General features: G+C 53.6%; 48 protein-coding genes and 1 pseudogene (1 of these 49 running past the window's edge). 25 read left to right on the top strand and 24 right to left on the bottom strand.

All coding sequences use genetic code 11. From position 1 onward, the window contains the following. From LF95_RS18880 to LF95_RS18855, 6 genes are all read left to right on the top strand, one after another. A protein-coding gene (locus LF95_RS18880) for an isocitrate/isopropylmalate dehydrogenase family protein (RefSeq protein ID WP_073956754.1) crosses the window boundary here: on the top strand, nucleotides 1–246 show its end. Its footprint begins 819 nt before the window's first position; 246 of the gene's 1,065 nt are visible here — the last part of the coding sequence; its start codon lies off the left edge, out of view; it ends in the stop codon at nucleotides 244–246. A gap of 869 nt (nucleotides 247–1,115) precedes the next feature. After that, nucleotides 1,116–2,711 (top strand): ABC transporter substrate-binding protein, encoded by a 1,596-nt coding sequence (locus tag LF95_RS18875; protein WP_073956753.1) that lies wholly within the window; start codon nucleotides 1,116–1,118, stop codon nucleotides 2,709–2,711. Between the two features lie 267 nt (nucleotides 2,712–2,978). Next, on the top strand, nucleotides 2,979–3,986 hold the full coding sequence (locus LF95_RS18870; RefSeq protein ID WP_143182106.1) for an ABC transporter permease: 1,008 nt from the start codon (nucleotides 2,979–2,981) through the stop codon (nucleotides 3,984–3,986). Further along, nucleotides 3,983–4,810 carry an ABC transporter permease gene (locus LF95_RS18865; protein WP_073956752.1) on the top strand — a complete coding sequence of 276 codons (828 nt, stop codon included), beginning with the start codon at nucleotides 3,983–3,985 and terminating at the stop codon, nucleotides 4,808–4,810. Before LF95_RS18870 ends, LF95_RS18865 begins: the two co-directional genes overlap by 4 nt. Beyond that, nucleotides 4,803–6,434 (top strand): ABC transporter ATP-binding protein, encoded by a 1,632-nt coding sequence (locus LF95_RS18860; RefSeq protein WP_073956751.1) that lies wholly within the window; start codon nucleotides 4,803–4,805, stop codon nucleotides 6,432–6,434. The genes LF95_RS18865 and LF95_RS18860 overlap by 8 nt, the downstream gene beginning before the upstream one ends. Nucleotides 6,435–6,571: 137 nt before the next feature. Continuing rightward, the gene (locus LF95_RS18855) at nucleotides 6,572–8,593 is read left to right on the top strand and encodes a CocE/NonD family hydrolase (protein WP_073956750.1); all 2,022 of its coding nucleotides are present in this window, start codon (nucleotides 6,572–6,574) and stop codon (nucleotides 8,591–8,593) included. Nucleotides 8,594–8,632: 39 nt separating this feature from the next. Here LF95_RS18855 and LF95_RS18850 read toward each other — a convergent pair whose 3' ends face one another. From LF95_RS18850 to hmgA, 19 genes are all read right to left on the bottom strand, one after another. Continuing rightward, nucleotides 8,633–9,556, bottom strand: a complete 924-nt coding sequence (locus LF95_RS18850; RefSeq protein WP_073956749.1) for an alpha/beta hydrolase — start codon at nucleotides 9,554–9,556, stop codon at nucleotides 8,633–8,635. Between the two features lie 86 nt (nucleotides 9,557–9,642). After that, nucleotides 9,643–10,575 (bottom strand): L-lactate dehydrogenase, encoded by a 933-nt coding sequence (locus LF95_RS18845; protein WP_073956748.1) that lies wholly within the window; start codon nucleotides 10,573–10,575, stop codon nucleotides 9,643–9,645. Between the two features lie 316 nt (nucleotides 10,576–10,891). Beyond that, nucleotides 10,892–12,382, bottom strand: coding sequence for a helix-hairpin-helix domain-containing protein (locus tag LF95_RS18840; RefSeq protein ID WP_073956747.1), 1,491 nt, complete (start codon nucleotides 12,380–12,382; stop codon nucleotides 10,892–10,894). Beyond that, entirely contained in the window at nucleotides 12,379–14,265 is a 1,887-nt protein-coding gene (locus LF95_RS18835; protein ID WP_073956746.1) for a PP2C family serine/threonine-protein phosphatase, read from the bottom strand. The genes LF95_RS18840 and LF95_RS18835 overlap by 4 nt, the downstream gene beginning before the upstream one ends. Further along, the gene (locus LF95_RS18830; protein WP_073956745.1) at nucleotides 14,262–15,323 is read right to left on the bottom strand and encodes a TerY-C metal binding domain-containing protein; all 1,062 of its coding nucleotides are present in this window, start codon (nucleotides 15,321–15,323) and stop codon (nucleotides 14,262–14,264) included. Before LF95_RS18830 ends, LF95_RS18835 begins: the two co-directional genes overlap by 4 nt. Further along, a complete protein-coding gene (locus tag LF95_RS18825) occupies nucleotides 15,323–15,958 on the bottom strand; it encodes a vWA domain-containing protein (RefSeq protein WP_073956744.1) in 636 nt (211 codons plus the stop codon). Before LF95_RS18825 ends, LF95_RS18830 begins: the two co-directional genes overlap by 1 nt. Before the next feature lie 45 nt (nucleotides 15,959–16,003). Beyond that, nucleotides 16,004–16,645, bottom strand: coding sequence for a vWA domain-containing protein (locus LF95_RS18820; RefSeq protein ID WP_073956743.1), 642 nt, complete (start codon nucleotides 16,643–16,645; stop codon nucleotides 16,004–16,006). Between the two features lie 39 nt (nucleotides 16,646–16,684). Further along, entirely contained in the window at nucleotides 16,685–17,851 is a 1,167-nt protein-coding gene (locus tag LF95_RS18815; RefSeq protein WP_073956742.1) for a TerD family protein, read from the bottom strand. Between the two features lie 104 nt (nucleotides 17,852–17,955). Then, entirely contained in the window at nucleotides 17,956–18,534 is a 579-nt protein-coding gene (locus LF95_RS18810) for a TerD family protein (RefSeq protein WP_073956741.1), read from the bottom strand. A gap of 76 nt (nucleotides 18,535–18,610) precedes the next feature. After that, nucleotides 18,611–19,189, bottom strand: coding sequence for a TerD family protein (locus tag LF95_RS18805; RefSeq protein WP_073956740.1), 579 nt, complete (start codon nucleotides 19,187–19,189; stop codon nucleotides 18,611–18,613). 72 nt (nucleotides 19,190–19,261) lie between these two features. Next, complete coding sequence (locus tag LF95_RS18800) at nucleotides 19,262–20,212, bottom strand: calcium/sodium antiporter (protein WP_073956739.1); 951 nt, start codon at nucleotides 20,210–20,212, stop codon at nucleotides 19,262–19,264. Between the two features lie 62 nt (nucleotides 20,213–20,274). After that, complete coding sequence (locus LF95_RS18795) at nucleotides 20,275–20,724, bottom strand: tellurite resistance TerB family protein (RefSeq protein WP_073956738.1); 450 nt, start codon at nucleotides 20,722–20,724, stop codon at nucleotides 20,275–20,277. A gap of 11 nt (nucleotides 20,725–20,735) precedes the next feature. Beyond that, nucleotides 20,736–21,326, bottom strand: a complete 591-nt coding sequence (locus LF95_RS18790) for a TerD family protein (RefSeq protein WP_073956737.1) — start codon at nucleotides 21,324–21,326, stop codon at nucleotides 20,736–20,738. 406 nt (nucleotides 21,327–21,732) lie between these two features. Beyond that, the gene (locus tag LF95_RS18785; RefSeq protein WP_073956736.1) at nucleotides 21,733–22,833 is read right to left on the bottom strand and encodes a cysteine protease StiP domain-containing protein; all 1,101 of its coding nucleotides are present in this window, start codon (nucleotides 22,831–22,833) and stop codon (nucleotides 21,733–21,735) included. Further along, entirely contained in the window at nucleotides 22,833–23,570 is a 738-nt protein-coding gene (locus tag LF95_RS18780; protein WP_073956735.1) for an HAD family hydrolase, read from the bottom strand. Before LF95_RS18780 ends, LF95_RS18785 begins: the two co-directional genes overlap by 1 nt. Further along, a complete protein-coding gene (locus LF95_RS18775; RefSeq protein ID WP_073956734.1) occupies nucleotides 23,570–24,775 on the bottom strand; it encodes a phosphoribosyltransferase domain-containing protein in 1,206 nt (401 codons plus the stop codon). Before LF95_RS18775 ends, LF95_RS18780 begins: the two co-directional genes overlap by 1 nt. Before the next feature lie 27 nt (nucleotides 24,776–24,802). After that, nucleotides 24,803–25,429, bottom strand: a complete 627-nt coding sequence (locus LF95_RS18770) for a DUF1523 family protein (RefSeq protein WP_073956733.1) — start codon at nucleotides 25,427–25,429, stop codon at nucleotides 24,803–24,805. 504 nt (nucleotides 25,430–25,933) lie between these two features. Continuing rightward, nucleotides 25,934–26,944 (bottom strand): fumarylacetoacetate hydrolase family protein, encoded by a 1,011-nt coding sequence (locus LF95_RS18765; RefSeq protein WP_073956732.1) that lies wholly within the window; start codon nucleotides 26,942–26,944, stop codon nucleotides 25,934–25,936. Nucleotides 26,945–27,013: 69 nt separating this feature from the next. After that, entirely contained in the window at nucleotides 27,014–28,387 is a 1,374-nt protein-coding gene (gene hmgA / locus LF95_RS18760) for a homogentisate 1,2-dioxygenase (RefSeq protein WP_073956731.1), read from the bottom strand. Nucleotides 28,388–28,466: 79 nt separating this feature from the next. Between hmgA and LF95_RS18755 the strand changes: the two genes are divergently transcribed. Continuing rightward, complete coding sequence (locus LF95_RS18755) at nucleotides 28,467–28,895, top strand: MarR family winged helix-turn-helix transcriptional regulator (protein ID WP_073956730.1); 429 nt, start codon at nucleotides 28,467–28,469, stop codon at nucleotides 28,893–28,895. A 17-nt stretch (nucleotides 28,896–28,912) separates the two neighbouring features. On the opposite strand, the gene LF95_RS18750 is transcribed toward LF95_RS18755, so the two are convergent. Continuing rightward, entirely contained in the window at nucleotides 28,913–29,731 is an 819-nt protein-coding gene (locus LF95_RS18750) for an IclR family transcriptional regulator (protein ID WP_252509834.1), read from the bottom strand. A gap of 211 nt (nucleotides 29,732–29,942) precedes the next feature. Between LF95_RS18750 and maiA the strand changes: the two genes are divergently transcribed. From maiA to LF95_RS18720, 6 genes are all read left to right on the top strand, one after another. Beyond that, nucleotides 29,943–30,581: a maleylacetoacetate isomerase gene (gene maiA, locus LF95_RS18745; RefSeq protein ID WP_073956728.1), complete on the top strand. Its 639-nt coding sequence runs from the start codon at nucleotides 29,943–29,945 to the stop codon at nucleotides 30,579–30,581. Nucleotides 30,582–30,672: 91 nt separating this feature from the next. Beyond that, entirely contained in the window at nucleotides 30,673–31,731 is a 1,059-nt protein-coding gene (locus LF95_RS18740; protein ID WP_073956727.1) for a TRAP transporter substrate-binding protein, read from the top strand. Beyond that, nucleotides 31,728–32,264 (top strand): TRAP transporter small permease, encoded by a 537-nt coding sequence (locus LF95_RS18735; protein WP_073956726.1) that lies wholly within the window; start codon nucleotides 31,728–31,730, stop codon nucleotides 32,262–32,264. Before LF95_RS18740 ends, LF95_RS18735 begins: the two co-directional genes overlap by 4 nt. Then, the gene (locus LF95_RS18730) at nucleotides 32,264–33,577 is read left to right on the top strand and encodes a TRAP transporter large permease (RefSeq protein ID WP_073956725.1); all 1,314 of its coding nucleotides are present in this window, start codon (nucleotides 32,264–32,266) and stop codon (nucleotides 33,575–33,577) included. The genes LF95_RS18735 and LF95_RS18730 overlap by 1 nt, the downstream gene beginning before the upstream one ends. A gap of 187 nt (nucleotides 33,578–33,764) precedes the next feature. Continuing rightward, on the top strand, nucleotides 33,765–34,931 hold the full coding sequence (locus LF95_RS18725; protein WP_143182104.1) for a hypothetical protein: 1,167 nt from the start codon (nucleotides 33,765–33,767) through the stop codon (nucleotides 34,929–34,931). Nucleotides 34,932–35,263: 332 nt separating this feature from the next. After that, entirely contained in the window at nucleotides 35,264–36,556 is a 1,293-nt protein-coding gene (locus LF95_RS18720) for a WG repeat-containing protein (protein ID WP_143182103.1), read from the top strand. Between the two features lie 63 nt (nucleotides 36,557–36,619). On the opposite strand, the gene hppD is transcribed toward LF95_RS18720, so the two are convergent. Next, a complete protein-coding gene (gene hppD / locus LF95_RS18715) occupies nucleotides 36,620–37,732 on the bottom strand; it encodes a 4-hydroxyphenylpyruvate dioxygenase (protein WP_073956722.1) in 1,113 nt (370 codons plus the stop codon). 142 nt (nucleotides 37,733–37,874) lie between these two features. On the opposite strand from hppD, the gene LF95_RS18710 reads away from it, so the two are divergent. Continuing rightward, nucleotides 37,875–38,318: an Lrp/AsnC family transcriptional regulator gene (locus LF95_RS18710; protein ID WP_073956942.1), complete on the top strand. Its 444-nt coding sequence runs from the start codon at nucleotides 37,875–37,877 to the stop codon at nucleotides 38,316–38,318. A gap of 51 nt (nucleotides 38,319–38,369) precedes the next feature. Beyond that, the gene (locus LF95_RS18705; protein WP_073956721.1) at nucleotides 38,370–40,052 is read left to right on the top strand and encodes an ATP-dependent nuclease; all 1,683 of its coding nucleotides are present in this window, start codon (nucleotides 38,370–38,372) and stop codon (nucleotides 40,050–40,052) included. A gap of 46 nt (nucleotides 40,053–40,098) precedes the next feature. Here the strand turns inward: LF95_RS18705 and LF95_RS18700 are convergent, their stop codons facing one another. Next, nucleotides 40,099–41,229: a Gfo/Idh/MocA family protein gene (locus LF95_RS18700; protein WP_073956720.1), complete on the bottom strand. Its 1,131-nt coding sequence runs from the start codon at nucleotides 41,227–41,229 to the stop codon at nucleotides 40,099–40,101. A 102-nt stretch (nucleotides 41,230–41,331) separates the two neighbouring features. On the opposite strand from LF95_RS18700, the gene LF95_RS18695 reads away from it, so the two are divergent. From LF95_RS18695 to iolG, 10 genes are all read left to right on the top strand, one after another. Then, nucleotides 41,332–42,156 carry a MurR/RpiR family transcriptional regulator gene (locus LF95_RS18695; RefSeq protein WP_073956719.1) on the top strand — a complete coding sequence of 275 codons (825 nt, stop codon included), beginning with the start codon at nucleotides 41,332–41,334 and terminating at the stop codon, nucleotides 42,154–42,156. Nucleotides 42,157–42,376: 220 nt separating this feature from the next. Beyond that, nucleotides 42,377–43,333: a sugar ABC transporter substrate-binding protein gene (locus LF95_RS18690; RefSeq protein ID WP_252509833.1), complete on the top strand. Its 957-nt coding sequence runs from the start codon at nucleotides 42,377–42,379 to the stop codon at nucleotides 43,331–43,333. Between the two features lie 87 nt (nucleotides 43,334–43,420). Further along, complete coding sequence (locus LF95_RS18685; RefSeq protein WP_073956718.1) at nucleotides 43,421–44,518, top strand: ABC transporter permease; 1,098 nt, start codon at nucleotides 43,421–43,423, stop codon at nucleotides 44,516–44,518. Then, entirely contained in the window at nucleotides 44,518–45,297 is a 780-nt protein-coding gene (locus LF95_RS18680) for an ATP-binding cassette domain-containing protein (protein ID WP_073956717.1), read from the top strand. Before LF95_RS18685 ends, LF95_RS18680 begins: the two co-directional genes overlap by 1 nt. Then, nucleotides 45,294–47,207 carry a bifunctional 5-dehydro-2-deoxygluconokinase/5-dehydro-2-deoxyphosphogluconate aldolase gene (gene iolC, locus LF95_RS18675; protein WP_143182102.1) on the top strand — a complete coding sequence of 638 codons (1,914 nt, stop codon included), beginning with the start codon at nucleotides 45,294–45,296 and terminating at the stop codon, nucleotides 47,205–47,207. The genes LF95_RS18680 and iolC overlap by 4 nt, the downstream gene beginning before the upstream one ends. Continuing rightward, on the top strand, nucleotides 47,204–49,033 hold the full coding sequence (iolD, locus tag LF95_RS18670) for a 3D-(3,5/4)-trihydroxycyclohexane-1,2-dione acylhydrolase (decyclizing) (protein WP_073956715.1): 1,830 nt from the start codon (nucleotides 47,204–47,206) through the stop codon (nucleotides 49,031–49,033). The genes iolC and iolD overlap by 4 nt, the downstream gene beginning before the upstream one ends. Before the next feature lie 6 nt (nucleotides 49,034–49,039). Then, the gene (gene iolE, locus LF95_RS18665; RefSeq protein ID WP_073956714.1) at nucleotides 49,040–49,945 is read left to right on the top strand and encodes a myo-inosose-2 dehydratase; all 906 of its coding nucleotides are present in this window, start codon (nucleotides 49,040–49,042) and stop codon (nucleotides 49,943–49,945) included. After that, nucleotides 49,945–50,748 (top strand): 5-deoxy-glucuronate isomerase, encoded by an 804-nt coding sequence (gene iolB / locus LF95_RS18660; RefSeq protein WP_073956713.1) that lies wholly within the window; start codon nucleotides 49,945–49,947, stop codon nucleotides 50,746–50,748. The genes iolE and iolB overlap by 1 nt, the downstream gene beginning before the upstream one ends. Nucleotides 50,749–50,784: 36 nt before the next feature. Further along, entirely contained in the window at nucleotides 50,785–52,287 is a 1,503-nt protein-coding gene (locus LF95_RS18655) for a CoA-acylating methylmalonate-semialdehyde dehydrogenase (RefSeq protein ID WP_073956712.1), read from the top strand. 11 nt (nucleotides 52,288–52,298) lie between these two features. Continuing rightward, entirely contained in the window at nucleotides 52,299–53,291 is a 993-nt protein-coding gene (gene iolG, locus LF95_RS18650) for an inositol 2-dehydrogenase (RefSeq protein WP_073956711.1), read from the top strand. Nucleotides 53,292–53,381: 90 nt separating this feature from the next. Here the strand turns inward: iolG and LF95_RS18645 are convergent, their stop codons facing one another. Both LF95_RS18645 and LF95_RS23005 read right to left on the bottom strand, forming a co-directional pair. After that, complete coding sequence (locus LF95_RS18645) at nucleotides 53,382–55,271, bottom strand: ShlB/FhaC/HecB family hemolysin secretion/activation protein (protein WP_073956710.1); 1,890 nt, start codon at nucleotides 55,269–55,271, stop codon at nucleotides 53,382–53,384. After that, nucleotides 55,271–57,671, bottom strand: a pseudogene (locus LF95_RS23005) (hypothetical protein); the annotation flags it as partial. The pseudogene LF95_RS23005 and the gene LF95_RS18645, both read right to left, overlap by 1 nt.

Below are 57,671 nucleotides of genomic sequence, written 5' to 3'. Positions count from 1 at the left end.
TCCGCCCCCGATATTGCCGGGAAAAATCAGGCCAATCCGGTTTCGCTGTTATTCTCGGCCGCGCAACTGCTGGATTGGAAAGGGACACAAACAAGACGCAGCGATTTGCAAAATGCGGCACACAAACTCGATGAGGTCATTGTCAGCACCATCCAAAACCCCGAAACACGCACCCGGGACCTTGGCGGCACCATGTCCTGCAGTGATTTCGGCCAAGCTATAATCAAGAATATCCAGGCCATTTAAACACAATAATCTGGCACAGAAAAAACGCACGCCCCACCCGGCAGTGACTATCTTTCCTTCCAGATAACGGCTCCCTTCGTGCCCCCGGCCAGTCTCATCGGTCGGGGGATTTTTTATCCGCAAGCTTCCACGCACAAGGCGACGAAATACAACTATTAGCTGTATTAAAGCCCTTTGCGAGCCCAGCATCTCCACACAACTCAAAGTTACACTCGCCGCAAAACAGCGCGATTTTCATACCGGGATAGGCATTTTGGTCCTCTAGGATAGGATAAAACCAGTGGACAAATTTGTGTAACGCATATTCCGCTACGGCACAGGCCAGAAAGTATGAAACACCCGTTTCCACAGGAATCGTTTTCCGACCTAAAAAATTTTCATTCCCGTACAGGGTGATTTACTTTGAGGTCAAAATATATTTTGACACTATGCAGGCAAATTTTGAACCGATAATAATTTATTTATTTCAATTACTTATATCAAAAACATCATATATTTTACACCCCTTGGGTTGTCAGGATATGCCCGACCGTGCAACCATACCTCCACGTCACCAAACGAGGTGTAAGCTTTATACGAATGTGGCATGGGAACAATTTCCAAAGAACAACGTTCAACGCCTTGTCCTTAAGACGGGGTGTGTCACTTTTCTGGACAGAAGTGCCACAGCCTGAAGGACATTAAACAGGTCATTTAGGGGGACTGATACAAACACAACCTTTACGGTTTTCGCAACCGGCGTCACAGACTGTTTTCGTACCAGACAGGACGCAAAATATTCCTACCCAAAAGGTTGGCTCAACAACCAAAAACAAGGGCCACACCAAACTGGTGCAATTTGTATTTAAACACAAAAAGGAAAATCGGGGATGACTGACCCACTTAAGCATCTGACAGGCCGTATCATATCACATGGCCTGAACCGCCGCGAATTTATGGCAAGCTCGATGGCCGCAGGCATGACACTTGCTGCCGCCAGCAGCCTTTATTCAAAAGCCGCCAAAGCCGCCGACGGCGAGCCCAAACGCGGAGGTCATCTCAAACTCGGCCTTGAAGGCGGTTCTGCAACCGACATTCTCGACCCCGCCAAGTCGCAGTCGCAATTTACATTTGCCCTGAACCGCAACTGGGGTGACACCCTTGTTGAAAGCCATCCGCACGACGGTACCGCCGTTCCGTCACTGGCTGAATCCTGGGAATCTTCGGCTGATGCCTCCACCTGGACCTTTAAAATCCGCAAGGGTGTACAGTTTCACAATGGCAAGGAGTTGACCATCGATGATGTGGTCAAAACCCTGCATCGCCACACCGACGAGAAGTCTGAATCCGGTGCGCTTGGCATTCTGAAATCGATCACCGAAATCAAGGCGGATGGCGAGGATCTGGTGATCTCGCTGACCGAAGGCAATGCCGACCTGCCCCTGCTTTTGACCGACTATCACCTGGTCATCCAACCTGATGGTGGCACCGAAAACCCCAACGCAGGTATTGGTACCGGCCCCTACAAGCTGAAAAGCTATGATGCCGGTGTGCGCGCGACATTCGAGAAAAACGAAAACGACTGGCGTTCCGACCGTGGCTATGTCGACAGCGTTGAAATGATCGTCATGAACGACGCAACCGCTCGTGTTGCGGCCCTGTCATCGGGTCAGGTTCATTACATCAACCGTGTTGATCCCAAAACCGTCAATCTGCTCAAACGGGCGCCGATGGTTGAAATTCTGCAAACATCGGGTCGCGGGCATTATGTGTTTATCATGCACTGTGACACCCCACCCTTTGACAATAACGACCTGCGCCTTGCCCTGAAATACGCAATGGACCGCGAAACGATGGTTCAGAAAATCCTGAGCGGCTATGGCAAGGTTGGTAACGATTTCCCGATCAACGAAACCTATGCACTGTTCCCAGAAGGCATTGAACAGCGCACCTACGACCCCGACAAGGCCAAATTCCATTACAAAAAATCTGGCCATGATGGTTCGGTGCTGCTGCGCACCTCCGACGTTGCCTTCCCCGGGGCGGTTGATGCCGCTGTGCTGTATCAGCAGACTGCGAAAAAAGCCGGCATTGATATTGAAATCAAGCGCGAACCGGGTGATGGCTACTGGTCCAATGTCTGGAACGTTAAACCATTCAGCACCTCTTACTGGGGTGGTCGCCCAACCCAGGATCAAATGTATTCGACGGCCTATCTCTCCAGCGCCGACTGGAACGATACCCGCTTTAAACGCAAAGATTTCGACAAATTGCTGTTAACAGCCCGTGCCGAACTGGACCAGGCAAAACGCAAGGAAATGTATCGCGACATGGCCCTGATGGTGCGCAACGAAGGCGGCCTGATCCTGCCGATGTTCAATGACTTTGTGAATGCCTCGAACAAAAAACTCAAAGGCTATGTCCACGATATTGGCAACGACATGTCAAACGGCTATGTCGCCAGCCGTGTCTGGATCGAGGGTTAAGCCCATTTGCGGCGCAATTTCGATTGCGCCGCATCTCCATTCCAGAACGGCCGCTTTTTTGCATATTCTGGCCGTTCCTTTGAATTGATTTCGTCTAATCGGAAATAACATCGTTACTTGCACCGGCAGTCTGGCCGGTTGCTTCGGTTGTATCCTGCAACAGAATATTGTGCGCCATAAAGTACGGCCTCGGCCGCCCGGCGATCAAAATTCTGCTGCGCGATATGTCTTTTCCGATTCAGGTATTCATCAAGGAGAAACCATCCCATGAATACTGTCATGGAAGACGGCGAACCGCGTCGTCGCCCGTTAAAACAACGGTATCCGCTAACGGTTCTGATCCTGCAACGCCTTGGGCTGAGTGCAGGCCTGTTACTTGCCGTTTCGATCCTGATTTTTGGTGGTGTCGAGGCTCTGCCAGGCGATTTTGCCCAAACCTATCTTGGCCAGTCAGCCACCCCGCAGGCGGTTGCCAATATCCGGGCGCAGCTTGGCCTCGAACGCCCCATCACCACCCGCTATTTTGAATGGCTGGGCAATGCCGTGCAGGGCGATTTTGGCAAAAGCTGGGCCAGCGGCAATTCCGTTTCCGAACAAATCGGCAAACGTTTGGGCAATTCGCTATTTCTTGCCTTTTGTGCCGCCATCATTTCCGTGCCGCTGGCAGTCGGTCTTGGTATGCTAGCCGTGCATTTTCGCAACCGCATCCCGGACCGAATCATCAATATCATCTCGCTCGCGGCCATTTCCTTACCGGAATTTTTCATCGGCTACCTGCTGATCCTGTTTTTCTCCGTCAAGTTTGGCGTCGCCAGTTTCCCGGCCACGGTTTACGACGGCATGTCCTTTGGCGAGCGGCTTTCGGCCATTGCGCTGCCCACCGCCACCCTGGTGCTGGTTGTGCTGGCCCACATGATGCGCATGACCCGTGCGGCCATCATCAGTGTCATGTCATCGGCCTATATGGAAACGGCCGAGCTTAAGGGCCTTGGTGCCTTTAAAACCATTATCAAGCACGCTGCCCCCAACGCCATAGCGCCGATTGTCAATGTTGTCGCGCTGAACCTGGCCTATCTGGTGGTGGGTGTTGTCGTGGTCGAGGTGGTTTTTGTCTATCCTGGTATGGGGCAATATATGGTCGATGCCGTGACCGTGCGCGACATGCCCGTGGTGCAGGCCTGCGGCCTTATCTTTGCCGCCGTTTACATCCTGCTAAACATGGTTGCCGATCTGATCGCCATTGTTGCCAACCCGAAACTGAGGCACCCGCGATGAGATTACGTGAAATTCCCATTACCGCCTGGATCGGCATTATCGGCCTGGTTCTGGCATTTGGCTGTGCCATTTTTGCCCCGCTGCTGGCCCCTTACGGCGAACGCGAAATTGTCGGCGATGTCTGGCTTGCCGCCGATGCCCATTTCCTTCTCGGGACCGATAATCTCGGCCGTGACCTGCTTTCGCGCCTGATTTATGGTGCCCGGACCACGCTGTTTGTCGCCCTGACGGCCTCGGTTCTGTCCTTCTCGATCGGTATTTTCCTTAGCTTCACTGCTGCTGTGTCGCGCGGTATCATTGATCAGGGCCTGTCGCGCTTTAACGATCTGATGATGTCGATCCCGACCCTGATATTCGCGCTTGTGGTATTGGCGGTGCTGCCGCAAAACCTCTGGATCCTGATTGTCGTCATGGCGGTTCTGGATTCCACCCGTGTTTACCGGCTGGGCCGTGCGGTGGCACTCGATGTCGCCGTGATGGAATTTGTCGAAGCCGCCAAACTGCGCGGTGAAGGCAAAATGTGGATCATTTTCCGCGAAATCCTGCCCAATACCCTCACCCCGCTTCTGGCCGAATTTGGTCTGCGCTTCGCCTTTTCCATCCTGTTTCTCTCTACTCTGTCCTTTCTGGGCCTCGGCATTCAACCGCCAGCGGCAGACTGGGGCGGCATGGTCAAGGATAACAAGGATGGCATCATCTTTGGCATTTCCGCGGCCCTTATTCCCGGTGGCGCAATTGCCGCCCTGGCAATTTGCGTGAATATGATTGTGGACTGGTTGCTGAAACGAACATCCAGCCTGAAGGGAGGCCGCGGAGATGGCTAATATGTTATCGGTACGCAATTTACAAATTGGCGCCACGGTCTACCCACCCGGTGAAGCCCCCAATGACATCGAAATTGTCCACGGCGTTTCCTTTGACCTTGAACGGGGCAGGGTCCTGGGCCTGATCGGGGAATCTGGTGCGGGAAAATCCACCATCGGGCTGTCGGCCCTGGCCTATGGCCGGGGTGGGGTGCGCATTACCGGTGGCGAAGTTTTGCTCGATGGCGAGGATATCCTCAAGGCAGGCAAACAGGGCATTCGCCAAATTCGCGGTGCCCGGGTGTGTTATGTGGCCCAGTCTGCTGCGGCCGCGTTTAACCCGGCGCACAAGCTGGGCGATCAGGTGATCGAGGCAACCCTTGAACATGGCCTGATGACCCGCGAAGAAGCCCGTGCCCGTGCGCTTTATCTGTTTAATATTCTGGGCCTGCCCGACCCGGACAATTTTGGCGACCGTTACCCCCATCAGGTATCGGGCGGACAGTTGCAACGTGCCATGACAGCCATGGCACTGTGTTCCAACCCCGAACTGATCGTTTTTGACGAACCCACCACCGCGCTGGATGTTACCACCCAGATCGATGTTCTGGCAGCGATCAAAAGCGCGATTGAGGAAACAAACACCGCTGCCCTCTACATCACCCACGATCTGGCTGTTGTTGCCCAGATTTCCGATGACATCATGGTCCTGCGCAACGGCGAGACGGTTGAATATGGCCCGGTCCAGCAAATTATCGAATCCCCGCAGGAAGACTATACCAAGGCGCTGATTTCCGTTCGCCAAACCAAACAGCGCGAAGCCAGGGACCAGTCCCAGGCGCTGCTGTCGGTTAATAATGTCTCGGCATCCTATGGCAATGGTTTCAAGGTGCTGCACGATGTATCACTGCATGTGCCGCGCGGGCAAACGCTGGCCGTGGTTGGGGAATCCGGATCTGGCAAATCAACGCTGGCCCGGGTCATCACCGGGCTTTTGCCCCCCACCGACGGGTCGATTACCTTTGCCGATGAAGAACTGCCTGCGCAGCACAAAAAACGCAACCGCGACCAGATGCGCCGCATTCAGTTGATTTACCAAATGGCCGATACCGCCATGAATCCACGCCAGACAGTGGGGCAAATCATTGGTCGCCCGTTAGCGTTTTATTTCGGCCTGAGTGGTCGCAAGAAAAAGGAACGGGTGCAGGAACTGCTAGATGAAATCGAAATGGGTTCGGGTTTTTACGACCGCTACCCCGCCGAACTTTCCGGCGGGCAAAAACAGCGTGTCGCCATCGCCCGCGCCCTTGCCGCCGAACCGGAACTGATCCTGTGTGACGAACCAACCTCGGCCTTGGACCCGCTGGTGGCGGAAGGCATCCTGGATCTGCTAATGCGTTTGCAGGCGGAAACCAGTGTTTCCTATCTGTTCATCACGCATGACATTGCCATTGTCCGCGCCATTGCCGATTCCGTCGCGGTCATGCTGCAAGGCAAGCTGGTGGATTTCGGCCCGCGTTCCAGTGTGCTCTCGCCCCCGTTTGATGACTACACCGATCTTTTGCTTAAATCGGTGCCGGAAATGGAACTGGGCTGGCTGGAAAAGGTCCTGGCAACCCGCCGCATGGAAAGTGCCGGCAACTGATCCTGCCAAATTCACCACACCGCCCGGATAATTTTCGGGCGGTGTTTTCCATATTTGCGCCCATGATCGCCCCAAACCGGTCATTGGCTTTAACATGCCCGATAATACAAATACGCCCCACCAACATTGGATAAAGAATGCCCGATAGCACCCATTCCGTTATTGAAAATACATGGATCACCCTGAAGGACGGCACCCGCCTGGCCGCACGCATCTGGATGCCCGACCTGGCGGACACCACGCCTGTTCCTGCCGTGCTGGAATTTCTACCCTACCGCAAACGCGACGGTACCAGCCCGCGCGATGAATCCACCTATCCGGTTTTTGCCGCCGCCGGCATTGCCGGGGTACGGGTGGATATTCGCGGCTCAGGTGAATCCGATGGCGTTATTGACGGCGAATATACCCCGCTTGAACTTGCCAATGCCTGCGAAATCATCGCCTGGATTGCGGATCAGGCCTGGTGCAACGGCAATGTGGGCATGATGGGCATTTCATGGGGGGGCTTTAACTGCCTTCAGGTTGCCGCCCTGCAGCCCCCGGCGCTAAAGGCTGTCATTTCCATTGCCTCGACAGTGGATCGCTATAATGACGACATTCACTATAAAAATGGCTGTCAGCTTGCGGTTCAGCTTTCCTGGGCGGCAACCATGCTGGCCTATCAATCCCGTTCCCCCGACCCGGAACTGGTGGGCGACCGCTGGCGTGACATGTGGCTGGAACGCCTGGAAAACGAACCGTTCTTCCTTGAGGAATGGCTTGAGCATCAAAGGCGCGATGATTTTTGGAAACATGCCTCGATCTGCGAGGATTTTGATGCTGTAAAAATCCCGTCAATGGTCATGGCGGGCTGGGCCGATGGCTATCGTAACACACCGGTTCGGGCGATTGAAGGCATGCCGGACCGCGCCAAGGCCCTGATTGGCCCGTGGGTGCATAAATATCCGCATTTTGCCTGGCCCAAACCACGGGCTGATTTCCACGGCGAGGCCATTCGCTGGTGGAACCGCTGGCTGCGCGATGACAAAAACGGGGCCGAAGACCTTGCGCAAATGCGGGCCTATATCCTTGATGCCGTCAAACCGGCCCCGCGCCGCGACCATGATAATGGCTTCTGGATTGCCAAGGAAACCTGGCAAACCCCCGCAATGCTGCATTATCATATCCGCGATGACCGCCTGGTAGATGCCAAAAATGCGGAGGCGATCATCAGCACTGCCGACGGCGAAAACAGTGTTTTCCTGAAATCACCGCTTGATACCGGCACGGCAGCGGGCGAATATTTCACCCTGAAACCCGATGCGGAAATGGCGATTGACCAGCGCGGTGACGATGCCGGATCGCTATGTTTTGACAGCCATGCGCTAAAACAGGACCTCGATCTTCTGGGCCGTCCGGAAATCACACTGAATGTTGCCTGCGATGCTGACTGGGCCAATCTGTGTGTGCGGCTTGTCGATATTCATCCCGATGGCACCGCCGCCCGCATTGCCTTTGGTGTGTTAAACCTGGCGCATCGTAACCCTGAAGCCCATTACAACGCCCCGCAACCGATGCCAAAGGGCGAAAAGGTTAGCATCAAGGTGGTGCTGGATGCCTGCGGCTATCGCATCCGCGCGGGGCACAAACTTCGTGTTGCCATTTCCACCGCCTATTGGCCGATGATTTTGCCAGACCCGTTTAATGCCGGTGTCACCATCGATACGGCATCCATCGATTTGGCCCTGCCCCTGCTGGGCGATCATCAGGTGATTGATCTGCCTGAACCGGAAAACCCGGACCCGCTGCCACATTATATTGAACATCAACCGGCCAACACGCGCCGCGAAGTGCGCCGTAACATGACGACCAACAAAACCGATTATTGCATTCTCGAAGATACCGGCCTGTTTGAACATCCCGACACGGGGCTTTCAACGCGCCAGATCCGCGACGAAACCTGGACCATCTCGCCCGATGATCCGACATCCCTGCGCGGACATGCCATGTGGACCTGCGATATGGAACGCACGGGCTGGTTTACCCGGACGGTATGTGCAGCAACACTTACCTGCAGCAAAACCGACTGGCATATCGAAGCCAGCGTTATTGCTGTCGAAAATGATCAGGAAGTGTATCGGAAAACCTGGAACCGCACCATTCCACGCGATTTCATGTAATTGTGACATATGTACAAACCGGGCCGTGACACCCTATCGTCACGGTCCGGTTTCACAAAATCCGGCAACCGCCCGGCACAAATGATCAAAACCAGTACGCGCCCCATCGCTCATATGGCGTGCGCGCAACCAGCCATGTACCATTTGCGGTTCCTCGCGATAAATCACATTCACCCCGGCCTGCACCAGTTTTGCTGCATAATGGCGGCCATCATCGCGCAACGGGTCAAAAAAGGCCGAAGATATATAAGCCGGTGGCAGGTTTGAAACGTCATCCGCCTTTAATGGATGTGCCACAGCATCATTTTCCGGCGCTTGCAAAATATCGCGATAATAGTGCACATCCTGCGTCGTAAGACCCGGTGCCTGCGCCATTTCAACATAAGACCCGCGTGTCATATCCCCGCCGAGTGCGGGATAGAGCAAAACCTGACCGGCAATCCTGCCGCCAACATCATCACGCTGTGCACGTATCATCAAGCCTGCGGTCATATTGGCACCGGCGCTATCACCCATCACCACCGTCCGGTGCCCACGCCTTAGTAAGTAGCTCAGCACGGCATAACCATCATCCGATGCGGCAGGCCAGATATGTTCGGGGGCCAAACGATAATCGACCGAGATCAGCTCTGCCCCGCAAAATTCGGCAATTTCGGCGCAAATGGCATGGTGGCTGTCGCGCGAGCCAACAACAAAACCGCCACCGTGAAAATAAAGCAGGCAACAGGCGGTTTTTTGCACGGATGGATGAAAATACCGCACCGGCACCCCGGCAATTTCGCCATCCTCAAACCTTAACCCCGCTGGGTCTGGCGGGTTAAAGCTGGCGCAAAAGGCATCGTACCATGCGCGTTGTTGTTCAATGCTGGCACTTACTGCATCTGGCGGATAAAAGGACTCAGCCTGTTTTTGAAAGGCTATAATGCCTTCATCGGTCGGCATCGGCGGTATTTCCGCTGTCATATCGCCTGTCTCCTGTTTTCGACGGCCTTTATATTGCTGTATTTGAAATACGTCTTCCAATATAGCAAATTGTTACTGTATCGGCCCTAAAGCGCAACCGCCTCGATGGTGGATTTCAACAGGCTGGCACTGCGATGAAGGGCGTCATTCTCGGCATCATCCAGGGTTGGCATCATATCGGCACAAATGCCCGCTGCCCCCACCACACGCGGGATCGACAGGGCCACATCTTCCACCCCCGCCACATTTCGGGTGACAACGGAAACGGATAAAACATCCTGCTGGTCCTGTGCGATGGATTTAACAATACGCGCCAAACCGGCCCCAATGCCATAGTAGGTTGCCCCCTTGCCATTGATAATTTTATAGGCCGCATTGCGCACGCCATCGTCAATTTCCGCCTTTTGCGCATCACTGATCGGCACGCCAAGCTGGGTGGCAAAGGACAATAACGGTTCCGACCCGGCCCTGGCATTGGACCAGGCCAGCACTTCGCTATCACCATGTTCTCCCAGCACATAGGCATGTACCGATTGCGGCGAAATGCCCAAATGCCGGCCCAAAAGACTGCGAAAGCGGGCGGTATCGAGGATCGTACCCGACCCGATCACCCGCGCGGCGGGCAGGCCGGAAAGGCGGGCGGTGATTTGCGTCATGATGTCGACAGGGTTCGATGCAATCAGCAAAATCGCATCAGGCGTGACACGCAAAACTTCGCCCACCACCTCGCGAAACACATTCGCATTGCGGCCCAACAGCTCCAGCCGGGTTTCACCGGGTTTCTGGCTAACACCGGCGGCGAGAATGACCACCGATGCGCCTTTCAGGTCGGCATAATCTCCGGCATGAACAAGACAGGAAGACATGAACGGCACGGCATGGGAAATATCTTCGGCCTGAGCACGAGCCAGGTCTGCATTGCGATCGACAAAAATCACCGAACTGGCAATACCCATCAGGGCAATGGCATACCCCGCCGAACTGCCCACCATGCCCGCCCCGACAATACCGATTTTCATAACCCTGCCTCCGCCACCGATTTGTATCTTGACCCATCCTAGCGTAAAACGGGTTCAGTTGCATTGCACCGATCAAAGATCGTTCATTTTTGCAGGGTTATCACAGCGCGCCTTCCAAACCGGCCCATCGAGAAAAATGAATTTCAATCAGAAGGACACACCATGAGCCCGGTCGAACTTGCCCGTCTCTATCGCCAGCATATCGACTGCCTGAACAATTAGGACGGGGACAATCTGGGAAAATTCGCGCTTTAAAATGGCCCCCACAACGGCCGCCCCTGGGTGTTGCCGGTTATCGCGCCATGCTGACAAACGATTACGCCCCGGCCATCTGCACCTGAATCAGCCGCCCACCCTCTTGGGCGGACAACAAAATCTGTAATCCGTCCTCAAGTTTCACAGGGTCCCCGATCGCAATTTCCTGACCGGTTGAAACATTTTTCATGCCCGGCATTGCTTCATTGACCAGATACCAGTCGCCCTCGTGCATCTGAAAATAGCCCACCCTTTTCTTTTGTGCGGCGGTAAGATGCTCATTGGGGAAAATCGTACGATTGACATGCCAGGGAAAAAGCGACTGTCCATCCCATACCATGACGCGATGATTATCGGCATGGAAGCTGCCCTTTGTCCGGCTTGAATACAGATTAAGCACCGGCAACTTACCCCGATATGCCGTCCCGCAATGCGGACATACGGGGGCACGCGAATTATCAAACACGAACCAGCCCATGTCACAACCCGCCGAACAGGGCTGTATCATATCCATTGTGCGCACCAGCGCGCTTTCCCACTCGGCCGCAGAGGGGCGCTTTTCCGGCGCATGCAACCCTGCAATAAACGCGCGGTCAAATAGTTCGGTCAAAAGCGGACCCGCCATTGTATAGGGGCGTTGGGCCGGGTCCCCCCACGGCAGCGACTGGGGCCTTAGGTCCTCGGGGCGGACCCGGTTGCTGTCATCGGTAGGATGCTCGATGAACAAAGCGCGCTCTCCCATGCTCAGTTCCTCGTCACGCGTTGCATCCGGGTCGTGCACCTTGCGCCCGCGCAGGGGATGGCGAAAGAACAGATACATGTAAATCAAAACGGCCAGCGCATGACGATCCGTCGTGCGGGAGGGTAAAACCCGTGCCGGGTCTTCCCGGTCAAGATGTTGCGTCGCAATGACCTCGGGCGCGATGAAATCGGGCGTGCCAACAACATCGGGCGCAAACTTGCCCGGCACTACCAGCCCGTCAATGTCAATAAGGCAGGCTTTGCCTTTTGTCGGATCGACCAGAACATTTTTATAACTTAAATCCGAATGCGCCAGGCCCGCCATATGCAACCGCCGCACAGCACGCGAAATTGACAAACAGATTTGAAGATGCGTCAGCCAGTTGCCCTTTTCGCGCGGATCAAGGAACTTTTCCCGGTTGGAGGCCGAGGCAAACCACTTACCCTCCTTGTCCTTACCGCGAATTTTAAGCATATCGTCTTTCACACTTCCGTACTGGAAGAAAAAATCCGACGCATAAAACGGTACGACAACCCCGATCCGGCCGTTATGTTCAACGGTATCTGTCGGCCAGCAAAAATAATCCTTCCAGAAATCGCCGCTATCCTTGTCAAAAAGATTGCTGCGATACCGGGTGGTAATTTCGCGCAAACGTTCCTTCAGGGTCGCGTCCTGGGTATCGCGGAAAAAGCCGACCACATAGGTCTTGTCAGGGCTGACATAAATGTCCTTCATTGCCCCGGAAGCAATCACTTCATCGACAAAAGAAACAGGCTTCCCGCCTTCCGATGTCAAATTTACAATGCTCATTGCACGTCTGCCTGATCACCGTCTGTCCCATCCTGTGCCGCAGAATTCCGGGACTGACCTTCTTGCGGTTTGGCAACGGCTTTCTTTGTCTCAAGAGTTTGTTCGTTCTGGTTTGGCATCATCAGGGCGATGGTTCGGTCATCGTGGTTCCCGCGCGACCAGAAATCAAGCCAGGCCATCATCTGGTCCTTCAGCCCGTCATTATCCTGGTGAAGATCGACCTGCGCGCACAGATCATTGGTCCAGAAATCCGCCCAAATTTCGGCATTGGCAAAGGCTGAATCTGTCGGAAATTTTGGATCGGTGATGCCGTCGGTCATTGCGGCAAGAACCGTGAAACTGTCGCACAGATCAACAAACACGCGCCCCATAACAGCGTGCGGGTCCCGGAACTCGGTTGATGCCAAAAACCGCGTTTGACCGGCAAATTCTCCGCTGTCAGGCCGGCACATCACCGTAACGGTTTCCGCTTTGGCATCAAAAATGGCGACACCGCCATCCCCAACAGTGAAACTTGCGCTAAACCACCGGTCTGCCACCTTGCGACAAATCGCGATGACAATCGTTGTCGAAAACGCCGATGGGTCCTGTTTGATTTCGGCAGCTTTGTCCTCGATCGCGCGGGCCGCCCTCAGGGCCGCTTCCGGCAAGACAGGATAAAGCAAATCACAGCGCACTTCGGTTGCCCAGGCATCCGGATCGGCCGCATAACGCGCCAAAGTTTCCTCCAGCCAGGGATCTACCTTTTCTGCCAAAAGTGCTGGCAAGGCTTCCATAACGGTTTCGCACGCGATCCTGCTGCCTTCACGGCTAAGATCGGCAGATCCCGCGCCATCAGCGACAATCAGAATATGCCAGCCGGTATCTGTATCGGCCCGAATACGAAAATCGTCATCCCGATATTTGCCCTCCTGGGCATGGGAGCGCCCCCGCTTGCTCGCCGCAACGACAAGGCCCTCGCCGGTTTGACAATCGAAACTCTGGTCCGGCTTGGCCATCGGGGCGTCCTGATCAGAAGGGATTGTTTTCCACAAATCGCGAGGGTCCGGGATGATCGACAAGCGCGCACGAATAACAACCGGTTCGCCCTGTTTGACCGCCTTCAAAAACAGGGTGTATTCACCTGCCTGAATGTCATGTCCCGACACATCACCGTCCGACGAAATCGACAAACCGGTGCCACCATCATCGGTGATCTCGATACCGGAATAACCCTGAATGGTTGTTTCATAGGGCTGACGAGACCGGCCATTTTTGAGGTTAATCCGCTCCGGTTCCGAATAGGATGCCTCAAAACCCGTTTTCACGATGCCGCCCGGCCCTTTGATCACGGTGTTATCCTCCGTAGGTAACGCGTTATCCGACATCTGATGATGAGCGGCATCGCCATTCGTTTCGTCAACCGGTGGCGCTGCATTATCCGCAGCTAAAGGGTTTAACGGTATCGAGGCATCTGTTTCATCTTCCGAGACCACGGAGGGTGTTCCCTCACCGTCGAGCGCATCGTTGCCCTCTATCGCCATGTTCTCTTCGACACGGGTCGATGCCTGGTCAATTATTTCAGGCTCCGGCGTTACAGGAACGGAAACAGTTTCATCCTGTTCTTCCTGTTCGTGCTGTTCGTCCGGTTCCTCTTGTTCCATTTCTCCGAAGGATGAGCCTGCCAGGGCAGGATCGTCGTCCTCTGGTTCCGGATCGGCGATGATGGAACGTTCCTGGGACACCTGCTGAAGATAGGCCAAAACCGTCAATTCTTCTTCGGTTAGGTTCTCCAGCCCGTCGGGAATGTTCGACGGCACCCGGCATCCGTTGCAGCACAGCGTTGTGACAAAAAACCGAAAGGCAAGATCCTCGTAGGTTTTTTGCTCCGGACTTCGCGTCATCCCCGGCCCCGCTCGATCTCGAAGCCGCCATCCGATCCGTCTGAGACACCATAATTGCCGGTCTTGCCACACCAGGGGCAGGTTGCAGGACCATCGCCCTGCACACAATGGATGCTGCCGCATCCACATAACGCCATCCCAAACGGGGCATGACAATGCGGGCAATCGGGCTGCCCGAGAAGCTGAACAGAACTGACACTCGCGTCAGAGCGCGACCCGTCCGACAGCTCGAAATAATCCTCCTGCACCGGTACGGCTGCCTTCAAAAGATAATCCCGCCTTTGGAAAAGCTCTGCCAGGCGCGGATCCTGCGACCCGATCTGGTTTAAATGACGTTCATATTTAACGACATAAGGCGCCCTGTTTTTGGCGCAGCGTCCGACAAAGACGGCATAGCGGTCATCCACGGTCTCGAACGGCAGACCGCCCGTCGCCCCGCCAGAAACATCATCCCCCATCTTGGCAAGCGAAATCCCGCCGCCAGCCGTGACACTGCGGGTTGAACTTTTAACCGAGTTGGTGATCCACATGATGAATTTCTTGAACGCCCCCTCTGCCGTGTCATCAAAGGGGATAATATCATCGGTCAGTTGCGACAAAACGGCGTGATCACCGCCACCGCCAATCGACACCGCCACCAGCGAAACACGGTCCGCATAGCTTTGTTTCCAGCGGCGCAGGGCGGGTTCGGCATCATCTGTCGGAACGCCATCGGTCATTAAAAACACAAGTGGTTTCCAGTCGCCTTTTTGCCCGGCTGTGTTTACCGATACATTCCGGTCGATCTCATCCATCAGATGCACCAGCGCCCCACCCAGGCCGGTCCCGCCCCCGATGGGAAGATGCGGCGGGACAAATTCCGGCAATTCGGTCAACGGGGTTAACGTTCTGGCGCGTCCGGCAAACGCAATGACGGACAGCCACGCCGTTTCCAGCGCATAGGGATCGGTCATCAGATCCGCCGTGATCTGGCGCATTCCATTTTCAAGTTCGGTTAATGCGTCACCCGCCATTGATTCCGAAACATCAATAACCAGAAAAATAGGGAACTTTCGCATCACAACACCACGTTGATTTCCGGCGGCGGTGGCGGCAACTTTGCCGAAGCATTGCTGCCCAGACTTTTATTGCCCGACGCAATCACTTCGGAAACCCATTTGAAAAGCTGGGAAAAAGCACTGCCATCCATTGTATCGAGGCGTAAAACATGATCGCATAACGGCCTGAGATCATCTTCGCGCGCCTTGGGGCCCGCCGCACAGCCAATGATATTGGCAAAGCCCAGCTTGCGCATGGCAACGCACTGTTCCTGATAAAGCTGCGTGTCGGACGGTTTGCCATCGGTCATCACAAACAAATATGGGGCCCAGTCGCCCTTGGCTTCATCCGTGCTTTTAATAATGTCGGAACTGACCTGCCTGCCGAGTGTTTCCAGTGCCAGCCCCATATGTGTGGGGCCTGAACGCGGCGTGGTAATCTGCGGCAGAACCACATCTTCCAGTGCTGTCAGCGGCAAAATGGTTTTTGCCTCAGCATCGAAGGTAATGATGGTCATATAAACCGTTTCAAGGGCGTAAGGGTCCTGTCGCAGCGCCCCGATCAGGGTTTCCATGCCAGAATTCACCGCTTCGATCGGCTCACCCTGCATACTGCCTGACGTGTCGAGCAAGATATAAACGGGAAGTCTTCTCATGTTCGTCCTTTCAAATCAGCCCCTTGAATTCCGGTCACATCAGAATCAGGATTTTGTTAGATTGACTCCCGCTGGCGTCGGTGGAAGTTCATCAACACCGTCAACATCATTTTTGTTCTGATCGATCTTGCGCGAAGAGGTGGTAATTGATGCCGATACCCATTTGAAAAAGGAGGCAATGGTCGCACCATCTGCCGTATCAAGCGTCACCACAATCTCGGAAATCGTTTCCAGAACTTTGGTATCTGCCCTTGGGCCCGCCGCACAACATACAACCAGGCCCGGCTTTGCGGCCTTAAACGCGGCAAGGCCTTTCTCCCAGCTATCGGTCGGGGCACCATCCGTCATCAGAAAAACCAAAGGCTTCCAGTCGCCCTTGGTATCCATATCCGATTTATGAACCTCGCGATCGATACAATCTGCAACCAGCGAAAGCGCCTCGCCCAGCGAGGTTGCCCCATTGGCGTCGATGTCGGGCGCCTGAAATTCGGTCAGTTCCGTCAGGGGCACAACCTGGCTGGCGGAGGTATCAAAGGTGATGACGGACAAATATGCCGTTTCCAGCGCATAAGGATCCTGGCGCAAGGTACTGACCAAAAGGTCCAGCCCGTCACGGACGGCATTGATCGCCTCGCCGCGCATGGATGTCGACGTATCAAGCAGCAGGTATACGGGAAGTCTTCTCATGCTCTAAACCTTTCTCTGATAAACATCGACAGTCGGGCGCTATTTCCGGCCCGCACGCCAGGCCAGTCCCCAGCCATAGGCCCGGTCAACCTGTTCGTGACCGTTAAAGAAACGGACCTCGCGACTGACGCGGATCTGGTTATTATCGTTTTCCAAAAGGGCAACGGCGCACATCACGTCTTTTCTGCTGGTGCTAAGTTCGTTCATGCGCACTTCGATTTCGGGCTGGCCGGGCACCATCATCCGGATAACACCGTCGGTTTCCTGCCAGTTGGCGACACCTTCGTAGATGAAAGCGACAATCAGAATCCGCCGAAAAGACGGCCACGCATCGCCATTAATTTCCAGCCATTCACCATCGGCGGATGTGCCTGAGCGGTCATCGGCCATCAGTTTGGTAAATGGCATATTGTTCAAGTCACCAAACGAGTTACCAAGCGCCTGGACAACACCTTTCTCACCAGTTTGGAATTCAATAAAAGCCCCCAGATCAAGGTCGATGCTGCGCTTGCCCATGCCAAAAAAACCGCCTGGCTTTGGTTTTTGGTTCCAGTTCAGATTGACCCGGATGCGGCCAAATTTGCCGTCATCCTTTTTCAGCGAAATCGTGCTTTCCTGTTTTGTCAGCGACACCTTGGAAAGATTGACAGTCGATCGGGGCGTTTCCGGCACCGAGCCCGGTTTTGCGCTTGGTGCAGGGCTGGGCTGGGCCGCAGGTGCGGCAACCTCGACCCCAAAATGTTCGGCCAAGGCCTGCAATCCGCCATTAAATCCCTGGCTGACATTGCGGATTTTCCACTGGTCATTGCGCCGATAGATCTCGCACAGGATCAGGGCGGCCTCGGACCGACCGGATGTATCGACCGGCATTTCGATGCCCGGCGAAGCCACGAGTTTTAAATCGCGAACAGACGAAAAGGCACCATTATCAAGCGTGGCGTTGACAACAATCTTGTCAACATCGGCCCCGACCTTTGCCAGATCAAAAACAAAACTCTGTTTGTCGGCACTGACCTTCAGGGTCACAGCCCCGCCACCGATTGTTTTTTGATTGAAAAAACACATGTCGCCGTCACCGCGCACCTTGCCGTTGGCATAAAGCTGCAACGCCGTCACATCAATCGGCGACCCCTGTGGCAACAGAACATCAAGCTCGAATGTCAGCGAAGGAAGCGGGGCGTTTGCGCCCATTGCAAGGGTGGTCATGTCGGATCTCCTGACATTCGTCCAAGTGATGTTTACTGCCGGTTTGAAGGTGCGAGATAAAAAAAGTGCGCCCGGACATTTATCCGCGCGCACTTTAAAACAGTTTAGCCGAGATTCACGCCATGCGAGGAAGCTAGCGGGCCGAGGCCACCTTCAAAACCGGCGCCAATAGCCTTGAACTTCCATTCGTCATTGTGACGATAGACCTCGCCGAAAATCATTGCCGTTTCGACGGAATAATCTTCCGACAGGTCATAACGAGCCAGTTCCTTGTCGCCATCCTGATTGACGACACGCATGAAGGCATTGCCCACCTGGCCAAAATTCTGCTTGCGTGCTGCTGCTTCATGGATGGTTACGGCAAAGACCAGTTTTTTGACTTCTGCGGGAACTTTCCCGAGGTCAACTTTAACCTGTTCGTCATCGCCTTCACCCGCGCCGGTGCGATTGTCACCGGTATGCTCGACAGAACCGTCGGGGCTTTTGGTGTTGTTATAGAAGACAAAGTGACCATCAGAGAGCACTTTGCCGTCTTCACCGCACACAAAAACCGAGGCATCCAGGTCAAAATCGGTGCCATCCGTCGCGCGCGGATCCCAGCCCAGACCAACGATCACTTTGCTCAGGCCCGGAGCCTCTTTGGTCAGTGAAACGTTGCCGCCCTTTTGAAGTGATACAGCCATTGTCAGTTCCTTCCATTAATTCACAAAGACATGCCGATAGACACACCGGCACGATTGGGTGTCACAGGAATAAAAATTAGCCGATATTAACGCCGTACTGTTTGCTCAGCGCGGCAAGACCACCATTGTAGCCTTGGCCGACAGCCCGGAATTTCCATTCACCGTTGTGGCGATACAGCTCGCCAAAAACCATTGCAGTTTCCGTCGAATAATCTTCGGTCAGGTCATAACGAACGACTTCGCTGCCTGTCGCATCATTCACAATGCGAATAAAGGCATTGGTGACTTGACCAAAAGACTGCTTCCGCGCTTCAAACTCGTGGATCGTTACGGTAATGGCGATCTTCTGAACGTCGGCCGGAATGGTATCAAGATTCACCTTGATCGCTTCATCGTCACCCTCGCCCGCGCCGGAGCGGTTGTCGCCCGTATGGCTGACGGAACCACATGTCGAATTCATCTGGTTATAGAAAATGAAATCGGCATCACTCCGAACCTTACCCGCTTCGTTCAGCAAAAATGCCGAAGCGTCGAGGTCAAATTCGGCACCGTCAGTCTGGCGTTCATCCCATCCGAGCCCGACAAGAATTTTCGACAGTCCCGGGTCTGTTTTAGTAAGCGAGAGGTTTTGACCTTTGGAAAGCGTCAGGGCCATTTCTTATCCTTTCTAGTCAGAGAACGTTGAGAAAGATTGCTTTTCATCTTCCCGGAAAGTTTCTGCCATGCGTCAATACTGATACTGGGCAAAGGTAAAGCCCAGATAGCCAACAGCCATCAACGCACCGGCGACACGGCCTATCCTGCCGGCAAACAGCAGGAACGCCGCAAAAAGCAATGTCACGGCAACAACAATCGGCATGTCGAAGCTGGCAAATCTGCTGTCGATGACCAGCGGCTTTGCTACCGCCGAAACCGCCATCACAGACAATATATTGAAAATGTTGGAACCGACGATGCCACCAATGATCATGTCGGAATGGTTTTTGCGTGCCGCGGCAACACAGGCGGTAAGCTCCGGCAGCGAGGTTCCGAACGCAATGACGGTCATGCCGATCACCGCCTCGGGAACACCCAATGCCATGCCACCCGCCACGGCCCCCTGAACAAGAAGCTCGGAGCCAACAACCAGCGTCACAATGCCAACAATCATCATCACACCAGGATAAGAACTGTCAGCTTCGTGCTCCTCGACCTCTTCAACGTCAAGCTTTGCGGCTTTGTACTGATAGACAACATACAAAACGATTGCCACAACCATGACAATGCCGCCCCAGCGCGGCAACAGTCCATACATGATCGCAGCGACCATCGCAGCTGTGGCACCCAGCATCACCAGCGCATCCACACGCACCTGGGCCCGAAGAAAGACAATCGGGGCGATTATGGCGGAAATGCCAATCACCATCAGGACATTTGCGATATTTGAACCAACCACATTGCCAACCGAAATGCCCGGATACCCGGACAAGTTGGCATTTACAGAGGTAAAAAGCTCTGGTGCGGAGGTTCCAAACGCGACAATCGTTGCCGCAATAAAAAGTTTTGATAAACCAAATTTTTCGGCAATGACCACAGCATTATCAATTGTCCAGTCACCACCTTTTACAAGAAGATAAATGCCAAAAGAAATCGCCCCCAGGGCGACAACAACAAGCTGGTATGTATTAAGTTCGTGCATTTATATTTCCTGCAATCATAAAACGGGCAGGCACGCGGGCCTGCCCGAAAGCTCATATCGGCTCAAAGATCGAAATCGGCAGGATTCAGACCCAGTTCGCGTGCAATCTCCGCGACCATCGCCTTTTCCTGCGGATCAAAATCGCCGTCAGCAGCACCAATCGCGCAGACAACCCGGACAAGCAGCCGTGCCTGTTCATCATTGCCCTTGATTTTGCTGATCGTTTTCAAGGCAGAGGCTTTGCCAATGCCATGATCAAACTCAAAATCAGCTGCCGCTTTTTGGAAAACGTCGATAATCTGGCGCATATCAAAATGCTTGAGCTCGTCTGCACGCTCAATAAAGCCAGCCATCTTCTGCTTTTCAGAGGAATCAATGCTGCCATCTGCCGCGGCAACCAGGGCACAGCCATTTACAACAGCTTCCATGAAGGCCCTGTTTTTGAATTTCGAGGCTTCTGCTGTCAGCTTGGAGCGCGCTTGCGCGGCGTTTTCTTTTAACCAGTTTAGCATGAAATTACTCCTTAAATCGCTGCCAATGCCGCGCCGGCAAGGTCATGGGCGGTGCGGCCATTGGTGGGCGTACCGTGTGCGGTCAACTGCCAGCCAGAATCCGTTTTTTCCATCGACGCCATGACAACACCGGTATGACGGCCCTTCTCGGCCAGGGTATAGCGGCAAATTTCGGCGTTTTTGCTGTGGTCAACAAGACGCGCAAAAGCGTTATCGACTTCGTCAAACGTCTGTCCACGAAAACTGTTCACAGTGAAAACAAGGTATTTTGCCCGCGCATCCAGGGCCTTGAGATCGACATAGATCGTTTCGTCATCGCCATCCCCTTCGCCGGTCAGATTGTCGCCACTATGGGTGATGGCGTTGTCTTTTGATGTCAGTTGCTGAAACCACACCAGATCAATCGCGTTTTTGTTGGCATCAAAAACAATCACCGAGGCATCCAGATCAATTTCATCTGCACCCCCGCCGCCCAGCAGGCTGCTGAAAAAGCCCTTTTTTTCCGGTTTTGCCGGGTCCCAGCCGCACCCCATGAAAACCTTGGATAACCCCGTGTCTTTCTCCAGAGACAAGGTCTGACCTTTGGAAAGGGAAATGCTCATTTAATTCTCCTTATTCTCCGAATCGTGAATTTCAACAATCGACGGAGTGTTTAACCTGCATCCTGATACAAACTGCGCAAAAGAGAAACCCGATAACAAAATTTTATTTTTTCGGTAACGCAACAGAACGCTGAATTTTATTTTATTCCGTTTTATAGAACCTATTTAAACTTACAAGTCTGATAGCTGTGAACTCGATCATCGTTGGCAACACACCATTGACAACCAACCAATAAAAATCGCCGATAACGCAATCATAATGCGCTTTTTGATATCCCATCCCCGATCGGAAATATCAGGGATAATAACCCGTCGCGAATATCGCCTTTTTTATGCCACAATTATAAAATTGCACCGGCACTCAAAATATATCTTCACTTCCAAGCACAACGTGAAAAAAACGTCATCAGGACATTTTTTCAATCAGCGTTATGGCACGGTACGGACCCGTAAGATCTGCATTTTCAAGCAGTTCGACCTTGTCCAACCGGCACAGATGAATGAGTGCCGCAAGATCAGGGTCTTCAAGTGACCTGATTATGACTTTTTTGGGGCGCCTTCGTAAAACAGCCCGGGTTGCCTCGGCAATACCGGGTTTAATCCGGTTAATGTTATCGACATCAAACAAGCCAGCGACAGTATTAATACACGCTGACGCCCGCGCACGCAGATTTGCCAAATCGATTTCAGGTTTTGGCATTCCATATCCGCCTCGGTATTTCGGCATAAGTGCTGTAATACGGTTCACAAAATCGAGGGATATATCTATATCTGCAAGATGATTGACCGGTATGGATCCGTGAAAATCTGCCGGGCCTATAACCTGACGGTTCAGAATCGATCTGCTGATTAAACCTGAAACATTTGCGCCAAGAATACCCGAGGGAATAAGCCAGTCTTCATGTGACCCTGCCATTGAAGCAAAACCGCTGGGGTCAGCCAAAACGGCAAGCTCAGCATTGGAACGCCCCGTGATTTCCCGCCACGATTTGGTTAATTCGGTCGAAATCGCACCCTTGCCGGTCCAGCCATCGACAAAAACAATCCCCTCAACCGGGCGTTTTGCAAAAATAAAATCAAGGGCATTCCCATCAAGTCCGCGATCGCGAATAATAGACATACCAAAATGCTGGCTATCCACGCCAAGAGCGGACAATTCACGGTGCAGCAAAACACCATAGGGCACCCCGGCCCGCACAAGCGAACATAAGGTAATCCGCCGATCCAGTTCGTTGCTGTCAATCCGTGCGACAATATGGTGCGCAAGCCCTGAAATCTCGCGTGCAATCCGCTCTTCGCTCTGCTGACGGGCGGTTTCAAAGATTTGCAGATAGCGCGCATCAGGGCGACGTTCCTGCGAAATCATTTCCGAATAATGCACGGTGCCGCTTTGGATATTTCTTTCCTTGGTTGCAATATCCGTTGGCGCAATCTCTACCTGCTTTAGAAGAAATGTAACATCTTCGGGGTCATAAGACCCTTTGATCAGTTGGGAAGGCCAAGACATCAGCCATCCTCCGGGCATAATTTTATTTGGGCTATCTGGGAATTTTTCGGGATCACCAGCATGTCGCACGCCGCCATAAAGGGAAGGTCTGTCAGACTGTCCCCCATACCAAACACGGGTACGGATGATCCATCAAGCGCCAGCTTTTCCGCCAGATATTGAACGGCATGCCGCTTGGAAATACCTGCTGGCGTAAATGACAGGTTATTGTCATTGCGATGACGCACCAGTGCCGCCCCGGCAACCTCGCAAAGTTCAGCATCTATGTCATCGAGCCTGCGGGCGTCTTCGTTCGACTTGACACAAAAATAAAATCCGGCCCCGAAATCCTCGACGATCCAGTACCGGAACCGGCCTGCCGGGGTTTGCCGGGCCATAAAGGACATCAGGTTTTCAAGCCCGGAGGCCACCGCATCGGCTTCCTCCTTCATCCTTGCATGCCAGTCAGGATCGGGAGTGCCCGACGGCGTCAGAATGACGCCACCATTCGTGCAGATCTGATAATCTTCAAAGGGCAATTTGCACCGCCCCAGGGCTTCTGACGAGCGGGCCGTAACGGGAATAAACCGTGTCGAGGCCAGCAGCCACTTCATCATCATATCCTGTGCGGCCGTCATGTAGGAATGACTGCCATTCAACGCTTCCGCCGCCAATCGTTCAGGACGAGGAGGACATTCCATCTTTCGTGCTGTTTGAAAAACCGTATCATCCAGATCAGAAAAAAAAACAGGACGCACTACGGCTTTCCTTCCATCGGCTTCAATACAGAAATGGTACCGATGCCATCAATGACATCTATTTGACCCAAGGCCGACAAAAGCGTGTCGCACAGCCCGTCCGATCCGGTCTCGGTGAAAAACAAAATACGATCCCAATCCGACGGCACAACATTGTGCATATACATCCAGAAACCCTGCCCGTAATGGTCCGGGAAGCTCAGTTTATGGCGAATGGTATCACCCCGAAGAATGGGAGAGCGCGTCGTTGTAATAAAACGCGTGTAAAATCCGCGCTCCCTTAATGCTTCTGCCGCCAGCATCGGTTGCCACACATGCTCGCCAGCCCCAACCACCAGAATGCGATCACCGGCGGCTGGCAATTCAAGACCATTCTGCTGAAGAATTGACAGAATATCCTCGCCTGATTGCCGGTCTTCACGGCTGGAAAGGCCCAGACGGGGGGCCGCAAATTCCTGAACTGAATCAGGCACCCAGGCCGAAACCGAAGGATCGCACGCCCCCGGAAGGGCCCGCGGTGTTTTTGTCCGGTCAGGGCTCCAGGACCATGTTCCATTCTGGGCGGTCACACTAAATATATCGGCCTCCTCGAAGATACCGCCAACGGCATCTCCCGCCTTGCCATCCGACCAGTCCGTCAATGTCACAAGAACAAGGCGGCCAAAACTCAGCCCTTGCGCCTTCAGCCCGGCAGCAAGTTTGGCAAAGGTCGCGCCAGTTGTCGCCTCGTCATCCACAATCACCAGTGTCGCATCCGGCCCGTGATGAAGAACTCCCGGCCCTGGCTTAAAGATCAAATGATCCACCGCATGAGAATGGCTTTCTTCGATCCGGAACCATTCACGCGCACCAGCCGGGGCAAACCGCGTTGTTGTGAGATAGCCCATGTCGCGATCAGGATCAGCCAACCTCAGACAATCAAATACGCCCGCGCCAATGCCAACAGCGGTTTCGGCAAACCCCATCACAAATACCGGGCCTGACAAAAGATGCGCCAGCACCCCGTCGGCCAATTGCTGTAAAACAGCGCGGTGTTTCGCAGGGTCAACCGGGATATGACGCCCCAGAATTGTGGAAACAAAAAGAAACGCCCGTTTGGGATTTAAACGTTCTGCAATGCGAAACAGGTCAGGCCCTTCGCGTACAGGTGTGGTTAACGTCAAAACTCCGGCTTCAAGGTCATAGGTTTCCGTTTGCCTTAGCATATCTGTCGATGCAGCCTTTATTGTTAATTAATCCGTTTTGCGATCATCAGACTTCAGAAAAGACTCAATATCGGCATCTTTATGGCGGGCTTCCTGCCGGGCACGCTCAGCAGCCTGTTCGGCCTCGCGTGCTTCACGTTCTTCCTTTTCCTGGCGTTCTTGCGCCCTGGCCTTTAACCGGCGCCTTACGCGCAAAAACACAAAGGCCGCCAACCCCAAAAGACCAACAATGACAATTGTGTTGAATACAGGGATATGAGTATATCCCGGTTCGACCGCCCATACCTTTACAGCATTGGGAAACATGGAAAATGCGGCAATGCGCCAGCCATACCGCCTTACCGCGATAAGCTGCTTGTCCGTCGCGAAAGACTGCACCTTGGCCTGAAGATCTGCCGAGTTGAATTTCAAATAAAGGAAATTATCCTCGTTACGATAAACTCTCGGCTTTCCGTCCTGTGTCTCTGTTTGCAAAAAATAGACATCGCGCGTGCGCTGCTGCCCCGTTTTCGAATCCTCGGTATCCATACGCTTGATTTCGACACCAACAGCTCTCACCACATCGACTTGTGGCAAGGCGTAATCAAGCACCAGAATTATGGTAAGCAAGGGAATCGCGACAATAATATTTCGGAAAGTCAGGACGTTCTTCATTGTGGCGACCTCGCACTTTCTTTCTGTTCTTACTTTTCAGATCTTTGACAATATTTAGCTACCGCAAAAAACGCGTTGCGAAAACCTCAAAACAAAAGCCCGGCGAATTTAACCGAAACTTTTTATTTCGCCAGACCCGATATACCCCGCCCTCAAAAACGGCTTTTATAGCCTGTTTCCATCCGCCCCGTCCGGGCAGCGAAACCACCAAATATGCCGAAAACCCGCCTGTTTGGGATCATGTGACCCTGAAGAATAAACCTTCAGCCCGTATTGCCGAACGCGGTTTTCATCACATTTCCGCCGACAAATGCGCGTGTGAACCGCATAACAGTTCAACCGTGAACGAAAAGCACCATTCCGCATTCTCAAAACCCGGAGACAGGCACGGATACACACACCGTCATAAAGAACCCGGCCCCTGCCATCATTGGCAACCGGAGCCGGGCTTAATGTATAACAGCACAGTTATCAGGCGAACCGCTCGAACCCAAGAGGCGGGAGCTAGCCTTTATATTGTTCCACTGTCTGATCAATGGTGCCGAAAACGGACTGGCCGTTGGCATCGCGCATTTCAATTTTGACAGTGTCGCCAAAACGCATGAAAGGCGTGGTCGGTTTGCCATCACGGATGGTTTCGATCATTCGGATTTCGGCAATGCAGGAATAGCCCGCACCGCCATCGGCCACCGGTTTACCCGGTTCGCCGTCCAGCTTGTTGGAAACCGTGCCTGAACCAACGATGCTACCCGCACTTAACGGGCGGGTTTTGGCCGCGTGGGCGACAAGCTGACCAAAATCAAAGGTCATGTCGATGCCCGCATTGGCCCGGCCAAAGGGCTTGCCGTTCAAATCGACATTCAGGGGCAAATGCACCTTGCCGCCATCCCAGGCATCGCCCAGTTCGTCGGGCGTTACGGCCACGGGCGAAAAGGCCGATGACGGCTTGGACTGGAAAAAGCCAAAGCCCTTTGCCAGTTCCGCCGGAATAAGCCCACGCAACGAGACGTCATTGACCAGCATGATCAGGCGAATGGCTTTGCGGGCTTCTTCGGGGCTCGCGCCCATTGCGACATCATCGGTCACAACAGCAACCTCGCCTTCCATGTCAATGCCCCAGGCTTCATCGCCCAGCACAATCGGGTCCTGCGGGGCGAGGAAGCTGTCTGACCCGCCCTGATACATCAACGGATCGGTCCAGAAACTTTCGGGGATTTCCGCCCCGCGTGCCTTGCGCACAAGTTCGACATGGTTAACGTAAGCCGAACCATCCGCCCACTGAAAAGCGCGCGGCAGCGGCGAATGCGCCTTTGCCTGATCAAACACATCGCCAAAGGCAACATCGGACTCAAGCTTTGCGGCAATATCGGCCAGTTTGCCTTGCGTCACTGCCCAATTATCCAGGGCATATTGCAGGGTTGGCACGCCATCGATGGGGGCACAGCGGCGCAAATCGCGGGATACCGCGACCAGTTTTCCATCACGGCTGCCGTTTTTAAGGGTGGCGAGTTTCATGGGTCCTGTCTCCTTGCCGGGTATGTCCGGTCTTTATTTGAAATCATATTTGCAATTGTGAAATTGGGCTTAGTCCTGGCAACCTTCCGGTGTGCCATCAAAACGGCGTTCCAGGCCCTTCCAGCAATCCTGGTAATCATCCTGCAAGCCGGGCAGTTCGGCAGCAAAACGGGTTAGTTGCTGTGGCAGGCGGGTTTCAAACATAAACGCCATCGTGCCATCCAGCTTGACCGGTTTAAGGTCGCTTTCCGATGCCTTGGTAAAACCTTCGGTATCGGGACCATGCGCCAGCATCATGTTATGCAGGCTCATGCCACCGGGCACAAAGCCCTGTTCCTTGGCGTCATACTGGCCCTCGATCAGGCCCATAAATTCGCTCATGATGTTGCGATGATACCAGGGCGGACGGAAGGTATTTTCCGCCACCATCCAGCGCGGCGGGAAAATAACAAAATCGATATTCGCCGTTCCGACCTCGCCCGAAGGCGCGGTTAACACGGTAAAGATCGAGGGATCGGGATGGTCAAACAGGATCGCCCCCACCGGCGAGAATGTCCGCAGATCGTATTTGAACGGCGTGTAATTGCCGTGCCAGCCGACAACGTCCAGCGGCGAATGGCCGATTTCGGTTGCGTGAAACTCCCCACACCACTTTATCAGCACCCGGCAGGGGGTTTCCTTGTCTTCATAGGCGGCAACGGGTGTTTTGAAATCACGCGGGTTGGCAAGGCAGTTTGCGCCAATTGGCCCGCGTTCAGGCAGGGTGAATTTGGCGCCGTAATTTTCGCAAACATAACCCCGCACCCCACCATCTGGCCCGGCCGCGACGATGGAAACCTTAAACATCATGCCGCGCGGGATAAGGGCAACTTCCAGCGGCGCAACATCCATAATACCCAGTTCGGTAAAGATGCGCAGCGTGCCAATTTGCGGTACCACAAGCAATTCGGCATCGGCATTAAAAAAGTAATCATCCACCATGTCGGTGTTACAGACATAAATATGGCTTGCCATGCCCGCCTGCCCCATCGCATCGCCAGCGGTGGTGATGGTGCGCATCCCGGCAATGAAATCGGTCGGATCAGACGGCATTTCAACCGGATCCCAACGCAACTGCCCCAGTGCCAGGCTGTGATCGTTCAGGCAGGGAGCGGTTTTCCAGTAAGGCAGATCGATTTTTTCAAACCGGCCATTGTGGCGCACGCTGGGGCGAATGCGATACAGCCAGGACCGTTCATTGGTGCCGCGCGGCGCGGTAAAGGGCGAGCCCGAAAGCTGTTCGGCATAAAGGCCATAGCTGCATTTTTGCGGGCTGTTTTGGCCCTGCGGCAAAACGCCCGGCAGACATTCGGTTTCAAAGTCGTTGCCAAAGCCCGACATATACTGCAATGCGCCCACCTTTTCGTCCGGGTTCTTTTTTGCAGAAACAATGTGATCGGCCATTGTCTTCTCCCTAACATTATTTGATATAGTTACAGACGTAACTATAATTTTTGTAACTATCAAACAGCGATCAAACGTGATGACAGAAAAATTTGACCTGCATGGTTTCCTGCCCTTTGTGCTGCCTCACACCAGCGAAAAGGTCAGTTTCGGTTTTCGCGACATTTACCGGGACCGATACCGCATGACACGGTCCGAATGGCGGGTGCTGGCAACGCTGGGCCAATATGGTCCACAAACTGCAACCGACATTGGCACCCGCACCGGCCTGCATAAAACCAAGGTTTCGCGTGCCGTGGCCTCGATCGAGGCACGTCGCTGGCTCAAACGCCAACAGGATGAAACCGACCGCCGCATTGCGTTAATCACGCTGACCAAACAGGGCGAAAGCGCCTTTGCATCCCTTGCAAAGGCGGGCATCACCTATAACCAAAAAGTCCGTAACCATCTTGGCGAGCAGGATTTTGATGCGCTGATGACCCTCCTTGGTAAACTTGAAAGCATGTAAAACATGACATGCCGAACCTATGGACTGCTGCGCGCATCCCCGCCCCAATCCTTGTTAAACTGAGCGATGGCGCGCAAAAAGGCGTCAAAGGCCGGGTGGCCCGGCTGAAAATAATTGGCCTTGGGATTCATCAGGGTGACACAGCAGGCAACTGACCCATCCAGGTTAAAAACCGGCGCGCTAATGGCCGAAAGACCCGGTACAATGTCGCCTTCAATCACAGCGGCGCCACGGGCCTGAGTGCTGACAATCAGGCCCTCAACCTTTTGATCATCCCAATGTAAAATATCCTGTTCGGCACGCATGACATGTTCAATCGCCGAACGCGGCATGGCCGCCAGAAAGGCCTGCCCGGTGGCGGAGCGCAACAGTGGCATCACCGTACCCAACCCCATTGTCGAAATCACCGGCGGCCCCCCATGTTCGGTGCGAATCAGGACCGGGCCACGTTCGCCCCAAATGGCAAGATGCCCCGATGACCGCCAGTCCAGTGTTAAGGCCCGCAACAGCCGCCCGGCCCGCATGACCACATCGTTGCGTTCAATTGCCGACAGCCCCATGCGCAAGGCCATTGGCCCCAAGCCATATAAACCAGACTGTTCATCCTGATAGGCAAGGCCGATACGCGCCAGACTGGTAAGGTAACGATGCACCTTGGCCGCGGGCATGCCAACAGCTGCCGCCAGATCCTTAAGCGGAACGGGATACTGAAAATCGCACAGGGCGGAAATGATGCGTCCACCCACCTCGATGGACTGAATGCCCTTGCGGGTATCGCCGGCTTCTTCCTCTGGCAAATCAATCACGGTGGGGTTGCTGGGCTGCGCTGGTGTCACGATCAACAAAAAGCCTGTTAAAATTTCATATTGCGTAATTCATTATATATAGCATAATTCCAATCTGAAAGAGGAAATCGCATATCGGAACATGACGCCGACAATCACACCGCTTCTTTCGGTACGTTTGCCGGTCGCCTGAAATGCGGTTCTTTCATTACGGAGTGGGCATTTGCCAACACAGCCAAGGCCACATAAAAAAGAGCCAGGGATGAAACTGAACGATCTGACCTTTTACGATTACTTCCGGTCATCGGCGTCGTATCGGGTGCGTATTGCGCTCAATTTAAAGGAATTGCAGCCCGAAAACGTCACCACGATTGACCTTCGCACCGGCGAACAGGCTGCCAGCCCCTATAAGGCGGTCGAGCCTTCGGGCCTGGTGCCGTCCTTTCAGTTTGGCGGCAAGACCTTTGGTCAGTCGCTGGCGCTGATTGAATGGCTGGATGTTACCTATCCGGTCCCGCGCCTGATCCCGCAGGACGCGATGGCCGCCCTGGCGGTGCGCGAAATCGCCCATACCATTGCCTGCGATATTCACCCGCTGAATAATTTGCGCATTTTAAAATATATCACCGGCACCCTGGGCGCATCGGAGGATGCAAAGCTGGACTGGTATCATCACTGGATCAAAACCGGGTTTGATACCCTTGAGGCGTTAATTGCCCCGCACAGGGATGAAGGCCCGTTCTGCCTGGGCAAACAGGCAACGCTGGCGGATGTTTGCCTGGTGCCACAGGTTTACAATGCCCGCCGATTTGATGTGGACCTTGCCGCCTACCCGGCCATTTGCGCCGTTGATGCCCATTGCCAAAGCCTGCCTGCCTTTGCTGCCGCCGCACCGGAATAATCCAACATCAATTGCCCGCCCCTTGGGAAGGTTGCGAAACGCGCCACATGGTCACATCGCAACCACACAGAAAATCAACAGGGAGAGAACAATGAAACGTCTGAATTTGCGTAAAACCATGATCGGCCTTTTGGCCGGTGCAACGGCCCTGGCTGGTGCCACCTGCGCCAATGCCGCCGACATTACCCTTAAAATCAGCCATTACCTGCCACCCAGCCACGGCTTCCAAAAGGACTTTCTGGAACCCTGGGCCAAGCAGCTGGAAGAAAAAACCAATGGCAAGGTCGAGGTCAAAATTTATGACGCCACCTCGGCCTTTGGCAAAGTGGACCGCCAGGCCGACCAGGTGCGTGCCGGTGTGATTGACATGGCCGTGGGCCTGAATGGCATTCCGCGTGACCGTTACCCGGCCGCCTCGATTATCGAAATGCCGTTTTTGGTCAAATATGCCGATAGCGGCTCGGAAACGCTGTGGAACCTTTACAAGGAAGGCATGCTGGGCAGCGATTACAAGGATTTCAAGGTCCTGGCCCTGTTCACCCACGAAGGCGGATTGATCCATACGCTTGATAAACCCGTCCGGTCGCTAGAAGATTTGAAAGGCCTAAGGCTGCGCACGCCAAGCCCGGCAGTGTCGGCGATGCTCGAAGCCTACGGCGCATCGCCGGTTGGTTTGCCGCCCTCGGCCATTTATGAAAACCTGCAAAAGGGCAATATCGATGGCCTGGTCACAACCTGGGACCTGGTTAACGCGGTCAAGGCCAACGAGCTTTTGAAATATCATACCGATGCCGGGGCTTATGTGGCCGGGTTTTATTTCGTCATGAACAAAAAGAAATATGACTCCCTGCCAAAGGACGTTCAGCAGGCGATTGACGACATTTCGGGCGATAATCTGGTCGCGAAATTTGGCGGCTGGTGGGACAAATGGGAAGCCGCAGGCAAGGCTGATGCCATCAAACACGGTGATGAAATTATCGAAATTGACGATAAAACCCGTGAAAAATGGAAGGAAGCCGTCCAGCCGATGATCAAGGATTACCTGGAAGGCCTGAAATCCAAGGGTGTTAAAGACCCCGAAGCGATTTACAAACGCGCCCAGGAACTGGTCGCAAAATTTGATGCCCAATATCACCCGGACGGCAAATGACCCAATCGAGCGATATTCGTGATGAACCGCAGCTTCCTGCTGCGGTTCGCCGCCTTGACAGTATCATGACCCGCATTACCGATATTTTCGCCTTTGTCGGCATGGCCGCCCTGATGGGGGCGATTGCCGTGGTGGTGATTGATATTGTCTGGCGGCGCATTGGCGACCAATCCTTTATCGGGGCGGTTGATTTAACCCAGTTTTGTGTCATGGCGGCGGCCTCCTGGGCCATTCCCCACGCCTTTAGCACCGGGGCCCATGTGACGGTGGACCTGTTTGGCAAAAATCACTTTCGCACCTTTTTTAAAATCATTGATGCCCTGATTCCGCTGGCAGGCGCAGCCCTGATGGCGTTTTTATTTTATCTGTCATGGGGTCGGGCGATGGAACAGCTTTCCTATGGCGATGTCTCGCAAAACCTGGCCATTCCGATGATTTTATATTGGGTGTTCCTGCTCAGTGGCCTGGCCCTGTCCGGGTTGGTGTGTTTTGTGAAATTTCTGAAATTTATTGTGACGGGCGAGACGATCTGATGGCAACGGAATGGGCCGGACTAATTGGTTTTGTGGTCGCCCTGGTACTGGCATTGCTGCGGGTACCTGTTGCGGTCGCAATGGCGCTGGTGGGTATTGGTGGCACCCTGATGTTAATGGACTGGTCATCGGCCAGCTATGTGATGGCAAGCCTGCCGTTTGAGGCAATATTTCCCTATGGCCTGTCGGTGGTGCCGCTGTTTATTTTCATGGGGGTTTTTGCCTCTCATTCGGGGTTATCGGGCAATCTGTTTCGCGGCATTACCGCCTTTGCCGGGCATCGCCGGGGTGGGCTTGCGGCCTCCAGCGTCGGGGCCAGTGCCATTTTTGGCGCCATTTGCGGGTCATCGCTTGCGACCTGTGCCACAATGGGCCGGGTCGCCCTGCCGGAAATGCAAAAACGCGGTTATGCCAACAGCCTGGCCGGGGCATCAATTGCCGCTGGCGGCACGCTGGGCGTATTGATCCCGCCCTCGATCCTGCTGGTGATTTACGCCCTGATGACCGAACAATCCATTGGTGCCCTGTTTGCTGGCGCGATGATCCCGGGCATTCTGGCAACCCTGCTTTATATCACCTCAATCCGTTTGCAGGTCATGCGCAAGCCGGAACTTGCACCGGTCAGCAACTATACCCCGTGGTCGCAACGCTGGGGCGCACTTTTGCAAATGTGGGATGCGATTGTTTTGATCCTGCTGGTGATTGGCGGCATTTATGCCGGGCTGTTCTCCCCGACCGAGGCCGCCGCCGTGGGCGCAGGGGGCGCGTTATTATTCGCCTTTATCCGCAAAAAGCTGACCTGGACGGTCCTTCGCACCGGCATTCGCGAAACGGCAGGCATGACCGGCATGATCTTTATGATCCTGATCGGTGCGGCGGTTTTCAATTTCTTTATTGAAACCAGCGGGCTGACGCAAACACTTGTCAACTGGATTACCAGCCAGGGTTTTTCACCGCTCGCCGTTCTCATCTCGCTACTGATATTTTACGTGGTGCTGGGCTGCTTCATGGATAGCCTTTCGATGATTTTGCTCACCGTGGTCCCGGCCTTTAACGTTATTACCGGGGTGGGTTATGACCCGATCTGGTTTGGTGTGGTGCTGGTATCCGTCGTGGAAATTGGCCTGATCACCCCGCCAATTGGCATGAACCTGTTTATCATTCAGGGTGTTGCCCCGGAAATGAAAATCACTACCCTATCTCGCGGTATTCTGCCGTTTTTGGCGGCCGATTTTGTTCGCGTGATCCTGATGATCGCCATTCCCGGTTTGATCATGTGGTTGCCGCAAATGTTAGGACTTGGGGGCTCTTGAATGACCCGCTGCCCACTCTGGACCCCGGGTTTTCTTGTGTTAAATCCGGGGTTCGTTGAGGCTCGCGGGCAAAACCATCAGGTAAAAACACCTAACACATTGATTCAATCGCAATAACGCATTCCCAAACCAACCATACCGATATATAGGATTATACAATCCTATAATGGAAATTCGGATCGTGGTCATGGATGAGCAGAAGATTGTCATTAACTGCCCGGTTTGCGGTGAACCCACCAGAATACCTCTCAGGGATACGATCCTGAAAATCATTTGCCCGTCATGCAAAAGCGATTTTCACTATTCTGCCCGTACCGGTTTTATGGATCCCGTAACAGAAACGGGCGAGACACCGGACGATAAAAAAACCGAAGAACCTGTCGCGCCAAAGGCCAAAACCTATCAGCCAAGACACGAAAACAAGGTAACCGATCTCATATTGCCGGGCGCGCTGTGGCTTGTCGTTGTGGCAAACGGATGGCTGATCACGCAATTTGGCACAGATACGTTTCTGGATACCAGTATTCGCATCATCGCCTTTATTGCAGTCATTGTGAGCGGTAATTTCCTGCTCAGCCGAAACGAAAACATCGGCTGGGCAACAGTGATGGTCGGCCTCATGCTGGCCACCAAATGGCTTAGCAACTGGCTTTTTGTTGAGCAAATCTTGGCAGCCTTTGCCATCTTGCTGGCGTTTTATGGGCTTTTGCGGCTCATCACCGGTCGCGACAAGGATGCCTCGCGGGTCAGCGGATTTTTCAAGGTCTCTTGCGTGGTTGCCGTTCCGCTTTTATCGATAGCAACCCTTGTTTATTCTGACATCTGGGACGCAAAGATCTTTCGTAAAAACCTTACGGCCATGGTCTCGAATGTTGTTTCAGACACAGAAGGCGCATCTTGCGCACCAAAGGCCCTTCCCGCCTTGATGCAGCGTTTGGGTCTGTTGCAAAAGAAACCCCCGAAAGTCGATTTACCCAAATATCTTACATTCAACCTATCCGACAAAAAGATTGCCCACGCCCGCGAAGCCGAAAAAATCCTTTATGACGATAAAAAGACAATGGCCGAAAACTTACTGCGATATGCGGCCCATGCCTTTAAAGAACAGGATTTCGAACTGGGCTTGCAATATATGGGATTAGCCCGCAAGGAAACCCGCGATCTGCCGGGCAGCTATTATTTCTATTACGCCTATATGGTGCAAAAACTTTCCCATTCGGAACGATATTCAACGTCAACCGAACTGTTTGCGCGATACACCAAAGATTATGCCAATACCTATCTTGCCCTGTCGGGAGACTGCGCTGTCTTTAAGAACGAGGCCCGGATTCTCGCGCAGGGGAGCGAATTATGAAATTTGCATCAATCCGGTTTGTATTTTTAATCATTGCCCTGATTTTATCGCTCCATCCCCCCGCCTTTGCCGATGATGAGGACATCGCCCGCATTGACAAAGTGGAATCCGACGTCATTACCTTTAAAGATGTGCAGGTTCGTTTCCCCGCGCCGATGTTAGACGGATGGGAAGCAACAGGGGAAGGAACGGCCTGGGTCGATATTCGGGCAAAGCTGCTGATTTATACCCTATGGGGGGAGCCTGTTGTTTATTGCACGGCAAACTGGACTTTTAAAAAAGCCCAAACCAACAACAGTTTTGTCTCGACCATAAAAGGTGTCGGCACCTATGTGCCTGATGACATTGCCGAGAAGATTGATCTTTACAGCGTCGACCTGAAATTTTCCCCGAGCCTTTTTGAGAATGTATGGGTCGAATGTGATCCCGGTATTTTTGGGGCCTCAGGCAACCCGAACGTTAGCTTTAATATCCCTGGCAGCCCAAACTGGGATGATCTTTTCCAAAGTAACGGATTTGAGCTCTCAGACGCCATAAAACGCGCAAAATCCTATTATCGCGACCTGCTAAAAACCGGCAAAGTCCAAACTAACGCACTGCATGAAGTGCAAAAGGCGCACATTAATCTGTATGCGGTTGGAGAATGGCTTGCGAAGCGCGACCAGAAAATAGCGCAGGACAAACTCGACCAGGCCCGTACGCGCCAAAACGACATTCCTGACGACCCGGAAAAAGAAATTAGCGAAGCCGACATCCAAAACCTGTTTGAGACCACGTTTCGGGCACAACGCCTTGAACACATAAAGGACCGTTTTCCAACCGATATACCGGAAAATGAGGATTTGCTTGTGCGTGAGAAAAGTTTAAGCCAACAAATCGCAAGCTGCCCGTCTTTTCATCAACCCGATGGGTTCGAAGACGCCCCCGACGCCCTTGTAGCCTATCGTGCCTGTCTGCCCTCACCGCTTGATGAACTTGTTGATTTTTCGGTTGGCGAAGGAAATGACTATCGCTGTGGATACAAGGATAAGCATGGCAAGGTTGTGCTGGAGGCGGAATATACAAACTGTAGCTCAAGCCTGAACGGGATTGGCCTTGTTAAAAAAATTGTTGGCACGCGGGAAATAAGCCTTCCAATATTCGGCCTATGCAGCGGGCGTTGTTCAAGCGGCACCGTCTCACACACGACACACACTGAAAATATCACAAAATGGACGATCATTAATTCGCGCGGCCAGACCCTGGCACAGGAAGGCAATGCCGCAGACTTCTTTGGCTTTGAACCCTACCGTTTCAGGTTCTATGACGGTTATCTGGTTCTGACCCGAAAAGAAAATGATGTGGAACAGGACTTTGTTTACGATACCCGGATGAAACTAAAAATGTCCTTGCCCGAGAACTGGCACTATCAGGGTTATTCGGAAGGGTTATTCGTGCTTCAATCCAATGCCGACCGAAATGATGGTGGCGAGTATTTGTTTGGGTATTACGGTTTTGACGGGCAATTTGCCTTTGATCCCATAGAGGCGAAAGACGCCGATCCGTTTGAAAAGGGACTTGCCCGGATCGAATTTTCAGATGGTGAAGTACTGTACTTTGAAAAAAATGGACGTTACGTGAGATAAACACGAAAACAAAAAGCCAGAGGCGCGCATATACACGCACCTCTGGAACCACAATGAATGGTTTTATTCCGCCGCATCAACCTTCAAAACACCCCGGCGGATCTGGTCTTCCTCGATGCTTTCAAACAGGGCGCGGAAATTGCCTTCGCCAAAGCCTTCGTCGCCTTTGCGCTGGATGAACTCAAAAAAGATCGGCCCGATCACGGTTTTTGAGAATATTTGCAGCAAAATTTTCGTTGTGCCGCCATCAATCACGCCTTCGCCATCAATCAGGATGCCGTGTTTTTTCATGCGCTCAATTGGCTCGTCATGGCCGTTTACACGGTCATAAGACTGTTCGTAATAGACATCAGGCGGGCCGGGCATGAATTTAAGGTCATTGGCGGCCAGTTTGTCGGTTGCTTCGTAAATGCCATCGGTGCCAACGGCAATATGCTGGATACCCTCGCCTTTGTATTTTTTAAGGTATTCCTCGATCTGGCTATTATCATCCGTCGATTCATTGAGCGGAATGCGGATTTTGCCACAGGGCGAGGTAATGGCGCGGCTGACAAGGCCGGTCATTTTCCCGGCAATGTCAAAAAAGTGGATCTGTTTGAAATTGAACAGATTGCGATAAAAATCCCACCATTTATCCATATTGCCGCGATAAACATTGTGGGTCAGATGATCCAGGTAATAAAAACCAACCCCTTCGGGTTTCGGGTCGCGTTCACCGATCCAGTCAAATTCGGCATCATAGGCCGAACCGGTTTTGCCATATTGATCGATAAAATAAATCAGCGACCCGCCAATGCCGACAATGGCCGGAACATCCAGGGTTTTGTCATCGCCTTCATAAGGTTCCGCCCCATTGGCAACCGCATGATCAAAGGCATGTTTGGCATCGACCACGCGCCAGGCCATTGCCGGGGCGCATGGACCATGCTTTTCCACAAACTTCATGCCGTGTGATGCGGGCTCGGCATTAACGATGTAGTTAATGTCCCCCTGCCGCCAGACAGTGATGTTTTTGCTTTTGTGTTTGGCAACCGGCACATAGCCCATGCGGTCAAACAGCACCGCGAGTTTTTCCGGGTCGTCATGGGAAAATTCAACAAATTCAAAACCATCGGTACCAGCGGGGTTTTCGTCACTGATGGTGGCGCGGGGGGCATCATGCGGGAACGGACCCATAGGAAGTCTCCTGATTTTGTATTTGTCTAATTATCAACTGCCCATGATTTTGCGCCCAAACCCGTACAATGTGCTTGCATTCTTGGGTTGTTTTGCCAAAATTTTGCATGAAAACCGCACCTATTCACAAAATGGCGCACAAATGACGCATCTTGATAAAATGGACCTGAAACTGCTGGCCGAACTGCAAAAGGATGGCAGGCTGACCAATAATGAGCTTTCGGAGCGCATTGCCCTTTCCCCGTCGCAATGTTCACGACGGCGCACCCGGCTGGAGGCCGAGGGTTATATTTCCGGTTATCACGCCGCGATTGACCGGCAAAAACTGGGGCTGGGTCTGATGGTGGTGATTTCGGTAACGCTGGCAACGCATAACCGCGACAATGCCAAACGGTTTGGCGAATTGTTGGCGGATTTACCGGAGGTTCTGGAGGCCTATGCCCTGACCGGGGAAATGGATTACCATTTAAAAGTCGTCACCCGCGATTTGAACGACCTTTCGCGTTTTGTAAATGACGTGCTGCTGCCCCACGATTCCGTCCAGCATGTAAAAACATCGATTGTGTTAAACGTGCTGAAGGAATAGAATGACATAAAAATTTCCGAAAAATCCTTTTAAAATGCGCGGAAAACAGACATGATAGATAACATAGAAATAAAAATAAATAACAACTCCGGAACCAAAATATTAAAATTTATAACAAGTTCCATTACAGTTTTTGTAGGTCCGAATAACTCCGGAAAGAGCACCATTCTAAGAGAAATTCAAAAATTTTGCACATCCGGCCAACACAATCAAAATAATATTTTAATAAATAAAATTTCGTTTAAACACCCAACAACCGCGGACGTATCGCAGAACAAAAAGATGATGTTGGCAACACCAACCAAAGACCATAACATTCAACCCGATCATTCTCTCATAAAAGTACCAGGTTCAACAACATCTCTCCATAACAATATAATTGATCAACTTCTTACAAACCCTAATAAATATACCAATAATTTTTGTCAATTTTTTCTTTCCAATCACACGCTTATATTAAACAGCAAAAATCGCACAGAACTGACCTCTCCTAAGTCAGTTGGAGATTTAAAAGCAGCCCCCACATCACGAATTGGGACTCTCTTCTCCAACGATTCCAAACGTGAGCAAATACGAAAGATAGTATATGAAGCTTTCGGAAAATACCTTGTAATCGATCCAACCCACTTGGGAGAACTGAGTTTTCGCCTCTCAGATAGAGCCCCCAACAAAATTGAACAAGAACGAGGTATTACAAGTGAGGCAGTTGATTTCCACAAAAGGGCAACACCAATAGAACATGCAAGCGATGGTGTACAAGCTTTTACGGGAATACTTACTGAAATAATCGCTGGGGAGCCACAGGTCTTATCGATTGACGAACCAGAAGCATTTTTACACCCCTCCCTATCCTATAAATTAGGCAGGGAAATTGCCAAAACATCTGCTGACACAAAAAAACGCATATTTATATCAACACACAGTTCCGATTTCGTAATGGGTTGCATTCAATCAGGAGTGCCTGTTAATATTATAAGATTAACTTATCAAAATAATTCCTCGACGGCAAGAATACTTCCGAATGACAAAATTTTAAATCTAATGCGGAATCCTCTCCTCAGATCCACACGTGTCTTACAAGGATTATTTTACGAAAATGTAGTCGTAACCGAGGCGGACTCTGATAGAGCATTTTATCAAGAAATAAATGAAAGATTACTTATGGAAAATGATCCCAGGGGTATATCGAATTGCCTTTTTATAAACGCACAAAACAAACAAACAGTGCCAACGATAATAGAACCCCTTAGAAATCTCGGGATTTCCGCTGCTGGTATCGTTGATATTGATATATTAAAGGACGGCGGTTCCACCTGGTCACAACACCTACGAAGCATAAACCTCCCAGAACCATTGCATCAAGCATATGCAGATATTCGCAAAAAAATTAAAAATTATTTTGTGGAAAATAATCTAGACATGAAGCGAAATGGTGGCATTTCTCTTCTTGATTCCGCTCCCCAAAAAGCCTCCGAAGAGTTATTCGACGCCCTAGATTCGTACGGACTTTTTACAATTCGTCTTGGTGAATTAGAATCTTGGCTCAAAAACCTATGTGCGAGCGGACATGGCCCCTCTTGGTTAATAGATGTATTTGAAAAAATGGGCGAAGATCCTCAATCAAACAAATATGTTAAACCTAGTTCAGGAGACGTATGGGACTTCATGGGACAGTTACAAAAATGGTTTGACAATCCAAATCGGAAAGGCATACCTACACCGAAAGACAGTTGAACCGCGACTAATATTATCGTCATTATTTCTCAAATTAATAGGGTGGTTATTTTAACTCAGTCAGCATAATTCTACGATCCTGGCGCGCCGACATTGCGACGGCATGGATGACCTTTTCAAATTCAAAGGCATCGTTGAAATTGGGATAGGCATCCTCGCCTTTGGCAAGGGCAGACAGGAAGGTGGCGCATTCGATGACCTTCAGGTCATTAAAGCCAAGCTGATGGCCCGCCGCCGGGCAGAAATTACCATAAGGCGCGTGATGCGGGCTGGTAAGGATGGTTTTAAAGCCCTGTTCGGCCGGATTGCCGGAATTTTGGTAAAGCTGCAATTCGTTCATGCGTTCCTGGTCATAGCAGATCATGCCTTCGGTTCCGTGCACTTCCCAGGCCAGGCGGCTTTTACGGCCCCAGGCGGAACGCGATGTTGAAATACTGCCCTGCACGCCGGACGCAAAACGGACAAGCGCAGTCGCCGTATCCTCATTTTCCACTGCGGCACTGCCGGTGCCATCGGAAAGCGGGCGGGTCTGATGCACGGTTTGCATATCGCCAACCAGATTATCAATCGGGCCAAGCAGGCCATAGGCCATGGAAACCAGATGGCAGCCCATATCACCCAGTGCGCCCAGCCCGGCATCGGCAAGGGTGCTGCGCCAGGTCCAGGCAAGGTTGGGATCAGCCTGGTAATCTTCGTCCACCCAGCCCCGGAAATGAACAACCCGGCCAATCGCACCGGATTTGATGAGGCGGCAGGCATGGGTAAAGGCCGGGTTATGGATATAATTATACCCGACCATGGTTTTTACCCCGGCCTTTGCCGCGGCATCGCGCATTGCGCGCGCCTGATCCAGCGTCAGGGCCAGCGGTTTTTCGCAATAAACATGCTTGCCCGCCGCAATGGCCGCCAGCGCCATTTCATGATGCAGCATATTGGGCGTGGTGATGGAAATGATATCAATCGCCGGGTCATTCAACAGGTCGCGCCAGTTATCGGTCGCACGGGCAAAACCGAACTGGTCGGCAAATTTTTCGGCCTTGTCAAAGGGTTGCTCGCATAGCAGTTCCAGCCGCACATCGGGCACATCACCCATTACCGCCTTTGCCGAGCGATATGCCAGCGCATGCGCCTTGCCCATAAAACCGGTCCCGATCAGGCCAATTCCAATGCTGCTCATTTTCCTAGACTCCTCACCCGAATGAAAATAGAATTTTTGTTCTATAATCTGGATGACCATGGAACATGTCGTCCGTCAAGATAAAAACAAAAAAGGCCCTGCATGAGCGATCAAACCGCCCCCGTCTCTTTGGAAGAATTCAACCATCGCCTGCTGGAAATTTCCGAATCCATGCCCAAACGGCTGCGACAATGCGCGGATTATGTGGCGCAAAATACCGACCGTATTGCCGTTTCAACCGTGGCGGAGCTTTCGGCCGCAGCCGGGGTGCAACCCTCGGCTTTCATGCGGTTTTGCCAGTTGATGGGCTTTTCCGGCTTTAGCGAAATGCAAAAAATGTTTCGCGAAACCTACGCCCTGAAATGGCCCGATTACGCAACACGGCTTGAGAATTTAAAGGCATCGGGGGCGGACAGCCCCAGCGCCCTTCTGGCCGAATTCGTTGAGGCCGGGCGCATATCGCTGGAAAATATGGCCGCGTCAATTGACCCGGAAACGCTGGAACATGCGGTGGACCTTTTGGCCCATGCGCCGATGATCCATGTTATCGGCCTGAGGCGGGCCTTTCCGGTGGCATCCTATTTATCTTATGCGCTGGAAAAAATGGATATTCCCGCCGTTTTCCATGACGGGGTCGGCAAGCTGAACCACCGTCACGCCATTCGCAAAGACGACGTTTTGATCGCCATTACCTTTGCCCCCTATTCGCAGGAAACGGTGGAACTGGCGCAATATGCCCGCGGACTCGGCAATGAAGTGGTGGCGATTACCGATACACTGACCAGCCCGTTGCAAAAATTACGCGCCACTATCCTGCATGTTACCGAGGTGGATGTGGGAGCCTTTCGCGCCCTATCAGCCACGCTTTCGCTGGCAATTACCCTTGCGGTTGCGATTGGGGCCCGACGGGATGAAACAACAAAATAGAAAATTTTGTTGCATTTCATTTTTTATGGAATAAAAATTCCACGCACAAAAGAAAGGGAGAGTTTACGGCTTTCCCTTTTTGCCAAGCGGTCCGCCGCCATAAGAAACCGTAGCGCAAAGTGCCGGGACAACGGCACGGAATGACGAAGATTAAGGAACCATCACACCGATCCTACAGCGGTGTTCCGAGAAAAAGCCGAATAGGGAGGCTTAGACCAAGATGAAGATGAAAAAGACACTAACCGCCATTGCCACCGCAACGCTGGCATTTGCCGGGCTGGCAACCGCATCCACATCCGCCCAGGCGGAAGGCGAAAATTTTGTTTTAATCAGCCATGCGCCGGATTCCGATAGCTGGTGGAACGTGATCAAGAACGCCATCAAGGTTGCGGGCGACCAGATGGATGTGAATGTTGAATATCGCAACCCGCCGACCGGCGATTTGGCCGATATGGCACGCATCGTCCAGCAAACCGCCGCTTCCAACCCCGATGGCATCATTGTGACCATCGCCGATTTCAACGTGCTGAAAGGCCCGGTCGAAGACGCCATCGCCAAGGGCATTCCGGTCATCACCATCAATTCCGGCACGGTTGAACAGTCCCACGAGCTGGGCGCGTTGATGCATGTTGGTCAGCCGGAATATGATGCCGGTTTTGGCGCTGGCAAGCGCATGGCGGCCAAGGGTGTTAAATCCTTCCTGTGTGTGAACCACTACATCACCAACCCGGCATCGGTTGAACGCTGCCGTGGCTTTGCCGAAGCCATTGGCACCGATCTGGGCGACCAGATGATTGATACCGGCCTGGACCCGTCGGAAGTGAAAAACAAGGTTTCGGCCTATCTGAATGCCCATCAGGATGTTGGCGCGATTTTGGCCCTGGGTCCGAACTCTGCCGAGCCGACCCTGGATGCCCTGCGCGAACTGGGCATGAATGGCGCCATTCCGTTTGGCACCTTTGACCTGTCGGCCAAGATTGCCGATGGCATCAAAAAGGGCGATATCGACTTTGCCATTGACCAGCAACCTTACCTGCAGGGCTACCTGCCGGTCGTGATCCTGACCAATTATGTCCGCTATGGCGTTCTGCCGTCAGGCGACATCAATTCGGGCCCGGGTTTCATCACCAAGGACAATATCGGCCTGGTCGAGAAATATGCGGGCGAATACCGCTAATTTCTGAACCTTCTTCCTCCCGTCAGGGGGCCTGCCTTGTGCCGCCCCCTGGCAACTCTCCGTTCCCCAAAATACAAGAGTAATGCCATGACGGACGAGCGATTAAAGCAAGTCTCAAGCCTTCGTCGTGCCATGATCCGGCCCGAACTGGGCGCGATTTGCGGCGCAATTCTGGTTTTTGTTTTCTTTTTGATGATTGCGGGCGATAGCGGCATGTTCGCGCCCGAAGGCATAAAGAACTGGACCGTCGTTTCGGCACAATTCGCGATTATCGCCGTGGGTGCCTGTCTGTTGATGATTGCCGGTGAATTTGACCTTTCGGTTGGCTCCATGATTGGTTTTTCCGGCGTTGTGATTGCCATTCTATCGGTACATATGGGTTGGCCGGTATGGGCCGCCATCATTGCTGCATTCGTTATCGCAATGGCGATTGGCGCACTGAACGGCTTTTTGGTGATCAAAACCGGACTGCCCAGTTTTATTGTGACCCTGGCGTTTTTGTATATTTTGCGCGGTCTGACCATTTGGCTGTCCATCACCACCACCCGCCAGACCATTATCGGCGGTGTCAAAGAAGCCGCCAAGGGCGACCCGCTGGCCTTTTTGTTTGGCGGCGTGATTTTCAAGGACCTGTTTCAGTGGTTTGGCGAAATGGGTTGGGTCGGGACCTTTACGCGCGGCACCCGTGCCGGTCAGCCGATTGTTGAAGGCATTCCAATGCTGGTGGTCTGGGCGATTGTGCTGGTAATTTTCGGCCACTTCCTGTTGACCCGCACCCGTTTTGGCAACTGGATTTTCGCATCCGGCGGCGATGCCAAGGCCGCCCGTTATGTGGGCGTGCCGGTGGACCGGGTGAAAATTCTGATGTTTATGTTTACCGCCTTTTGCGCCACCGTCTTTGCCACCTGCCAGGTGATGGAGTTTGGCTCGGCCGCGGCAGACCGTGGTTTGCTCAAGGAATTTGAAGCCATCATTTGTGTGGTGATTGGCGGGGCGCTTCTGACCGGCGGGTATGGCTCGGTTATTGGGGCGGCCCTGGGGGCTTTGATCTTTGGTGTTGTGCAGCAGGGGCTGTTTTTTGCCGGGGCCGAAAGTTCGCTGTTCCGTGTGTTCCTGGGTACGATCCTGATCCTGGCCGTGATCATGAATACCTATATCCGCCGCATGATTACAGGAGAACGGTAATGTCTAGCCCCTTGATCGAGATGGACAATATCGAAAAACATTTTGGCCCGGTGATTGCGCTGGGGGGTGTATCCTTCGATGTTTATGCCGGTGAATGCCATTGCCTTTTGGGCGATAATGGCGCGGGTAAATCGACCTTTATTAAAACCATGTCGGGTGTGCACAAGCCCACCGGCGGGGTGATCCGGGTGAACGGTCAGGACACGGTTTTTAACAATCCGCGTGATGCCATGAATGCCGGGATTGCCACGGTGTATCAGGACCTGGCGATGATCCCGCTCATGTCGGTTACCCGCAATTTCTGGATGGGGCGCGAACCGCGCAAGGGATTTGGCCCGTTTAAATGGATCGATTTTAAAACCGCCCACCGCATTACCTTTGAAGAAATGGACCGCATGGGCATTAACCTGCGCGAGGCCGACCAGGCGGTTGGCACCCTTTCGGGGGGCGAACGCCAAAGTGTTGCTATTGCCCGTGCGGTGCATTTCGGCGCCAAGGTCCTGATTTTGGACGAACCGACATCCGCCCTTGGCGTGCGGCAAACATCAAACGTTCTGGCAACCATTGACCGGGTGCGCAAGGCCGGGATTGGCGTGGTATTCATTACCCATAATGTGCGCCATGCCATGGCCGTGGGCGACCGTTTCACGGTACTGAACCGCGGGCAAACACACGGCACGGCCCTGCGCGGCGAAATTGAACCCGAAGAATTGCAGGACCTGATGGCGGGCGGGCAGGAGCTTGCCGAACTTGAAGGTTCGCTGGGAGGGACCATTTGATGACGCTTGATGTCATTACCATTGGCCGGTCATCGGTTGACCTGTATGGCGCCCAGATTGGCGGCCGCCTGGAGGATATGGCATCCTTCAACAAATATATTGGCGGATCCCCCACCAATATGGCGTGCGGTACCGCCAGGCTGGGCCTGAAATCGGCCCTGATCACGCGGGTCGGCGACGAACATATGGGCCGTTTCATTCGCGAACAGCTGATTGCCGAAGGGGTAGACGTGCGCGGGGTCATTACCGACCCCGAACGCCTGACCGCGCTTGTTTTGCTGGGCATTCGCGACCAGGAACAGTTTCCGCTGATTTTTTACCGCGAAAACTGTGCCGATATGGCGCTGTGCGAAGATGATATCGACCCCGATTTCATCGCGCAAAGCCGCTGTGTTACTGTGACGGGCACGCATCTTTCACATCCGCGCACCCGGGCTGCCGTTTTAAAGGCCCTGAAACTGGCACGGGAAAACGGAGCGAAAACCGCGCTGGACATTGATTACCGCCCCAATCTGTGGGGCCTTTCCGGGCATGGCGACGGCGAAAACCGTTTTATCGCGTCGGAAAAGGTGACGGCGGAATTGCAGGCTACCCTGCATTTATTTGACCTGATTGTTGGCACCGAGGAAGAATTTCATATTGCCGGGGGGACCACCGATACCCTAGCCGCCCTGCGCAATGTACGCGCCATTTCGTCGGCCACCCTGGTATGCAAACGCGGGCCAATGGGGGCATCGGCCTTTGACGGGGCGATTGGCAGCAGCCTGGATGACGGCATTTCAGGCCCTGGCTTCCCGGTAGAGGTTTTTAATGTACTGGGCGCTGGCGACGGGTTTATGTCCGGCCTGCTTAAAGGCTGGCTGAGTGGCGAGGACTGGCAAACCAGCCTTAAATATGCCAATGCCTGCGGGGCCTTTGCGGTTTCGCGGCATGGCTGCACCCCGGCCTATCCCAGTTGGGAAGAATTACAGTTTTTCTTTAATCGCGGCATGAAAACCCCGGCGCTCCGCCATGATGCGGAACTGGAACAGGTGCATTGGGCCACAAACCGCACCGGCGACTGGCCGGAAATGCGCGTTTTCGCCTTTGACCACCGCATGCAGCTGGAAGATTTGGCCGATGAACTGGGCGTATCGCATGACAAAATTGGCCCATTTAAAAAGCTGTGCCTAAATGCGGTGGAAAATGTCGCCGATGGCAAGCCGGGATATGGCCTGTTATGTGATGGACGATTGGGCCGCGATGCCCTGTATGCGGCAGCAGGCAAAGGTCTTTGGATTGGCCGCCCGGTGGAAAAACCCGGTTCGCGCCCGCTTGAACTTGAAATCGGCCCGGATTTGGGCAGCAAGCTGGCCGAATGGCCGGTGGAAAACGTGATCAAGGTTCTGTGTTTTTATCATCCCGATGATGACGACGCGATGAAGGCCCGGCAGGAAGAAACCATCCTGCGGTTATTTGATGCCGGGCGGGCCAATCGGCTTGAATTTTTGCTCGAGATCATTCCCTCAAAGGTTGCGTCATGCGATGATGAAACCACGGCAAAAATCATTCAGCGGTTTTATGACATTGGCGTTTACCCCGACTGGTGGAAACTCGAACCAATGAAAAGCGATGCCGCTTGGCGCCATGCCTGCGACACGATTGCACAGAATGATCCCTATTGCCGAGGTGTGGTGGTTTTGGGCCTTGAGGCCCCCAGCGAAGAACTGGCCGCCAGCTTTGCCGCCGCCGCCCGCCACAAACTGGTGCGCGGGTTTGCCGTGGGCCGCACGATTTTTGCCGCAACAGCCCGTGAATGGCTGACCGGCGAGATTGACGATCAAACTGCCATTGCACAAATGGCAGACAAATACCGTGCCCTGTGCCTTTCGTGGGATCAGGCACGTAAAAATAGTGGAGGAACGGCGTGAACACCATTCGTTTGACTGCCGCCCAGGCAATGGTGCGGTATTTAAGTGTACAATATAACGCCGATAACGTGCCGTTTTTTGGCGGATGCTGGGCCATTTTTGGCCACGGCAATGTGGCGGGCATTGGCGAGGCCCTTCACGGCATTGGCGACGCATTACCCACCTGGCGTGCGCATAATGAACAGGGCATGGCGCATGCCGCCATTGCCTATGCCAAGGCATCAAATCGCAAACGCGCCATGGCGGTTACAACCTCCATCGGACCGGGTGCCACCAATATGGTAACGGCAGCAGCCCTGGCCCATGTCAACCGCCTGCCGGTTTTGCTGATCCCCGGCGATGTCTTTGCCAACCGCGCCCCGGACCCGGTTTTGCAACAGATCGAGGATTTTGGTGACGCAACCATCAGCGTCAATGACTGCTTTAAGCCGGTCAGCCGTTATTTTGACCGCATTTCGCGGCCCGAACATTTGTTAACCGCCCTACCGCGTGCGATGGCAACTCTGACCGACCCGGCCGATTGCGGTCCCGTCACCCTGGCCTTTTGTCAGGATGTGCAGGCCGAAGCCTATGACTGGCCGGAAAGCTTTTTTGCCCCGAAAATCTGGAAGCCGCGCCGCCCGCGCCCTGATCAGGACGAACTGGCCGCGGCGGTTGGGGCCATCAAACAGGCGAAAAACCCGGTGATTATCGCCGGGGGTGGTGTGCATTACGCCGATGCCTGCGCAACCCTGCGCGATTTTGCCCACAAGCATGGCATTGGGGTGGGCGAAACCCAGGCGGGCAAATCGGCCCTGCCGTGGGATGATGCGCTAAACCTCGGCTCCATTGGTGTGACCGGGGCCAGCAGTGCCAATGCCGTTGCCGAAAATGCCGATTTGATCATTGCCATTGGCACCCGCCTGCAGGATTTCACCACCGGCAGTTGGGCCCTGTTTAAACACCCCAACCGGCGCATTTTGGGCCTTAACATTGCCGCCTTTGATGGCAGCAAGCACAATGCCCTGCCCCTGATTGGTGATGCCAAGGTGGTGTTGCAGGAACTTTCCGAAGCCCTGGGGGATCATCGCTTTGAACAGCCTGATCCTGCCCTGAAACGCGACTGGATCGCCGCGGTTGATGCCGCCACCGCGACCCCGACCGGCAATACCCTGCCAACCGACGCCCGGGTGATTGGCGCGGTGCAACGCAGCCTGGATGAAGACGGTATTGTGGTTTGTGCCGCAGGCGGCCTGCCCGGCGAGCTTCATAAACTTTGGAAAACCGCCAAACCCAATGGCTACCATGTTGAATATGGTTATAGCTGCATGGGCTATGAGATTGCCGGGGGCCTGGGAGTGAAAATGGCCCGGCCCGACCAAGAGGTCGTCGTCATGGTGGGCGACGGGTCCTACATGATGATGAATTCCGAACTGGCAACCAGCGTGATGCTGGGTCACAAAATCATCACTGTTATTTTGGATAATCGTGGTTTTGGCTGCATCAACCGGCTGCAAATGGCAACAGGGGGTGAAAGTTTTAACAACCTGCTTGATACCGCCCGCCATGTTGAACCAGCCGCAATTGATTTTACCGCCCATGCCGCATCAATGGGGGCGATTGCCGAAAAGGTATCGTCGATTGGCGAACTGGAAGAGGCCATGACCCGTGCGCGTGCAGCAACCAAATCCTATGCCATCGTGATTGATACCGACCCCCTGCCCTCGACCGAGGCCGGTGGGCACTGGTGGGACGTTGCAATACCCGAAGTGTCGGTTCGTCCCAGTGTGAATGAAGCCCGCGAAAATTATCAAAATGCGCTGAAAAACCAGCGCCCCGGAGATTAAGCCACCATGATTCTATACGGCACCAACCCGATTGCATGGTCCAATGATGACGACCAGACCCTTGGCGCGGATATTTCGCTTGAAACCTGCCTGAGCCAGGCAGGCGAAATCGGCTTTGACGGCATTGAAAAAGGCCATAAAATGCCGACCGACCCCGCCAAACTGAAAGCTGCGCTGGAGCCAAACGGCCTTAAATTTGTTTCGGGCTGGCATTCGCTTAATCTGCTGGCCCATTCGGTCGAAGACGAGAAAAAAGCCATCCAGCCACATCTGGACCTGCTCAAAGCGATGGGCTGCAAGGTGTGCATTGTGTGCGAAACATCCAATGCCATTCATGGCAATGACAATGTCGCCCTGGCCGACAGCCCGGTTTTACCGGCGGATCTTTGGGCGAAATTTGGTGCCGATGTTGAAGCCATCGCCCAATATTGCACCGATCAGGGCATTACGCTGGTGTACCATCACCATATGGGTACCGTCGTTGAAAGTGCCGAAGAAATTGACGCCCTGATGGCGCATACCGGCCCGGCAACGCATTTGCTGCTTGATACAGGCCACGCCCTGTTTGGCGGTGCCAACCCCGAAGAAGTTGCGCGCAAATATATGGACCGGGTTGGTCATATTCACTGCAAAAACGTGCGTCCTGCCGTTCGGGCGCAGGTTGAGGGAGAAAAGCTGAGCTTTCTGGAAGGGGTGCGGCGCGGTGTGTTTACCGTTCCGGGTGATAGCGAAGGCGAAGTTGCCTTTGAACCGGTTTTGAAAATTGCCGCCGAACATGGTTATAGCGGCTGGCTGGTAATTGAAGCCGAACAGGACCCCGCCGTTCGCAACCCGCTTGAATATCAAACCCTTGGCCTGAAATCGCTCCGCGCGATGGCCAAAGCCACCGGACTGGACAAAGGAGACGCCTGATGGCCGACCTTCTACGCAAACCCAACGGAACGCATGGCAAAGTCCATGACATTACCGCCCAATCGGCCAATTGGGGGTATGTCGGATTTGGGCTTTATCACCTGGAACCCGGCGAAACCGCATCCGAGCCGACGGGCGACCGCGAAGTAATTCTGGTGCTGGTTGAAGGCAAGGCCGAGATTTCGGTTGATGACCAGAATTTTGGCGAGCTGGGCGAGCGCATGAATGTGTTTGAGCGCAAATCCCCCCATTGCGTTTATACCCCCAATGATACCACCTGGAGCGCAAAAGCGACCACCAAATGCACCCTTGCGGTCTGCACTGCACCGGGCAAGGGCAATTACCCGGCCCGCGTAATCAAGGATGTGCAAATGGTGGAACGCGGCAAAGGGGCCAATACCCGCTACATCCATCCGATTGCGATGGAGGAATCCGACATTGCCGACAGCCTACTGGTGACAGAGGTTTTCACCCCGCAGGGCAACTGGTCGTCCTATCCGCCGCACCGCCATGACGAGGACAATTACCCCGAGATGACCTATCTTGAGGAAACCTATTATCACCGTTTGAACCCGGAACAGGGGTTTGGTTTTCAGCGCGTTTTTACCGAAGATGGCGAGCTGGATGAAACCATGGCGGTGAATAGTGGCGATGTGGTGCTGGTGCCCAAGGGCCATCATCCCTGCGGATCGCCCTATGGCTACGAGATGTATTACCTTAATGTCATGGCGGGACCAATGCGCAAATGGCGTTTCCAGAACCACCCGGACCATGACTGGATTTTTCAGCGCGACAGCAAATAACCTGGCGCCGATGCCCGAAACCAAAGGATTTTACCCATGACCGAGATTGCCCATTACATCAATGGCGCACATGTTGCCGGCACCTCGGGCCGGTCGCAGGATGTTTTTAACCCCGCCACGGGCGAAGCGGAAAAAACCGTCGCCCTGGCATCGACCGCCGAAATTGACCAGGCCGTTGCCGTTGCCAAGGAAGCCTGGCGCGACTGGTCCAAAACCCCGCCGCTGCGCCGTGCCCGTATTCTGGACCGGTTTAAAATGATCCTGTGGGATCGCGCCGACCAGATGGCGCAGGCCATTAGCGCCGAACATGGCAAAACCCACGACGATGCCCTGGGTGAAGTCACCCGTGGACTTGAAGTGGTCGAATTTGCCACCGGTGCCCCACACCTTTTGAAGGGTGAATTTACCGAAAATGTCGGCACCGGTGTGGACAGCCATTCGGTGCGCCAATCGCTGGGTGTGGTAGCCGGGATTACGCCGTTCAACTTCCCGGCAATGGTGCCGATGTGGATGTTCCCCGTTGCGCTGGCCTGTGGCAATACCTTCATCCTTAAACCCTCCGAACGCGACCCGTCGGCATCACTTTTGATGGCGGAATGGCTGACCGAGGCAGGGTTGCCGGAAGGTGTTTTCAACGTGGTACAGGGTGACAAGGAAGCGGTTGACGCGCTGTTGAACAACCCGGATGTCAAGGCCATCAGCTTTGTCGGCTCCACCCCGATTGCCAAATATATTTACACCACCGGCACGGCAAACGGTAAACGGGTGCAGGCCCTGGGCGGGGCGAAAAACCACATGGTCATCATGCCCGATGCCGACCTTGATATGGCCGTCAACGCCCTGATGGGGGCAGCATTTGGCTCGGCGGGTGAACGCTGCATGGCGATTTCGGTTGCCGTACCCGTGACCGATGCGGTTGCCGATGCGCTGGTTGAAAAGCTGGTGCCGAAAATCCAGGCCCTGAAAATTGGCCCGGCATCGGATAAAACATCGGATATGGGACCGCTTGTGACCAAGCAGCATTTGGAAAAAGTGCGCGGCTATATCGATTCAGCCGAAGCCGAAGGCGCCAAGATCGTGGTGGATGGCCGCACCTTCCACCAGGACAAGCAGGGCTATGAAAACGGCTATTATATTGGTGGTACCCTGTTTGACCATGTGACACCGGATATGAAAATTTACCGCGAGGAAATTTTTGGTCCGGCCCTTTCGATGGTGCGCCGCCCGGATTATCAGTCCGCAGTAGACCTTATTCACGGCCACGAATATGCCAATGGCACGGCGGTTTTCACCCGCGATGGCGATGTCGCCCGTGCCTTTAGCCAGGATATCGAGGTGGGCATGGTTGGCATTAACGTGCCGATCCCCGTACCGATGGCATTCCATTCCTTTGGCGGGTGGAAGGCCTCCATTTTTGGCGACCACCACATGCACGGCATGGAAGGTGTTCGTTTCTTTACCCGGCTTAAAACCACCACCACCCGTTGGCCCAGCGGCCAGCGGACCGACCCTGAATTCACCATGCCGACCCTTGGTTAAGGACCATAGCCATGCTTAATATCGGACTGCTGGGTGCCGGACGTATCGGCATCACCCATGCCAAAGCTGTTCTGGGTGTTCCCAATGCAAAAATCGCCGCGGTTTATGACCCGGTGGATGCCGCGGCACAAAATGCCATCGCCCTGACCGGCGCCAAACGCGCCACGGTCGAGGAAATTATGGCCGATCCCGCGATTGATGCGGTCATCATTGCCACGCCGACCGACCTTCATGCCGACCAGATCGAACTGGCAGCAAAGGCGGGCAAGGCGATTTTCTGTGAAAAGCCGGTTGATCTATCGGCCGAACGGGTGCGCGCCTGCCTGAAGGTTGTCGAGGAAACCGGGGCCAAATTGATGGTCGGTTTCAACCGCCGCTTTGATCCCAGCTTTGCCCGTGTCCATGCCGAAATTCGCGCAGGCAATGTGGGCGATGTGGAACTGGTGCAAATCACATCACGCGACCCGGGTGCGCCGCCGGTTGATTATATCAAACGCTCCGGCGGACTGTTTCGCGACATGATGATCCATGATTTCGACATGGCACGTTTCCTTCTGGGCGAAGAAGTGACCGAGGTTTTTGCGACCGGTGCGGTTTTGACCGACCCGGCGATCAAGGAAACCGGCGATGTCGATACCGCCACGGCCACATTGCGCACGGCGAGTGGCAAAATGGCGGTGATTACCAATTCCCGCCGGGCGACCTATGGTTATGACCAGCGCGTCGAGGTGCATGGCTCCAAGGGTATGGTGCAGGCGGAAAACCACCGGGCGACATCTGTCACCATTGCCAATGGTGATGGCTATACCACCGAACCGCTGCTGGATTTCTTCATGCAGCGTTATGCCGATGCCTACCGTTTTGAACTGACCACATTCTGCAACATGCTGGCGGGCGAAAATGTTGCTTTCCCCAGCGGGCAGGACGGGTTAAAGGCGCTTGAACTGGCCGATGCCGCCGTGAAATCGCTTGCAACCGGCGCAGCCGTTAAACCCGGCACGTAACGGCATATCCATTTCATGAAACAAGGCCCGGCAGATCGCTCTGCCGGGCCTTTATGTTTATACTCGGTCGTTATTGTGCCGTTACACCCATCAGAAATTCAGCCGCAAACTCATCAGGAAGTTGGGCTTGCGGGCTTCATCATTATTAGTGTGGAAATCAAGGTCCTTGATATAGGCCGCATCGAGCGACGCAATCCCGACAAAGTTGTTCACCCGCACGCCAATACCGGTGCCATTTGTGAAATCTTCGCGGCGGTAACGGTCATTTTGGGATCCGTCGCGATAACGAAACGCCCCGGCATGGTCAAAAAATACATAAATGCTGGCCTGGGTATTAACCGGTTTATCCTTCCAGAACGCGGTCGGAAAGTTGAAGTTGTAATGCAGTTCGGTATTGATGAAATAGCCATCATCACCCGAAAACGCCCCCGGCTCATAGGCCCGCATGGTGCCCACACCGCCAACCGAGAACTGCTCTGCCGGGGGCAAAACGCGGTCCTTGGTCATTTGCCCGCCAGCCGTAACCTGTGCGGTGAAGGGCCCGCCCAATTGCTGGTAGGCAAAGGCATCGGCGGTATATTTGCTGGTTACACGCTCTTCGGTGGAGGCCTGCCGGATATGCGAAAACATCCGATGGCCGCGCAAACCGAACGAATAAAAGCCGGTATCACCCAGATAATCAAAATCAACGCCAATGGAATGCCGGTTAATCCAGGTTTCCGTGAGCGCCGCGCCAAAGGTGGTGTAGGACACATTGCCATTATAGCTGTAATCCACATTCATCAGCCAATGCGGCGACAATACAAAGGGTTGCTTGAGAGTTGCCGTAATAAGCTGCGTATTGCCATACACATCCGGGTCGGCCGGGTCATCAGCAAAGGGACCGTCGATGATGTGGATACGTGTTTGGGTATAGCCCAGCGACAGGCGGGTATCATAGGTATTTAACGGCAATTCATAGGACGTAAAAACCGAGCGCGAACCGCGTGATTCCGTCACCCCCACAGTAAACGGGTCATCAATGCCAAACACACTATTCACCCGGGCATAGCCGCCACTGCGCAAATGCCCGGTCGATAACGCCCCGTAATTATCCATAAACAGGGAATAGGCCATGCGGTCGGGGACTTTGGCGGTAACGACAATGTCAGTCTGACCAAAACTCTCGCCCGGTTCCAATTTGGCTGTCAATTTGGTTTGGTGCAGGCGGTTAAAGCGGCTTAATGCCTTTTCCAGCACTTCAAGGCTAACCAGATCGCCCTGCTCGATATGCAGGCTGCTGGAGATGTAGTCTGCCCGCATGTACTCGTTCTGCTCAATCCGGACACGGCCAACGCGGCCCTCGACCAGAATGACGCGCACTTCGCCAGAGGCAATTTTTTGCGGCGGGATATAGGCGCGCGCCGTCACGAACCCCTTTTGGCGATAAAGTTCGTTAAACGCGGCCAGCATGTCATAAAGGTCCGCCAGATAAAGCGGACGACCGACATATTTTTGCAAAACATCGCGGATGGTCTGATCATCCAAAATCTCGGATCGGTTAATATCAAACCGCTGCACGGTAAATTTGGCACCGGTGCCCGCCTTGGGCGGTTTGAAATCCGGGCTGCCATCCACAATCTCGGGCAACTCGAAGCCGTTGAAATCATTAATCTGTTTCTGACGCTGCTCCTGACGGATCACATCTTCCAGCGGATTGCTTTGCTGCTCACTCTGCACGCTGTTGGGGGCCTGCGTCGCAGCAAAGGCCGACGGCGTAAATATCCCCACCCCCGTCATGGTGCCTGCCATCAAGACCACCTTCATAACACGAACCACCGGGCGCATAACGCCCTTTCCGGTCAAACCGGAAACACCCGGCATGGTACGGCTGTAAATTGCCAAAATGTCTTCCCCCAAAGACAGCGCCCCGGCGCTGTTTATGCACGTATCTTCAATTAATTGTGGAAGTGGCAGTAAAACCGCCACTTCCATCTTCATTACTGGTCCTGTTCATCTGATCCAGTACCGGTATCCGAATTTGCACCAAGCTGGCCATCACCGGCAAAATCCCCGGTCAATGGCGCAACGCCCGACGTGGCGGCACCATTGGTGCCTACCGGCGTATTGCCAATGCCACCCGCGCCATCAGTTCCGGTATTGCCCCCCGTTCCTGTTGTCGCAGGGGCCACATTACCGACAGAAAGGCTGGGCTGGAAGATGGCGTTTTGGAAATTGCCCCCATTTCCACCCGCATTCTGACCGCTGCTTACCAGGCTGCCCGTACCACCTGCCGGACGGCCAAGGCCAACAACATTACCCGACGACGCAACCGTTACATTACCCGGTGCCGACTGGTTGGTGGTTGTCGTCCCGACCGGGGCGGTCGGCGTATTTGTCGTCGGAACGGACGTCTCGCTCGGCGTGGTTGCCGTGATACGGCCAATACGATCTTCCGGGTCATCAATCACCAGCGGCCCGTGGAATGTCGTATCATCCATCGTCACGATACGGGTATCAACCGGCAGGTTAAAGTCCGTCTTCTCAAACCAGAGGTCGTTAAACCTGGTATCATTGTCGAACAATTGCAGCTGGTAGCCGAGACGGATTTTCTGGGTGACGTTATCCATCAGCATTTTGCCAAGTGGCAATTTCATGATCATATCACCCGTGATCTGCCCCGTCACAATAGTGGTCTTGACGGTGTTAATGTCAAAGACCGCCTTGTTGGTGCGTAACAGATCAAACTGAATCTTTTTGGGCGCGGAGATATTGGCATTAACCGTTTTGGACAGGCTGCCATTCAGGCCCGTCACCTTCATCAACAACTGGGCGCTATCAACATAATTCTCCAGCTTGGTCAGGGAAATATGCTGGGCTTCCATGACCGTGCTTTCACCCAAGCTCCCCTGTTCAATATCCAGGCGGCCATCGCTGCCTTCGACATACAGGTCGGCATTGCGGGACTTCAGATTTTCAATCTGGATATCCTGCCCGCTGGCCCGCATGTTGATCTTCTCGGGTGCCGAAATCGTGCCGATATCACTGCTGCCATTGCGAATGGCAAGCGCAATTTCGGCATTGTCATTGCGGCCCCCCTTGGCCGTTCCCGCAATCACGCGATCCGCACTCAGATCGCCGCTGGTTTCCGCCATGTAAATGCCGTCCCGGGCCTGCAGGGTGGTGTAACGACGCTTGGAGGCAAACTGGTCACGGGCAACCACAATTTCGCTGCCATCCTGTGCCGTAGTCTGCACTTCAAAGCGATCGGACGTTGATGTGCCGATGGTGCCACCTTCGGCAATCATGGCGACCGTGTCACCTTTTAGCACGGCCGTCGTCAGTTGCGCCGACCCGTTGCCGTGATCAACAAAGGCGTTTGATTCAACAATCGAGTTCCCGGCAACGATATCGATATGGTTGGCCGCACTGATTTCACCCAACGAAATCGTCCCGGAAATCGACCGCAGCGAAATGCCGATCATGCGGGTCACACCGTCATAGGATGCACCACTTGTACCGGCCCCAGTGCGCAGGGTTGCAATGCGCATATCCTGTGCTGAAGTCAGCGATACACGACCATCCCCGCCGTCAATTTCCGATCCGTCCTTCTGAACGATCTTGCCGGTGGTTGCGGTAATATCAATGCTGCCCGACGCTTCCGAAATCACATCGGATTCCGGATTATTGAGCGTTACATCCTTATGCGCCAGAAGGGTAATCGACCCGTCCCTGGTACGAATGAAATCATTTGCCAGAATGGACCCGTTATCCGCCGTAACGGTAATATCGGCGGTATTGGTGCGAACCTGGTCAAGGGTCACATCATTCCCGGCTTTCAGAATGACATTGCCCGTACCACCATCAATGGTGCTGTCATCTTCCTGATAAAGATCACCCGCCGTCGCAGTAATGGTCACATCACCCGTCCCGGTCGAGGTTACATCGGCTTCACCATTAAACAGCGTCACATTTTGCGCAGCAGTAATAGCGATATTACCGTTGCTGGTCGTGATAAAGTCTTTCGCCGTGACCGAACCATTCCGCGCGGTAATAGCAATATCCGCACCGCTGGTCTTGACCTGATCCAGTGTCTGGCTGCTACCGGCGGTCAGCGTCACCTTGCCACTGCCACCATCGATGGTCGATCCATCGGCCTGGGTAATATTCCCAGCCGTCGCGATGATTTCCACTTCGCCCGCACCGGAAGACGTGACATCCGCTTCTTCATTTTCAAAAGCAACATTTTGAGCAGCTTTGATGCCGATCTTCGCACCGCTTGTCGTGATGAAATCCTTCGCTGTCACCGAACCATTCTGCGCGGTGATGACGATATCCGCACTCGTGGTTTGAACCTGATCCAGCGTTTGGCTGTCACCCGCCGTTAGCGTCACCTTGCCG

The organism is Thalassospira sp. TSL5-1 (assembly GCF_001907695.1).
Taxonomy (GTDB): Bacteria; Pseudomonadota; Alphaproteobacteria; order Rhodospirillales; family Thalassospiraceae; genus Thalassospira.
This window is presented reverse-complemented; position numbering and strand designations above follow the sequence as displayed.

Excerpts from the sequence above, each read along its gene's own strand:
- LF95_RS18875 (WP_073956753.1), top strand. The coding sequence starts at position 1,116 with ATGACTGACCCACTTAAGCATCTGACAGGCCGTATCATATCACATGGC.
- LF95_RS18870 (WP_143182106.1), top strand. The coding sequence starts at position 2,979 with ATGAATACTGTCATGGAAGACGGCGAACCGCGTCGTCGCCCGTTAAAA.
- LF95_RS18865 (WP_073956752.1), top strand. The coding sequence starts at position 3,983 with ATGAGATTACGTGAAATTCCCATTACCGCCTGGATCGGCATTATCGGC.
- LF95_RS18860 (WP_073956751.1), top strand. The coding sequence starts at position 4,803 with ATGGCTAATATGTTATCGGTACGCAATTTACAAATTGGCGCCACGGTC.
- LF95_RS18855 (WP_073956750.1), top strand. The coding sequence starts at position 6,572 with ATGCCCGATAGCACCCATTCCGTTATTGAAAATACATGGATCACCCTG.
- LF95_RS18850 (WP_073956749.1), bottom strand. The coding sequence starts at position 9,556 with ATGACAGCGGAAATACCGCCGATGCCGACCGATGAAGGCATTATAGCC.
- LF95_RS18845 (WP_073956748.1), bottom strand. The coding sequence starts at position 10,575 with ATGAAAATCGGTATTGTCGGGGCGGGCATGGTGGGCAGTTCGGCGGGG.
- LF95_RS18840 (WP_073956747.1), bottom strand. The coding sequence starts at position 12,382 with ATGAGCATTGTAAATTTGACATCGGAAGGCGGGAAGCCTGTTTCTTTT.
- LF95_RS18835 (WP_073956746.1), bottom strand. The coding sequence starts at position 14,265 with ATGACGCGAAGTCCGGAGCAAAAAACCTACGAGGATCTTGCCTTTCGG.
- LF95_RS18830 (WP_073956745.1), bottom strand. The coding sequence starts at position 15,323 with ATGCGAAAGTTCCCTATTTTTCTGGTTATTGATGTTTCGGAATCAATG.
- LF95_RS18825 (WP_073956744.1), bottom strand. The coding sequence starts at position 15,958 with ATGAGAAGACTTCCCGTTTATATCTTGCTCGACACGTCAGGCAGTATG.
- LF95_RS18820 (WP_073956743.1), bottom strand. The coding sequence starts at position 16,645 with ATGAGAAGACTTCCCGTATACCTGCTGCTTGATACGTCGACATCCATG.
- LF95_RS18815 (WP_073956742.1), bottom strand. The coding sequence starts at position 17,851 with ATGACCACCCTTGCAATGGGCGCAAACGCCCCGCTTCCTTCGCTGACA.
- LF95_RS18810 (WP_073956741.1), bottom strand. The coding sequence starts at position 18,534 with ATGGCTGTATCACTTCAAAAGGGCGGCAACGTTTCACTGACCAAAGAG.
- LF95_RS18805 (WP_073956740.1), bottom strand. The coding sequence starts at position 19,189 with ATGGCCCTGACGCTTTCCAAAGGTCAAAACCTCTCGCTTACTAAAACA.
- LF95_RS18800 (WP_073956739.1), bottom strand. The coding sequence starts at position 20,212 with ATGCACGAACTTAATACATACCAGCTTGTTGTTGTCGCCCTGGGGGCG.
- LF95_RS18795 (WP_073956738.1), bottom strand. The coding sequence starts at position 20,724 with ATGCTAAACTGGTTAAAAGAAAACGCCGCGCAAGCGCGCTCCAAGCTG.
- LF95_RS18790 (WP_073956737.1), bottom strand. The coding sequence starts at position 21,326 with ATGAGCATTTCCCTTTCCAAAGGTCAGACCTTGTCTCTGGAGAAAGAC.
- LF95_RS18785 (WP_073956736.1), bottom strand. The coding sequence starts at position 22,833 with ATGTCTTGGCCTTCCCAACTGATCAAAGGGTCTTATGACCCCGAAGAT.
- LF95_RS18775 (WP_073956734.1), bottom strand. The coding sequence starts at position 24,775 with ATGCTAAGGCAAACGGAAACCTATGACCTTGAAGCCGGAGTTTTGACG.
- LF95_RS18770 (WP_073956733.1), bottom strand. The coding sequence starts at position 25,429 with ATGAAGAACGTCCTGACTTTCCGAAATATTATTGTCGCGATTCCCTTG.
- LF95_RS18765 (WP_073956732.1), bottom strand. The coding sequence starts at position 26,944 with ATGAAACTCGCCACCCTTAAAAACGGCAGCCGTGATGGAAAACTGGTC.
- hmgA (WP_073956731.1), bottom strand. The coding sequence starts at position 28,387 with ATGGCCGATCACATTGTTTCTGCAAAAAAGAACCCGGACGAAAAGGTG.
- LF95_RS18755 (WP_073956730.1), top strand. The coding sequence starts at position 28,467 with ATGACAGAAAAATTTGACCTGCATGGTTTCCTGCCCTTTGTGCTGCCT.
- maiA (WP_073956728.1), top strand. The coding sequence starts at position 29,943 with ATGAAACTGAACGATCTGACCTTTTACGATTACTTCCGGTCATCGGCG.
- LF95_RS18740 (WP_073956727.1), top strand. The coding sequence starts at position 30,673 with ATGAAACGTCTGAATTTGCGTAAAACCATGATCGGCCTTTTGGCCGGT.
- LF95_RS18735 (WP_073956726.1), top strand. The coding sequence starts at position 31,728 with ATGACCCAATCGAGCGATATTCGTGATGAACCGCAGCTTCCTGCTGCG.
- LF95_RS18730 (WP_073956725.1), top strand. The coding sequence starts at position 32,264 with ATGGCAACGGAATGGGCCGGACTAATTGGTTTTGTGGTCGCCCTGGTA.
- LF95_RS18725 (WP_143182104.1), top strand. The coding sequence starts at position 33,765 with ATGGATGAGCAGAAGATTGTCATTAACTGCCCGGTTTGCGGTGAACCC.
- hppD (WP_073956722.1), bottom strand. The coding sequence starts at position 37,732 with ATGGGTCCGTTCCCGCATGATGCCCCCCGCGCCACCATCAGTGACGAA.
- LF95_RS18710 (WP_073956942.1), top strand. The coding sequence starts at position 37,875 with ATGACGCATCTTGATAAAATGGACCTGAAACTGCTGGCCGAACTGCAA.
- LF95_RS18705 (WP_073956721.1), top strand. The coding sequence starts at position 38,370 with ATGATAGATAACATAGAAATAAAAATAAATAACAACTCCGGAACCAAA.
- LF95_RS18700 (WP_073956720.1), bottom strand. The coding sequence starts at position 41,229 with ATGAGCAGCATTGGAATTGGCCTGATCGGGACCGGTTTTATGGGCAAG.
- LF95_RS18695 (WP_073956719.1), top strand. The coding sequence starts at position 41,332 with ATGAGCGATCAAACCGCCCCCGTCTCTTTGGAAGAATTCAACCATCGC.
- LF95_RS18690 (WP_252509833.1), top strand. The coding sequence starts at position 42,377 with ATGAAGATGAAAAAGACACTAACCGCCATTGCCACCGCAACGCTGGCA.
- LF95_RS18685 (WP_073956718.1), top strand. The coding sequence starts at position 43,421 with ATGACGGACGAGCGATTAAAGCAAGTCTCAAGCCTTCGTCGTGCCATG.
- LF95_RS18680 (WP_073956717.1), top strand. The coding sequence starts at position 44,518 with ATGTCTAGCCCCTTGATCGAGATGGACAATATCGAAAAACATTTTGGC.
- iolE (WP_073956714.1), top strand. The coding sequence starts at position 49,040 with ATGATTCTATACGGCACCAACCCGATTGCATGGTCCAATGATGACGAC.
- iolB (WP_073956713.1), top strand. The coding sequence starts at position 49,945 with ATGGCCGACCTTCTACGCAAACCCAACGGAACGCATGGCAAAGTCCAT.
- LF95_RS18655 (WP_073956712.1), top strand. The coding sequence starts at position 50,785 with ATGACCGAGATTGCCCATTACATCAATGGCGCACATGTTGCCGGCACC.
- iolG (WP_073956711.1), top strand. The coding sequence starts at position 52,299 with ATGCTTAATATCGGACTGCTGGGTGCCGGACGTATCGGCATCACCCAT.
- LF95_RS18645 (WP_073956710.1), bottom strand. The coding sequence starts at position 55,271 with ATGAAGATGGAAGTGGCGGTTTTACTGCCACTTCCACAATTAATTGAA.